The following is a 44,221-nucleotide window of genomic DNA, read 5'->3' as shown; positions in this document are numbered from 1 at the left end:
TAAGCTATATTTAGCCATACAAAGACCCCCTAAAGTTGGATTTTTTGGTCCAACTTTAGGGGGTCAGTACAAACCACTGTGAGAATCTTTTTAGTTAAGCTATTTTTTATAAATTTTCTAAGATAAGTTGACTCACATCTGCTAGATTATCCTGAATCAGAGAATGGCCGGCTTGGTCAAAGCTAATTAACTGGGCTTGGTCACCGAAAAATTTCTTATTTAAGAGAGCTTGGTCATACGGAATAATCTTATCTAACTTACCGTGTAAGATATAAATAGGGTGGTCAACACCGCTGATATGGCCACTACCTGGAGCAATAGCGGTCGCCTCTTGGGTCATATTATAGTGAACCAAAGCGTAATCCAAATCAACTAAGTTTACCTGTTGCATGGTAGCCTCTAAATGGCGGGCATAGGTTTCCGGATCAGGCTGCTTATTTTGATAAATAGTCCGGGTCCAAATTTTTTCTAATAGGGGAAAATTCTTCGTCTGGTTAATATCTAAATAGGACTGGACTTGATACTGGTCTTGAGCAATTTCTTCTTTGCTTAGTAAGGGCTGACCAAAAATAGGGCGCTTATCTTCACCTTTTTGATACATTGGATAACCTTGTATCCCAACCGTTCCTAATAGATAGATTTGTTTCACTTGATTTGGAAGCAGGTAAACTAATTCTAAGGCAACTAAGCCTCCCGCTGACCAGGCAGCAATATCAAACTTTTCTAAGGACAAGGCCGCAACAATCTTAGCCAAATCTTGGGCAAATTCTTCAATCGAATCATGCTCATAAACATAGTCTGAATGACCAAAGCCAGGTAGGTCTGGCGCATAAACATTAGCATGGCCTTCCAAGCTTTCAATCAAAGCTTCCATATGAACGGAAGAAGACATATTCCCATGGATTAATAAGACTTGAGGGCGGCCGGCTTGAATATCACCCTGCCGGTAGGAAATTTTACCTAAGGATTCTACGACGATTTCTTTTTCTTGATACACTTTCATATGTCATCTCCTTTTTATTCATCATTTTAGCTAAAGAATAGCACATTCCTATTTGTTGGTAAACAAAAAAAGAAAACGCTTTATTTGTGAATAAATAGATAGGTTTGACCTAATTCTTGAAAAGCTTTGCATATAAAAAGAGTCTGGCGAAAGCGCCAGACTCTCGTCCTACACTGATAAAGTAAGACTTAATAAATATTAAAGTATTTTTCCAATTCCCATTGGGTCACTTGTTTATTATAGGAATCAAATTCTAAACTCTTTTCATCAATAAAGTTTTCAGAAATATGACTACCTAGCGCCTCTAGGATAACCGGTTCTTGGCTCAAATTATCCAAAGCTTCACCTAAGGTCCGCGGTAAATCAAAAATACCTTGTTCAAACCGTTCTTGGCGACTCATGGAATAAATATTCCGCATGATCGGTTCACCGGGTTCTATCTTTTCTTCGATTCCTTTTAAGCCAGCCGCTAATAGAACGCTTAGGGCTAAATAAGGGTTAGCAGAAGGGTCAATAGAACGTACTTCTACCCGGGTTGATAGGCCTCGTGCCACTGGAATCCGAACTAAAGGTGAACGATTCTTCTCAGACCAAGCAATATAGACTGGGGCTTCGAAGCCATCCACTAAACGTTTATAAGAGTTAACTAGGGGGTTACATACTGCCGTATAAGCAGAGGCATATTTTAATAGGCCGCCAATAAAATAATAGGCTTCTTTAGATAATTGACGGTCATCTTCTGGATCAAAGAAGACATTTTCCTTGCCTTTAAATAAAGATAAATTAAAGTGCATCCCTGAGCCAGCAATGCCGTAAACTGGTTTAGGCATGAAGGTGGCATAAAGATTATTTCTTTTAGCAACTGACTTAACCACTAATTTAAAGGTTTGGATAAAGTCACAAGCAGAAATTGCATCCGCATATTTCCAATCAATCTCATGTTGACCTGGTCCCACTTCATGGTGACTAGCTTCAATATCAAATCCCATATCTTCTAATTCGATCACCATTTCCCGGCGAACATTTTCTTGAATATCCATAGGGGCTAAGTCAAAGTAACCACCATGGTCCCCTAATTCTTTACTTGGACGACCTTGATCATCGCGTTTAAATAAGTAAAATTCTGGTTCTGGTCCTAAATTAAAAGTTGTAAAGCCATAGTCAGCAAGCTTAGCCAAAATCCGTTTTAAATTAGAACGAGGGTCCCCCGCAAAAGGTTGGCGGTCAGGTGTTTCCACATCACAGATTAAACGGGCCACACGACCGTCAGGGTCTTCATCATGTTTGGTCATAATTAACCAAGTATCAAGATCTGGAACTAGGTACATATCACTTTCTTCAATCCGAACAAACCCTTCGATGGAGGACCCATCAAAAGCCATATCATTATTTAATGCTTTACCTAACTGGGCGACGGGGATTTCTACATTTTTGATAATCCCTAAAATATCCGTAAACATTAAGCGGATATAACTTACATTTTTCTCTGCTGCATCCTCTAGAATTGTCTCTTTGGTCCATTTTTGCTTAGCCATGTACTTCCTCCTATTTATAACGACTTTCCATCCCTAATTCATCCCGTAAAATACGGCGCACATCCTGGTCAGTTAAACCAGGTTTTGCCTGACTGTCTTGATCTTTCTTTTGTCTAAAATGAGTTTGAACCCCTTTAAGAGTCATCCCCGATTCAATTAAATCAGCAATTTCTAACAATAAATCAATATCATTTAAAGAATACATTCGTCGATTAGAAGCCGAACGCCTAGGAACCACTAATTGATATTCTTCATAATATCGAATTTGTCTAGCGGTTAAATCCGTTAATTCCATCACGGTACCAATTGGAAAAACTGGCCGCGACCGCTTCAATTCAATTGCTCGCATGGGCTCCCTCCTTTAAATTTAGTCTTAGTGTAAAATTTTTCAAGGGGAGATGCAAGGATAATTTAACGTTTCATGTTAGAAAATGTAACATGGTATTTCACTTTGATTAAATTGAACATTTTTACAACCTTAAATAAACTTTTTTGCTATAATAAATAGACTATCATAGTTAGGTTTGATAGAAATACACGATGAAGGGGTTCCCCTCAATGAAAACGCGTCAAGGCTATACTAAATTGATCCCCATAGGGAGTCTTTTACTTATTATTATAACGACTGCTTTATTAATTAGTCTTAAGACCATGACCAAGGACCAGGAAGAAAAAATTGCTTGGGATAAAAATAGTGAAGCTTCCATTAGTCTTTCATCAAGTATTAATGAAAGCCAAGCAGAAGATGAATCAGAAAATCCAGTTCAATTATTCCGCCAAGCATCGAATAAAATACCAACTGATCCTAGTAATACAGATTTAATGACCATTCAAGCTAGCATTCATGATACAATTAATCGTTTTTATAATAATAATTTTCTAACAGCACAAGATGATATTTTGAAAGTTATCCAACAAAATAAATTAGATGTCGCTCGAACAGGTATTTATTTTATGCCAAATCATCCTGCCCAAGTCACTCAGACTGATAATATCCAACAGTTGGATGTCCCTCTTTTATTGCAGAATGATCCCCGTTGGGCCGAACTACACTATGGTTCAGATGCGCCCGGTCAACTATATAAAAATGGCTGTGCCATCGTTTCCTTAGCCATGATTCAAGCAACTTATGATAATGCCCAAATCGAACCTCAAGACATTCTCGATTGGAGTCAAGATAAATATTATTTACAAAACCAAGGAACATCTTGGGATATCTTCTACGATTTTGCCCAAGAATTTGGTTATCAGTTTGAAAACTTTGGTAACGATTTTGACCAGGCTATGGCAGCCTCTCAAGCGGGTAAACTAATTGTCATTTCAGTTAAACCAGGTACCTTTACCGAAATTGGCCATATTTTAATTGTTCGAGCTTATGATCCAAACCAAGGTTTAGTCTATGTAAATGATCCCAATGATGATCCATCTAAAATGCATTCTTTACAAGGATTTGACCAAACCATTATTCAAGAAGATGCCGTAAATTACTGGGCAATTTATAAATAGGGGTTGTTTGACTTGAACGAAAATTCTCATACAAAAAATAGAACTAGCCTAGCATCGCGTGGAGCCTTGCTAGGCATTTTGGTATACCTAATCTTAGCCCTAGCTAAACTATTAAGTGGTTACTTCTTTCATTCAGCCACCCTCCATGCTGATGGTTTAAACAATCTTTCGGATATTATTTCCTCGCTCACTGTCCTCTTAGGCTTACGGCTAGCTAAGCGACCAGCTGACCAAGATCACTTTTTCGGTCATGATAAGTATGAAGCCTTGTCCAGTTTTGTTGTATCACTAATCATGTTTAGTTTAGGCTTTAATGTCATTCGCCAAGGTCTCATGACTCTTTACAATCAAAGCTTTAGTCAACCAGACCAACGCAGTTTTTGGATTGGTCTTAGCTCAACCATCATCCTTTACCTAACTTATAACTATCTTAGGTCCTTAGCCCAAAAAACTAAATCAATGGGCCTCAGTGCTACTTCAAGAGATATGCGAAATGATATACTTATTTCCGCCGCTTCCTTATTAAGTCCCTTATCTATCTACCTTAAACTACCCGCTTTAGACACCCTCATTTCGATTATAATCGGAGCAATTATTATGACCTCAGCCTACCATGTTTTTGCTGAATCTACCTTTGTTCTTTCCGATGCTTTTGATAAAGACCAACTGATTCACTATAAAGAAAAGGTTTTAATGCATCCTAAAGTTCTGGATGTGCCCAAAATTCGTGCACGAATGAATGGCCAGCATACCTATGTGGATATTGTGATTAATATTGATGGTAATTTGTCTGTCTATGAATCCCATAAAATAACTGAAGAAGTTGAAGCAATCTTACTGTATAATTACGGTGTTTTTGATATTGATGTCCATGTTGAACCGTATCAGAAAGTTTAAATATGATCTTTATTGAATCATTTTATCAACAAGGAAAAACTTCTCATTTTATTTTACAAACTTCCTAAGCCATCCTAATACCATAAAAAGAGGGACTGAATTTTTATTCAGTCCCATTATTATTTTTAAATTTTATTTAACTAAGCCAGCTTCATAGAAAGCTTTCTTATCTTCATCAGGCACCATTGAACCACCTGTGGCCCATGCAATGTGGGTAATTTGATCTTGTTTATCCATTAATCCTTTAGCAGATAGATAGGCTTGACCTGCTTGAGTTTTAAATAACTTGGCAGGTCCTGACAGTCCAGCCACAGCTGCAGGTTCAAGGGCAATTTTCTCAACATCAACTAAACGCGTAAGCGTTTGGCTAGCTTCATCTTCTAAAACAGTATAGCCCCCATCAAAAAAGTTTTCCATTAGTGGAGCTACTAATTGTGATGTTCTTGGAACAGCTAATCCATCCATAACCGTTTTACCATCAATCCCGAAATCAAAAACAGATACATTGGCATATTCACCCGTAATTAGACCTAATAATAAGGATGGTACATGACTTGGTTCAGCAAAGAAACAATGAACATTATCACCAAAGGTATGTTTTAAACCGAAAGTAATCCCACCAGGAGATCCTCCCACACCACATGGAAGGTAGACAAATAATGGATGGTCCGCATCTACTTTAATTCCTTCTTGATCCAGTTGTTTTTTCAAACGACTGGCAGCGGTAGTATATCCTAGGAATAAATATTTAGAGTTCTCATCATCGACAAAATAGGATTGAGGATCGGCTTCAGCCGCTATCCGTCCTTGATTAACAGCTTCAGTGAAATTAGTATTATGTTCAATAACAGTTACACCATGAGAACGAAGGTAATCTTTTTTCCATTGTTTGGCATCATTTGACATGTGAATAATGGCATCAAAACCAAATTTTGCAGCCATTACTCCAGTTGAAATACCTAAGTTTCCGGTTGTCCCAACAATCACCTTAAATTGAGAGAAATACTCTCTAAATTTAGGTTCTGAAAAGACTCGGTAATTAACTTCCGTACTTTCTAGTAAGCCTGATTCAAGAGCTAAAGTTTCGGCATGGCATAAGACTTCATAAATAGCACCCCGAGCTTTGATTGTTCCAGCAATAGGTAGTAAATCATCACGTTTTAAATAAAGTTGACCTGCAATATTTACTTGATACCGGTCTTCAAGTTCCTTTTGAAAAGCTTCTAAGTGGGTAATAGGTGATTCAATAAGTCCATCTAGAGCTTCTGTATCCGCAAACTCTTGTTTTATAAAAGGTGCAAAACGTTGAAGTCGTTCCTCAGCATCAATCACATCGGCCCTATTAAATTGAACTGTATCTTTAGCTTCTTCAAAGCCCTTTTTCTTATCATTAATCCAAAAAACAACCTCACCATTTACTAGTGTATCAATAATAGGACTTTCTTTAACCCATTCTTCTAAAGTCTTACCAGCTATTTTTTCTGTCACTGAATTAGCCTCCTCTATGCATAGTTATTACATTAAGAAAAGTTTATCACATATTTTTTTAAAAGAAATCCTTTTTTAACGATTTATATTAAGACTTAATTGAATTGTTATCAAATTCAAATCTTATTCATTAAACATTTCGCTTTAGTCTCGTTTTTCTTCAAACTCTTATCTTTATATCGCTTCTGTTCTAAAGGATAAACTAGAGAATTTATTATATTCTTTTTTGAAAAGCAAAATAGCCGTATCACGGGCACCCGCCCGGTTTTTGGCAATAATGACTTCGACAGTATTATCTGGTAATTCGTCAACTGGACCACTATCTTCATCATCTTCATCTTGGTGATAATCATCCCGATATAAGAAAGCTACAATATCAGCATCTTGTTCAATGGATCCTGATTCACGAATATCCGATAACATGGGGCGTTTATTTTGTCGGTGTTCGACACCACGGGATAATTGCGATAGGGCAATAACTGGGACAGATAACTCTTTGGCCAAACGCTTTAATTGTCTTGAAATTTCGGATACTTCTTGTTGGCGGTTTTCGCGACCATTTCCCTCAATTAATTGTAAGTAGTCAATAATAATTAAGCCTAGTTCAGGTTGTTCTTGTTTTAAACGGCGGCACTTTGCCCTAATTTCCGATACTTTAATTCCGGCAGAATCATCAATATAAATCGGAGACTGACCTAGAATTCCTGTTGCTACAAAGAGACTATTCCATTCATCATCAGTAAGGTTACCCGTACGTAAGTTAGTAGCATTAATATTTCCCTCAGCACAAATCATACGATTGACTAAATCTAAGGCGCTCATTTCGAGTGAGAAAATGACAACCGGTTTCTTACTTTTTGTGGCAACATTCTGAGCTATATTTAAAGCAAAGGCTGATTTACCTACGGCTGGACGGGCCGCTACAATGACTAGTTGATCCGGTTGAAAACCATGAATAATATTATCTAATTCAGGATAACCAGTCGAAAGACCTGGTAATTCACCCCCATTTTCAGACATTTCTTCAACTTTAGCAATGGCTTCTTTAACTAAGTTTTTGACTTCTTGGGGTCGGTTTGACTGTGAGCCTTCACCAATATTCAGGATTAATTGTTCACTAAAATCTACAATGTCCTGAACATCATCACTATCTTCCATTGCTTTTTGACTGATGCTTCGGCTAGCAGTAATTAATTGTCTTAAAATATATTTTTCTCTAACGATGCGGGCATAATGCTCCACATTCACGGTAGATGGGGTATAGGATACTAACTCCATCAAATAGCTACGACCACCCACAGCTTCAAGTTGATCATAGGCTTCTAACTGTTCCGCTAAAACTAGGGTATCAAGTACCTGACTATCATCATAAACCTTTAACATAGCATTATATATTTGTTGATGCTTAGTTTTGTAAAAAGAGTCCACATCAATTAAGGTCATTACATTCGCTAGTTTAACTGGGTCTAGTAATAAAGCCCCTAGGACTGATTTTTCTGCTTCCTCACTAAAGGGAATCTGTTGTTCATTTAACATTTCCAAGGAAGTCTCACCTCTTTCTAGGATAGTATCATTATACGCAAGGGGGCTTGTTATTTCAATTTAAGATTAAACGATAAAATGCTAAGACTTAAGTCATAAAGTCATAAAAATACCCAGATTCTGATTTAATGATCATAATCTGGGTTGATAATTAATTAAGCCTCAACAACATGTACTTTAATTCGAGCATGGACTTCAGGTTTTAATTTTACTTCAACATTAAAGTGACCTAAAGACGCTAAATTCTCAGACAGTTGAATCTTACGTTTATCAACGTTAATCCCATATTGTTTTTCTAATTCTTCAGCAATTTGTTTAGAAGGAATGGTTCCAAATAAACGACCATCATCACCAGTCTTAGCAGGGATGGTAACGACTGTTGCTTCAGCTTCAATTTGCTTTTTGATTTTTTTTGCTTCTTCTACTTCTTCAGCTTCTTGGCGAGCCAAAGCTTTTTCTTTAGATTTTAGGGCATTTAAGGCACCCGAATCAGCTATCCTAGCTAAGTTATTCTTAACTAAATAATTGCGGCCATAACCTTCTGATACTTCAATCACTTGGCCTTTTTTTCCTTGTTTCTTGACATCTTTTAATAAAATTACTTTCATTCTGATTCCTCCCGATCAAATTCAATCGATTCAATTAACATCTGATAGACTTCATCCATCGTTTTATCATATATTTGTGTTGCAGCATTTGATAGGTGACCGCCACCACCTAGTCGTTCCATGATTGTCTGTACATTAATGGTACCTAAACTTCGGGCCGAGATACCAATGACTGATTGATCCTCTTCCAAAGATTGGCGTTTATAAATAACAAAAGAAGCTTCCACGCCTTTAATTGTCAACATTTGGTCTGCTGATTGTGAAGCAATCACATTATCAATCACTTGATTTTCCGGTCCCTTAGAAATGGCATAATCGCTGTCATAAATCTCTAAATTATCCACTAACTTATTCCGATTAATGACAGCATCTAAATCTTCTTTTAAAATACGGTTAATTTTCGCAATATCTGCCCCTCTGGATTTTAAGAAAGAGGCTGCATCAAAGGTCCTTGACCCAGTCCGAGCTGAGAAATTATTGGTATCAACTACAATTCCAGATAAGAGGGCTGTCGCTTCAAAGGCATTAAGGTTATGACTGGTATTCCGCATATTCATATAGAACTCAGTAATTAACTCAGCAGTCGATGAAGCATAAATTTCAATATAAGATAATTCTGTATTTTTAGGGAATTCTTCGCCTCGACGATGATGATCAATAATAATGAGTGCATGATTTTCTAAGAAGTCTTCTGCTTCTGAAAGTGAAGGACGATGATGGTCTACCATAATAATCAGAGTAGATGGAGTAATCCAATCTTTCGTTTGTTCATGACTAATTAAAACATTCTCAAGTTGATATTCTTCATTAGGTAAGCTTAAGAGTTGTTCTATATCACTATTAATTTCCATAGGATTAATAATTATCCGCGCCTCTTTATTGAGATGACGGGCTAATTTATAAATTCCAAAAGCTGACCCGATTGAGTCTGTATCCGGTCGCTTATGACCACTTACCAAGACCCGGTCTGCTTTAGAAATAGCATTTCGAAGGGCTTGAAAAACTAATTTAGAACGGATATTAGAACGTTTTTCACTAGGGTTAGTCTTACCACCATAGAAACGAGCCCGTCCATCTTGGCTGCGGACGACGATTTGATCGCCACCACGGCCTAAGGCTAAGTCTAAGTTATTTTGGGCTTGTTCTGCTAAGCCATTAATATCATAAATTTCATTTTCTGAGTAAGCGATCCCCAAAGAAATAGAAATAGGAATATTCTTAGCATAGTTCCGTTTTCTTAATTCCTCAAAGAATTTAAACTTATTCTCCTCTAAACTATCTAAAGTCCGCATATTCATAATCACGATAAATTTCTCTTCATCGAGACGTTTATAATATATACCGTGTAACTTAGTCCAACGGGTAATTTCTGATAACAAGTCTGAATCAAACTTAGCTACTTGACGGTCATCCATTGCTTCTAGAACTTCATTATAATCATCAATAAATAAATAACCAAATACAACTTGGTCAAATTTACGATTTTCCTTTATCTGAATTTCCTCAGTAATATCGACTAAATATAAGGTATGGTTAATTTCACGATGTAAGACTTTAAAGTAGCTATCCATAAACTTAACCTGGTGCCACTGGTCATCATCTTTAACAGCCAACACTTTTTTAAAATCAGAATTTAGAGATATTAGATATTCACCTAATAAATCTTGACCCATAAAAAGATGTTGAAAGGTAGGATTAATCCATTTTATTCTTTGTTGATCATCATAAATAGTAATTGCTATGGGAGCCCGGAACATGGCATCTTCTTGTACGGTTTGGGCAGATTTTGAAATATTATTCGCTAGAACATTAATATTATCCGCTACATCTTGAAAATTAAAAATTATGAAAATAATTACAATGACTAACAAGAAAAGTAGCATTAACCCAAATTGCCATTTAATATAAAAGGCGGATAGCATGATTAATAAATAGAGAATCACAATAGAATATATTTGCCAGGATATTTCTAAGGAATGAAAAAACTTGAAAAAGCTCTTAATTTTTTGCATTCACATTCTCCTCATATTACTTAATGTTATAGCTTATTTTACCACAATCTAGCATTGATAGCTAATCACGGTTATGTTTCACGTGAAACATGTTTTAGTTATTTCCATACAAAAAAAGTCTGGAACAATTAATGTTCCAGACTTTTCAATAATTAAATTAGTCTTTAACAGCAAATGGTAATAAGCCCATAATTCTTGCACGTTTAATTGCAATTGTTAAAGCGCGTTGGTGCTTAGCACATGTACCTGTTACACGACGTGGTAAAATTTTACCTTTATCAGAGATAAAGCGTTGTAATAATTCTACGTCCTTATAATCAGGGTGATCAATATGGTTAGCACAGAAGTAACATACTTTTCTTCTACGTCTTCCTCCACGGCGTTGTGGCATAAGTTTGACCTCCTTTTAATAGTTAGAATGGTAAGTCATCTTCGGAAATGTCGATTGGTTTACCATCTTGAGCAAATGGGGATTCATCAAAATTAGAAAAATTCTGATTAAATGAAGGCCCATTGTTATTTTGATTTGTTTGATGGAACCCTTGGTTATTATTAGCATAGCTATTATAGTTATTATCATTATTTGCTTGATAATTACTATTTGCTGAATTGTTATTATTTTCTCGTGGACGCTGTTCTGTCACTTGACGTGGTTCTAATAAATGGAAATTATTTACAACTACTTCGGTGATATAAACACGTTCACCTTGTTGGTTATCATAAGACCGGGTTTGAATCCGACCTTCAACTCCAACCTGTGATCCCTTACGAGTAAAATTAGCAAAGTTTTCAGCGGCTTTACGCCAAATAACACAGCGGATAAAATCTGCTTCACGTTCACCTTGTTGATTGGTAAATGAACGATTCACTGCTAAGGTAAAAGTACCTACGGCAGTACCGGATGATGTGAAACGTAAGTCAACTTCTCGCGTCAAGCGGCCAATTAATTGTACTGTGTTCAATTAAATTATCCTCCCTCACTGTTTCACGTGAAACATTTTTAAAATTAGTCTTCTACTTTAGTAATCATGTGACGTAAGATGTCACGATTGATTAAAGAAAGACGGTCGAATTCATCGATGCCTTTAGAATCTGTCGCTTTTAAGTGAATTAAATGATAGATTCCTTCTTTATAATCATTGATTTCATATGCAAAACGACGTTTAGCCCAGTCTTTAGATTCGATAATTTCACTACCATTGTCTGTTAAGATTGAGTCGAAACGTTCTACTAATTCTTTCTTAGCATCATCTGCTAAGTCAGGACGAATGATATATAAAATTTCGTATTCAACTGATTGATCCATTTTGCTACACCTCCTTATGGTCTATTGGCCCTAACATAGGGCAAGGAGAGTATTTATTATTAAATACTCACATCTATAAATTATATGACTAAATCATTGGAAAAGCAAGGATTTCTTATCTTGATTTACCTTATTTTTAAATTTTTATAAAAGAATCTTTCAAACCATTTGAAATATAGACTTGGTTATGACGGTCAACCACCACTCCTTCAATCGCTTTAGTTTGATTGATTAAATCAATAGCGGCTTGACGATTCAAATTAAATAAGATGGTGGTCCATGCCTCACAAGCTAAGGATTGGTCAGCGATAACTGTCACTGAAGCCAGGTCATTTTCAATCGGGTAACCCGTTTTAGAATCAAAAATATGGTGGAACTGACGGCCGTTTGTTTCTAACTGTCGCTCATATATTCCTGAGGTTACCACTGATTGATTGACTACTTTAACAAAACCTAAATGCTTATTACGTTCAGCTTGAGGATTCTGAATCCCAACTTTCCAATATGGTTCTAATTGTCGGTCTGGTTTTCCTAAGGTCAAAACATTGCCACCTAAGTTTATTATACCTATATCAATCCCAGCTGCTAGAAGATAACTTTTAGCCTGATCTGCAAAATACCCTTTGGCTAAAGCACCCAGATCAATTTCCATGCCTGCCTGACTTAAATAGACTGTTCTTTGGGCAGGATCTAATTCAATAAAATGTGGGTCAATAAGTGTTAAAGCATGAGTAACTTCATCCGCTTGGGGTTGATGAGCATCTTTAAAGCCAATCCGCCAGAGCTTAATTAAGGGACCAATCGCTATATTTAAAGCTAAATCTGAAGCAATACTTTTTTCTTTACCATAAACAATTAAATCAAATAGATCTTGGTCCACCTTGACTGGATTTTGACCCGCCGCTAAGTTAACTGCCATGAGGTCTGATTGATTATTATTAGCAGAAAACCTTCTTTCAAAATCCGCCATCATCGCCTGAACATCTGTTAATAAAGTCTTGGCTTGGTTTGGATCTGAACTTCCAATCATCACGGATATAATTGTCCCCATCATACGGTATTGATTACTATATAAATCCATATTAAACTCCTTTTAAAAAAAACTGCTGACAATTTTGATAAAAATTAACAGCAGTTTTTAATTGATTATTTATGCTTCTTCATTGGAATCAGGGGAAACTTCATTGCTTTCAGAATCAATTTCTGCTTCTGGTTCTAGTTGGTTTGAATTAGCAGGATCATCCACTAGCTCAGGATCATCTTCTTCTGACTCAAGAATTGTCGTGATTGAAGATACGACTGCCTCTTGGTCTAAACGAATCATACGCACACCTAGTGTCGCTCTAGAACTTTGCGAAATCCCTTCAACTTTCATCCGAATCGCAACCCCTTGATTGGTCATGACCAGAATATCTTCATGGCCTTCCACCACTAAAAGACCAGCTAACTTGCCTGATTTTTCTGAGATATTTGAAGTTTTAACACCCAAACCACCCCGATTTTTGATAGAGTATTGTTCCACAGGGGTCCGCTTACCGTATCCTTTATCCGTAATAACTAAAACATCCGAACCTTCTACCATAATATCAGCGCCCACAACGTAATCATCGTCACGTAAGCGTACACCGCGAACACCTGTAGCGGTCCGGCCCATGGCTCTCACATCACTTTCAAGGAAGGATATGGCATTACCCTCATGGGTTCCAATAATAATTGGTTTATTACCATCTGTTTCCATCACTGCAACTAAGCTATCATCTTCTTTTAAGTTCAAAGCAATTAAGCCATTATTCCGGATATTATAGTACTCAGAAGATAAAGTCCGTTTTACCGTACCGGTTTTCGTGACAAAGAAAAGATATTTTTCATGGTCGGTATCCTGATCTGAAATAGAAATCATGGCTTTCACTTCTTCACCTTTATCAATTTTAATTAAATTAATAATTGGTAACCCCTTAGCGGTCCGGCCATATTCTGGTATTTCAAAACCTCGTTTTTCATAAACCTTACCTTGATTGGTAAAGAAGAGGAGGGTGTCATGGGTTGAACATGAAACCAAAGTTTGGATATGATCACCATCACCTAAGCCCATGCCTTTGACCCCACGTCCCCCACGATTTTGAACAGAGAATTCATCTTGGGTCATCCGTTTGATATACCCTTTGTTGGTTAAGGCAATTAAAACATCTTCTTCTTCAATTAAAGATTCATCTTCAATATCGGTGATTTCACCAATATGAAGTTCGGTCCGACGAGCATCACCAAAACGGGTCCGAATTTCATTTAATTCATCTTCAATAATTTGGAAAATCCGTTCTTGACTCCCTAATATTTCGGTCAAACGTTGAATAAGGTCGAGTAAATCAGCATATTCTTTTTCGATTTTATCACGTTCTAATCCAGTCAAACGCACTAAGCGCATATCCAAAATTGCTTGGGCTTGTACATCTGATAATTCATAACGGTTCATTAACTCTTGCTTAGCAATATCACCATCTTGGGAAGAACGAATGATATGAATAATCTCATCAATATGATCTAAAGCAATCCGTAAGCCTTCTAAAATATGGGCCCGATTTTCAGCCTTCCGTTTATCATATTCTGTCCGCCGCCGGATAACTTCTACTTGATGGTCTAAATATTTCGATAAGATTTCTTTTAAGTTTAATATTTTAGGAACACCTTTATCGATGGCTAACATATTGAAGCCAAAGCTTACTTGCATCGGCGTATACTTATATAAATTATTTAAAACTACACTGGCTGAGGTATCCCGGCGAACTTCAATGACAATCCGCATTCCTTCACGACCTGATTCATCATTGGCGTAAGTTATGCCTTCAATCCGTTTATCCCGGGCTAGGTCAGCAATCCGTTTAACTAGGTTAGCTTTATTCACACCATAAGGAATCTCAGTCACGACAATCCGTTCTCGGTCATTAGCTAACTGTTCAATATCTACTTTAGAACGGACTAAAATTTTACCCCGACCGGTTTGATAAGCACGACGAATCCCAGATTTACCCATGACAAGTGCCCCAGTAGGAAAATCAGGACCCGGTAAGACTTCCATCAATTCATCCACAGTCACATCGGGATTTTTCATTAAAAGGTCTAGCGCATCAATCACTTCACCTAAATTATGAGGGGGAATATTGGTAGCCATCCCAACCGCAATCCCAGAAGCACCATTGACTAATAAATTAGGAAAACGTGCCGGTAAAACAACAGGTTCTTTTTCTTCTTGTGAATAATTATCTTGAAAATCAATGGTATCTTTATTGATATCTCTTAACATTTCTACAGAAATCTTACTCATACGGGCTTCAGTATATCGCATGGCAGCTGCCCCATCCCCATCGACAGAACCAAAGTTACCATGGCCGTCAACTAAGAGTTCCCGATAAGAAAAGGGTTGGGCCATGCGAACCATAGCTTCGTAAATTGCCGAATCACCGTGAGGATGGTATTTCCCCATGACATCGCCGACAATCCGAGCTGATTTCTTATGGGGTTTGTCTGGCGTCACGCCAATTTCATTCATTCCATAAAGAATCCGACGTTGGACTGGCTTTAAGCCATCTCTAACATCTGGTAGAGCCCGTGCCACAATAACACTCATGGCATAGTCTAGGAATGAATTTCGCATTTCATCAGGTAGACTGACCGTTTCATAATCACGATCAATATCATCAAATATTTCAGTCATCTATTTTTTCCTTTCTTGAATACATTCGCTCCTAGACATCTAAGTTTTGAACATAAACAGCATTATCTTCAATGAAGGCGCGTCTTGGTTCAACATCTTCACCCATTAACATGGACATTACTTGATCAGCTACTTCAGCATCTTCCACTTTAACTCGCAGAAGGCGGCGATTTTCTGGATTCATAGTTGTTTCCCATAATTGTTCATAATCCATTTCACCCAGCCCTTTATACCGTTGTAGTTTATAACGGGCATCCGGGTTAGCTTTGCGCCACTTGTTTAATTCTTCATCGGTATCCAAATAAGTTTCTTTCTTACCAACTTTTACTTGGTAGAGAGGCGGTTGAGCAATATAAACATAACCTGCTTCTATGAGGGGACGCATATACCTAAAGATGAGTGTTAATAATAAAGTTCGAATATGAGCCCCATCCACATCAGCATCGGTCATAATAATTAATTTATGATAACGAACATTATTAACATCAAATTCAGACCCAAAACCAGTCCCCATAGCAGTAAACATGGAACGAATTTCTTCATTAGCTAAAATCCGGTCCATGGTTGCTTTTTCAACGTTTAAGATTTTACCCCGAATTGGTAAAATCGCTTGGTACATCCGGGACCGACCTTGCTTAGCAGATCCACCCGCTGAATCACCTTCGACGATAAACAATTCACATTTTTCAGCTTCCTTACTAGAACAGTCAGCTAATTTTCCGGGTAGATTAGCAATTTCTAAACCTGATTTCTTCCGAGTCATTTCCCGGGCGCGTTTAGCAGCAGACCGAGCGCGGGCTGCTAGAATTCCTTTTTCAACAATTATTTTGGCGACCCGAGGATTTTCCAATAAGAAGGTATTAAATTCAGCGGTAAATAAGCGGTCGACGATGGTCCGCACTTCAGAATTACCTAACTTCGTCTTGGTTTGACCTTCAAATTGAGGATCAGGATGTTTGACTGAAATAATGGCAGTTAAGCCTTCCCGGGTATCTTCACCGGAAAGATTATCATCACTGTCTTTAAGAAGGTTATTATTACGGGCATAATCATTGATAATCCGGGTTAAAGCCGTCTTAAAACCAGATTCATGCATCCCACCTTCATGGGTATGAATATTATTAGCAAAAGATAAAAGATTGGTTGAATAAGAATCGGTATATTGCAAAGCAATTTCAACCGCAATATCATCCATTTCACCCTCAAGGAAAATTGGCTCTTCATGAAGCGGTTTTTTGGCGTGGTTTAAATGCTCAATAAAGCTTTTTAACCCACCTTCATAGAAAAAGGAATCAGATGCTTGACGTTCTTCCCGCTTATCTTCAAGGGAAATACGTAAGCCTCGGTTAAGAAAAGCTAATTCTTGAATCCGATCTTTCAACCGTTCATATTTAAAATCAGTCGTATCAGTGAAAATAGTCCCATCCGGTACAAAATTCACTTTAGTTCCCACTAATTCAGTTTCACCAATCACTTCTAATTCTTTAGTGACAAGGCCACGTTCAAATTCTAAATGATGGATTTTACCTTCACGGAAAATTTCTAAGGTTAAATGAGTGGATAAGGCATTGACCACAGCTGCCCCAACTCCATGGAGACCTCCAGATACCTTGTAGGAATCATTTCCAAATTTCCCCCCTGCATGGAGTACGGTATATACCGTTTCAGCCGCAGGACGACCGGTTTTTGATTGAATATCTACTGGAATCCCACGTCCATTATCAATTACCGTGATGGAATTATCTGCCTCAATGAAGACTTCAATATGATCACAATAACCTGCTAAGGCCTCGTCGATGGAATTATCTACAATTTCCCAAACGAGATGGTGCAAACCATCAATTGAGGTGGTCCCAATATACATACCAGGACGCTTACGTACAGCTTCTAAGCCTTCTAAGACCTGGATTTGATCGGCATTATAGCCATTATTTTTGATAGGTTCGGACATAGATTATTCTCCTTATTTCTCTTTTTCTAAGTGGCCTTGGTCTACTTGGTAAATAGATAAATGAGCTAGATGGTCTAGATTAAGACCGTCTAAGCTAGCCGTCGTTAGGACAGTTTGAACTTGATTAGCAATCCGGGTCATCAGAACCGTCTGCCGATGGGCATCTAATTCTGAAAGAACATCATCTAGGAGTAAGACCGGATAATGACCTTTTAATTCCTTAATCAATTCAATTTCAGCTAATTTTAAACTTAAGACAATGGTTCGTTGCTGGCCTTGCGACCCAAAAAATTGCGCTGGCTTGCCGTCTAAGTAAAAACTTAAATCATCTCGGTGCGGCCCATAGAGGGTAACCCCTTGGTCTTTTTCTCGTTGCTGGTTTGCTGCAAATAAGTCGGTAAAGGCTTGAGCCAGTTGGTCTATCTCTTGATAATTAAGACGAGAATGACTGGCATCATAAGAAATAGTTAATTGATCCTTTTGACCTGATAGTTCTTCTTGAATTTCTTGGGCTAAACGGGCTAAGTCTTGAACAAATTTCGTCCGGTAGCCTATCACTTTGACAGCTTGTTCAATAAATTGTTGACTAAGTACTTCAAAGTATAAGTCATCAAACTTAGTCGAACGACCATAATCTTTTAGATAGCGATTCCGTTGTTTTAACAAGCGATGGTAGGTTAATAATTCTTGTAAATAAACAGGATGGGATTGGCCTAATTCCGTATCAATAAACTTACGCCGTAAACCGGGAGCCCCTTTTATTATTTGTAAATCTTCAGGAGCAAAGAGGATTACATTTAATTTTCCGATAAAACTCGATAACTTAGCTTGATCGATATAATTAAATTTGGCTTGTTTACCCTTGGAAGAAATTTGCAGGGAAAGGGGATAGGAATAATTCTCTGTTTGGACCTGACCTTCAACTAAAGCAAAGTCCTGGCCCCATTGGATCAGTTCTTGGTCGTGATTGGTCCGATGACTTTTAGTCACCGATAGCAAAAAAATGGCCTCAAGGAGATTGGTTTTTCCTTGGGCATTATTGCCAACTAATATTGTCAAACCATCATTTAATTCTAGCTGCAAATTGCTATAGTTACGGTAATGGCTTAAATGAATTGATTTTAATTTCATACTCAATCACTATCAGATAAACCATAAATTCGAATTATACGATTTTCATGGGGGAATTCAATTAAATCACCTGGATAAAGTTTTTTCCCGCGACGATTTTCACTTTCTCCATTCACATAAACCATGTATTCACTTAAATACCACTTAGCCATCCCACCTGAAGCGATGATGTCTACGTATTTCAGTAATTGTCCTAAAGTTAAATAGTCAGAATCAATTTTTAATACTTCTTCTTCCATTTAGTCACCAACCCTCCATTTTATCTACTATATTATACCCCTTATTAGCTTATACTACAAATTTTTATTCATTTAAGTAAAAATAAGCCCAAATAAGCATTTTTGTCTAAAATAAAAAAGCGGCCTAAAAAGGCCGTTTTTTTGAATATTATTAAGATTGATGGGTCCGGATTGGGGTTAATAATTGTAAAAGTTCATTATGGGCTAAGTCAGAACCATCTAGAGCAGACAGAAGCATTGGCCGCACAGCGGTTTGGAAGTCTATTTTAATATCAATCCCATTAAAGGACTTGAGGGCATCTCGCATGTAGTCTGGGTTAAAGGAAATTAATAAGTCTTGTCCACTTACTGCTTTCAGCTGAATATCCTCACTGGCTCGGCCCCGTTCATTACCAGATACAGAAAGTTCAACCGCTTGGTCTTTAATCGATAATTGGACAATATTATTTTTACTTTGGTGAGACATAAGACTAGCCCGTTCAATGGCTGCTAGGAAATCATTCGCATTAACCACTAATTGAGTCTGATGGTCGCTTGGAATTAAACGGTCCGTATCAGGATAGTTCCCTTCAAGTAGGCGGGAATAAATCGTTAGATTTTCTAAAATAAAAATAACTTGCTGTTCATTCACCAACATTTGAAGTTTTTGGTCATCTTCAACAATGCGAACTAATTCAGTCACGGTCTTTTTAGGAATGGTGACATTGGTTAAATCAAGCAAGTCCGTATTTAATTCAACGGGAATTTCACGGCGACTTAAACGGTGGCTATCTGTCGCAACCCCGGAAATATAATCAGGGTGGATACTTAAATTTAAACCAGTTAAAATAGGTCGACTCTCTTGGTTGGAGGCAGAAAAGATGGTATGGTTGATCATTTCTTTAAAAGCCAAAGTAGGTAGGCTGACAGTATTTTCAAAATCAATTTCTGGTAAGTGAGGATAAGCTGCCCCATCTTGACCATTCAAGGTAAAAACAGCAGGACCTGAGGTAATGGTTAATAAGTAATTAGAATCACTTTCAAGGAGAATTTCATTAGTTGGCAATTTACGAATAATATCATTAAATAAACGAGCACCTACGACAATGGAACCTTGTTCTTTAATATTTAATTGTAAAGATTCATCTTGATTTGAAAGAAAACTTTCAATTGAGATATCTGCATCAGAACCAATTAAAGTAACGCCATCAGGATTAACTTCAATCTTAATCCCAGTTAAAATGGGAATGGTTGTTTTTCCTGGGATTGCGCGTGAAACATTATTTAAGACATCTGTAAATTTTTGACGATTAATCGTAAATTTCATGGGTGAACTCCTTTATAAATATAATATTAAATTAAATAGTCATAGTAGTAGGGCCTGTGGATATTGTAGAAAAATCAATTGGATCAAGCTAGGCTTGAATTTCACCAGTGAATAAGCTTGTGGAAAAATTGAGGATAAGTCCAAAACTTATCAACAGGTGCATAAATCAGTTTAAGACATCAACAATTTTTTTAGCTTATTTATATCCTCTTTGAGTTCAATGTTATAGCTGATTTCATCATTAATTTTTTCGAAGGCATGGATGACGGTTGTATGGTTTTTGTGACCAAATTCTTCACCAATTTTGGGAAAGGATAATTCGGTTAATTGGCGACTTAAATACATGGCAATTTGGCGCGGCATGACAATTTCTTTTTTCCGCTTTTTACCTATTATATCAGTTACGGTGACATTATAATAGCGGGCCACTTGGTCGATAATTTCTTTAGGGGTGATATCATTTTGTTGATTGTCATCAACAATGTTTTTTAAGGCTTCGGCTGCAAGATCGGTAGTAATATCGAGCCCTTTTATGGCAGCATAAGCAATTACACGAACTAAGGCACCTTCTAATTCCCGGATATTGGAATCAATATGACTGGCAATGTAGGTCAAGGTTTCTGAATTAATATCAAGATTATCGGTTGAAGCTTTTTTGCGTAAAATAGCAATCCGTGTTTCTAAATCAGGGGGAGTGATATCGGTGGACAAGCCCCATTTAAAGCGTGAGATTAAACGTTCTTCTAGATTGGTAATATTATTCGGTAGCCGGTCAGAGGTCAAAACAATCTGTTTACCGTTGTTATAGAGTGCATTAAAAGTGTGGAAAAATTCTTCTTGTGTTTTATCTTTATTGGAAAGAAATTGAATATCGTCAATTAAGAGAATATCAATCTCACGGTACATTTGGCGGAAATGGTCTTGGGACCCATTTTGGATTGAAGTAATAAAGTCATTCACAAAAGATTCTGAGGTCGCATACTTAATCTTTGCACCAGGATTCCGATGTTTAATCTCATTACCAATCGCTTGCATGAGATGGGTTTTACCCAGCCCCACGCCTCCATATATTAAAAAGGGATTGTAGGTTTTACCAGGGCTTTCAACAACGGCTAAGGCTGCGACTGAAGCCATCTTATTATCCTCACCGATAACAAAGTTTTCAAAAGTGTAATTTGGATTGAGGTGACTTTCAGTGGTGTAATCGGTTTGAGTATTCTTAAGATCTACTTCTGAATTTGAAGCAATTTGAGGTCGAAAATTTTCTTCGTTATCTTGGACAATGGTAAAGATGGGTTGATATTCTGTACCGAAACGTCGGTTGCTGTATTGTAAAACATAACCAGCTAAGTGATCTTCCCAGTATTTTTTGGTCATCTTGTTGGCAACCGCAATTGTGATTGAACGATTATCAAAACGAATTGGATAGGTGGCATCCACCCAATTTTTATAGGTGGACTGGGAGAGAATATCTCTAAGATAGTCTTTAATTTCTATCCAGAAACTTTGCATATCTTCCATTCAGGTAATCCTTTCATCTGTAACTAATCAAATTAAGGGTACTTATACACAGTTCATTTTATATCATTGTGTTTTATCAACATATAATCAATTGATTTATGCACAAGTTGATAAAAAGTGTGGATAAGTCCAGAATTTAAGTTATTTTTATCTATTTGTGGAAAACTTTAAAAGTCTACAGCTTTGATTTTATCATAAATTATAGACTTATGCACAAAAAACTGTGTATATCTTGAATTTCTTGTGGATTGTTAATATCTTAAGTAAAATGGTGTGAAGAAAAATTTTAGGCTGTAAACTTTATCCACAAGTTTTTAACAATTGTGATATCTTGTGGATAAGACACGACTGGTCTGGTTTAATTTTTATAAAATATCTTGACAAACATATCAAGCTTCTATAAAATATTGTGGTATTGTACTTACAGTATGCAATCAGGAGGTGTAACGCATGAAAAGAACATACCAACCAAAAAAACGTCATCGTCAAAAAGTTCACGGTTTCCGTCAACGTATGAAAACTAAAAATGGACGTCGTGTGTTAAGAAAACGTCGTCAAAAAGGCCGTAAATCTTTAGCAGTATAATGAATATAGGGCTGGGCATCAAGTCCAGTCCTATTTTTTTATCAAAAATATACTTGCTTACAGTCTTGTTTACTTGAAAACCATACTGTAATACGACTTGTTTCAAGTAAGTAGTCTTGTATGAACGAGTGAATGAAGCAAAAAATATCCGAGGATGCTTCTAGCTCGTTCTTTTTATTTGATCAAATTGCTAACAAGTATTTTTCTTTTTATCAAATATTAGCTATAATAAGGAGCGAAATGTTTTTAGTAGAAGTGAGAGGTTGTCAGTGAAAAAGAAATATCGGGTAAAAAAAGAAAAAGAATTTCAAGAAGTTTTTCACCATGGCCAATCGATTGCTAATCGGCAGCTTGTGCTTTATACCTATGCTAAACCTGGTCAAAGTCATTTTCGGGTGGGTCTGTCTGTAGGAAAAAAGATGGGGAATGCGGTTGAGCGAAATCAAATTAAACGCTATTTAAGACAGGCCTTGCATGAGTTAGAACCAGCGATTCAAACTGACCTTGATATTCTACTGATTGCAAGAAAAGATATTTGTGGGCGCTCTATGGCTGAGGTCAGAAAATCGATGATCCATGTCATGAACTTGGCCCATATCTTGGATAAAGAAATATTAAAAAGTATCATGGGAGGTTTCAATGAAAATTAAATCAAAGTGGATTAAAAGTTCAATTCTACTTGGACTTACCTTGTTTTTAGCAGCCTGTTCGCGGACAAATGCACCCCTGAGTCAGGACTCAACTGGATTTTGGGATCGTTATATTTTGTATTACTTAAGTCAATTTATTATTTGGCTTTCAGACTTATTTGGTGGTAATTATGCCATTGGGATTATCATCTTTACGGTAATTATCCGGGTAATATTATTGCCAGTGACTAAGATGCAGATTGAATCCCAACGTAAAATGCAGGAGATTCAACCTGAATTAAGCCGCTTGAAGGAAAAATATCCAAATCGGGATGCGGCCTCAATGGAAATGATGCAGGCAGAGCAAAAAGAAATCATGGAAAAGAATGATGTCAATCAATTTGCCGGTTGCCTTCCTTTATTAATTCAATTACCGGTTCTGATGGCCTTATACCAAACTATTCAAAGAACGACCGAAATTAATCAAGGTTATTTCTTATGGACTTCATTAGGGCAAAGAGATCCTTACTTCATTTTACCGATTATAGCTGCCCTTTTAACTTTTGCTACGTCTTACTTGTCTATGAAGGCTCAACCAGAAAAGAATTCTAGCATGCAAATTATGCTATTCACCATGCCGCTTATGATTCTTTTTATTGGGATTTCTTTACCAGCCGCCCTTTCTTTATACTGGGTGGTAACCAATGCCTTTACAGTAGCTCAAACCCTGGTCTTGAATAATCCCTATAAGATTATCGCGGAACGACAAGCTAAAAAAGACGCCGAGAAAGAAAAACAAAGACAATTAAATAAGGCCTTAAAACGTGCAACCAAACGGAAATAAGGCTTCTGTTGATAAAGAAAGGAATAGACTATGTTAGAACATTCAATTACAGTTAAAGCAGAAACAGTGGATCAAGCGATTGAAAAAGGTTTAAAGGAATTAGGAATTTCAAGAGATCAAGCAACCGTTCGAGTAATTAATGAAGGAAAGAAAGGTTTTTTTGGTTTTGATAAACAAGATGCTGTTGTGGATATCCAACGCCAAGAAAAAGTATCTTTATCTGAATTAACCCAAGAATTAGAAACAAAAACCAATCAGCCTCTTAAGGAAGAAAAGGAATTAGAAGTAAAATCAAGTCCGGTTGAAACTGAAAGCAAAGTAACTGAAGTACCCGTCACTGAAAGTAACACGTCTGAGTTGATTCAATCAGATCTAACTGAGGCGGCTTCTGAAGAAGTAAATAAAGCAAGGCCTGTTCAATCCGACCAAGAACAAGCAGAATTAAATCAAGCAAGTCAAGAAAATGATGCGGTAGATATTCAAGAAGCTTTAACCACCGTATCTAAGTATTTAGAAGATATTATTCGTGAATACGGGGCTGATGCGAGCGTTTCTGCGACACGCGCTAGTAAAAATGTGGTGTTTGAAATCGAAACCGATAAATCTGGTTTAGTGATTGGTAAACACGGTAAAATCATTAATTCCCTTCAAATTTTGGCCCAAACCCTTTTATTGAGTCTCCATCATCGTTATTTAAATGTTGAATTAAATGTGGGAAATTATCGGGACCGTCGGGCGAATGTCTTAGAACAAATGGCTGAAAATACCGCCAAAGAAGTGATTGAAACGCGGCAACCAGTTATTTTAGATGCCCTTCCTGCATATGAGCGCAAACAAATTCATGCCCATCTTTCAAATATTGCTCATATTTCTACACATTCTGAAGGAAAAGAACCAAATCGTTATTTAGTTGTGGAATATGTTAAGGAAGAAAACGTATAATTTTAAATTTTAAATAATACAGCTAAGTTTTAAGCAAAGGAATAATCCCATGATTATTAGTACAGAATTGCTTATAAATACTTAGCTGTTTTTTTTTGTTTTTATATTGTGAAATAAATAATTTAAAGATTTCCTATATATTTATTTAAATCATTAAGCTATAATACTCCCATACTTATTTGTTTGAACAAAAGGGAGGAAGAGAAAAATGACTAAGTATGAAAATGATGCTAAAGAACTACTAAACCTGATTGGTGGTTCGGACAATATTAATGCGGTGACTCACTGTGCGACGCGGATGCGGTTTGCCTTGAAGGATCCTGAGATTGCTAAGACTACAGAAATTGAAGCTCTACCATCTGTTAAGGGTTCTTTTACCCAAGCAGGTCAATACCAAGTGATTATTGGTAATGATGTGGCTGATTTCTATAAAGATTTTGAAAAGGCTTCTGGTGTTATTGGTGGCTCTAAAGAAGATGTTAAAAAAGCTTCTGAGAGTAACCAAGTTTGGTGGCAACGAGTGATGACTTTCCTAGCTGAAGTATTCGCACCAATTATTCCTGCTATCATTGTTGGGGGGCTGATTTTAGGCTTCCGTAATATTTTAGAAGGTGTGGGCTTCGAATCATTAGGACAACAAGTCATTGATGGTGTTAAACAAACTACTCCGGATGGTGAACCGATTTGGAATCGAATCGTGAATGTCTCTCCATTCTGGAATGGAGTAAATGCTTTCTTATGGTTACCAGGTGAAGCAATTTTCCACTTCTTGCCTGTAGGTATTACTTGGTCTGTGACTCGTAAAATGGGTACCACCCAAATTCTAGGGATTGTTTTAGGAATTACCTTAGTTTCTCCACAATTATTAAATGCTTATGGGGCGGCTGATGCCTTAGCTAGTGGTGAAGTTCCTCAATGGGACTTTGGTTTCTTTAAATTAGATATGATTGGTTACCAAGCCCAAGTCTTACCAGCTATGTTTGCTGGTCTAGCCCTATCTTATTTAGAAATATTCTGGCGTAAAGTCGTACCTGAATATGTTTCAATGATTTTTGTGCCATTCTTATCATTATTACCAGCAGTTATCTTAGCTCATACTATCTTAGGTCCAATCGGTTGGTGGTTAGGTTCTATCATTTCAAATGTTGTATTGGCTGGTTTAACAGGACCTCTATCTTGGTTATTTGGTTTAATATTTGGTGCCCTTTATTCACCACTGGTTATTACAGGTCTTCACCATATGACCAATGCCATCGACTCACAATTAATTGCTGACACAGGTACTACTGGTTTATGGCCAATGATTGCCCTATCAAATATTGCCCAAGGTTCTGCTGTTTTAGCTGTTTGGTGGTTAACGCGTAAAGATGCGGATGAATCACAAATTACAATTCCATCAGCGATTTCTGCATACTTAGGAGTGACTGAACCCGCTATGTTTGGGGTTAACTTAAAATATGTTTATCCATTTGTGGCTGCCATGTGTGGTTCTGGTATAGCTGGTCTTATTGCTACCAGCTTCAAAGTGGTGTCTAACTCTATCGGGGTTGGTGGTTTACCAGGATTTTTAGTTATTCATATTGATTCTATGGTTATGTTTTTTGTTGCTATGGCTGTAGCACTTGTAGTACCATTTGTATTGACCTTAGTCTTTAATAAGATTGGTTTCTTAAAGAATAATACCTTAAACTTTAATATTCCATTCTTTAACAAATAGTATTTTTAAGGAGGCCCTCATGCAAAGTAGACAGCCCATTATTTATCAAATTTATCCTAAATCTTTCAAGGATAGTACTGGTTCAGGTACTGGTGATCTTCGAGGTATTATAGAAAAATTTGACTATATTTTGAACCTAGGTGTTGATATGATTTGGTTAAATCCGATTTATCCTTCACCCCAATATGATAATGGTTATGATATTTCTAATTATAAGGCTATCAATCCTGATTTTGGAACCATGGCTGATTTTGAAGAATTAGTCAGCTTGGCCGATCAACATGGTATTGGGATTATGATGGATATGGTATTAAATCATTGTTCAACCGAGCATGAGTGGTTTCAAAAGGCTTTAGCTGGAGATAAATATTATCAAGACTTCTTCTATTTACGTCCCCTTAAAGCCGATGGTTCCTTACCGACGAATTGGGATTCTAAATTTGGTGGCCCCGCCTGGGCGCAATTTGGTGATACAGACTTATATTATTTACATCTTTATGAACTACACCAAGCTGATTTAAATTGGCATAATCCTAACGTCCGACGTGAATTGTATGATGTGGTGCAATTCTGGCTTGATAAAGGTGTACGGGGCTTCCGTTTTGATGTCTTAAATGTGATCGGTAAAGCCGAGCAATTAGTGGATAGTGACCAGCCAGGTTCTAGCCAAGAAAAGAGTCTTTATACAGATACTCCGATTGTCCATGAATGGATTCATGAAATGAATCAAGCAACCTTTGGGTCTTATGATGGTGTTGTGACCGTTGGTGAAATGTCTTCGACTACCATTGAAAATTGTATTGAATATACTCGACCTGAAAATCATGAATTATCGATGGTCTTCTCTTTCCACCATTTAAAGGTGGATTATGAGGATGGGGAAAAATGGTCTAATCCACCCTTTGATTTCCTAGCTTTGAAGAAGATTTTAAATGATTGGCAGACAGGGATGTCTGATGGTGGGGGTTGGAATGCTTTATTTTGGAATTGTCACGACCAACCACGCTCGAATAGTCGATTTGGAGATGTAGTTAATTTTCCTTTTGAAACAGCCTCGATGTTGGCAACCAGTATCCAATTGATGCGGGGCACCCCTTATATTTATCAAGGGGAAGAAATCGGCATGACAAATCCTAATTTTCAAAATATTGAAGATTATCAGGATGTGGAAACCCTCAATAATTATCAAATTATGTTAGATAAAGATTATTCTGAAGCTAAAATAATGGAGATTATTCAAGCTAAGTCTCGGGATAACAGTCGGACCCCAATGCAATGGGATGCTAGTCCGCATGCTGGATTTTCTCAGGCTGAATCTTGGCTTCGGGTTGCATCAAATTATACTAGCATCAATGTATCGCAAGAAGAAAGTCAAGGACGGATATTACCTTATTATAAAGAGTTGATTGCGCTGAGAAAGCAATATCCTATTATTCAAGTGGGTAACTATCAAGGTTTATTATTAGATCATCCACAGGTTATGGCCTACCGGCGGGATTATCAAGGCCAGACCTTATTCGTCTTATCTCATTTCTATCCAGGTAAGCTGACAGTGGATCTTTCAGAACTCGGCTTGGACTTTAATCGTTCTTATCAGAAATTAATTGGTAATGGTTCTTTATCTGTATTAAAGGATCAAGTCCAATTAGGGGATTATGAAACTGCAGTATTTTTAATTAAATAAGAATAATTTAGGACCTTTTGTGCGAATATTAGCCAAAAGGTCTTTTATTTATTGTAGGCGCCGTCTATTTCTGATAAAATCGGTTAGAAATTTAAAGATACAAGTATGAAATAGGAGAAAGAAATGGATAAAGTAGCAGTATTAATTCCTTGTTATAATGAAGCTTTGACGATTGGAAAAGTTATCCAAGATTTTAAAAGCCAGTTACCCGAAGCGGTTTTCTATGTTTATGATAATAATTCAACGGATGATACAGCGAAGATTGCTTTAGAACATGGTGCACATGTCCGTCGTGTGCCCCAACAAGGTAAAGGTAATGTCATTCGGGCGATGTTTCGTGAAATTCAAGCCCATGCTTATTTAATGATTGATGGGGATGATACCTATCCAGCTGAAAATGCACGGAGTATGGTTGCAGCTGTATTGAATGACCAAGTCGATATGGTGATTGGCGACCGCTTATCTTCAACATATTTTAATGAAAACAAACGTCCTTTTCATAATTTTGGTAATCGCTTGGTTCGTGGTCTAATTAATTATTTATTTAAAAATGAAATTCGAGATATTATGACGGGTTACCGAGCCTTTTCTTATTCTTTTGTTAAAACCTTTCCGGTCCTCTCTTCCGGTTTTGAAATTGAAACAGAAATGACCATTCATGCCTTAGATAAAAAGTTAAACATTCAAAATATGATTGTGGATTACCGTGATCGTCCCGATGGCAGTGAATCAAAATTAAATACTTATAGTGATGGCTTTCGTGTTCTGAGAACCATTGCCCGTTTGTTTAAAAACTATAAGCCTTTAATTTTCTTTACACTGGTTGCTTTAATTTTAGCGATTGTTTCGCTTGCTTTATTTGTACCAGTTTGGGATGAATACCGAATGACTGGTCTGGTTGAGCGCTTTCCAACCATGATTATTTCAGGATTTGTTGCTTTGACATCCTTGGTTCTTTTAGTGTCAGGTATTATTCTAGATGTGATCGCCCAACAAGAGCGGAAGCAATTTGAACTCCAATATATTCGTGTTCGCACCCTAGAAAGTGATGCTCAAGATGATAAACATTTGGCGTAAATATAAATATCATTTACTTTATTTACTTTTATTATTTATAGTCCTCATAGGTATTTATATCTTCTTATTATACTTGGCCTATAAAGTTCCAAATGATAGGATAGCAGCTAAATTAACCGATTCTTTTGAAACGATTGCCAGCGAAAAAAAACGTTGGTTAGTTTTAACCGGGTTTGAAGCAAGTAAGTTAGATACTTTTACCGATGATTATATCTATAAAAAAATGTTAAATTCTCAGGAACTTCCAGCGCTTAAAGCTGCTATGTGGAATGAAGGCTATGTAAGATATTGGCTTGGAGATATTGCTATTCTCAGACCTCTATTGTTATTTTTTTCTTATAAGAGTATCCGTTATTTTAATATTTTTATGATTTTTGGCATTTTTTATGGAGCATTGGATCAAATTAAACAAAGGTTTAATCTCTTTTATGCTTTAATTTATGCTTTTACTTGGTCTTTAGTCCATTTTTGGATTTTTCCACTTTCTTTACAGTATACGCCTGTATTTGTGCTAGCTAATTTAGGCTTGATTATTTTATTAAAATACGGTCCTTCAAGTAAAAATTTAAGTCTATTTATCTTATATTTATTTCTCATCATCGGATCTTTAACTAATTATTTTGATTTATTATCAGCCCCACTCTTAACTTATGGCCTACCTGCTATTGTTTTGTTGTCATGGTTAGCCCGTCAAGAAAGTAAGCACTTGTATCAATTAAAGGTATTGGTCATTTCTGGTTTTGCCTGGTTGTTCGGTTACGGCGTTACCTGGTTAGCCAAATGGTCTCTAGGTTCTTATATTTTAAAGCAAAATTTATTTGAAAATGCATTAAGACAGGCAGAAATTAGGACAGGAGCGTTAACGAATTCAAGTGAAACTCCTTGGTCTTATGGAGAAATTGTTAAACAACAACTTAAAATATTACTGCCTAAAGAAGCTTTGCTTTTACTACTTATTCTAGGCTTGGGTCTCTTAATTTTATCTTTATTGTATGGTATAAAACTAAAAAAAATAAGCCGACAATGGCCCTTAATATTACTTTCTTCTTTGCCTTTTATTTGGACCTTTTTGTTACAAAACCATGGTCAATACCATTATTATTTCACCTATCGAATTTTTATAATTCCTATTTTAGCTCTATACTTTGCTGGCTTGAATAGTCTTAACTTTAGACAAAATCAGCTAAAAAAATCAACCTTACTATGATATACTAAATGAGATTATAAGGAGGTTATTATGAAGTTAGGACCATATTATAAATATTTTTGCCTCTTTACGCTTGTTCTTATCAGTCTGACTGCCTGTAAACGGCAACCAATGATTAATATTAGTGAGGAAAATCAAGCAAGAATAGAAGCTAAAGTAAGTCAAGAAAAAAATCAATCAAGTGTTGATACCCATTCTCAAGCTGATGAGAGCCAGGATAATTCACCAGCGGAAAAAACTACGCAAACAATTGGTTTAGAAGATTTGAAGCAAGGCTGGACCAAGGCAAACTTGGATACAGAATTTGATTTTGACCTTTTTGCTCCTTATCAAGCCAATCAAATAAAGACCTATTCGGACGGCTTGAACCAGGAAACCACCTATATGACTTATCAAAATGAAGATAAGTCTTTAATGCAGGTTGAGCATCTCAGTTCAAAGCATGAAACAGAACTAATTCAAGCGAGTCAAGGTCAATATCAACAAATTTTTATTTCTGATCAGGTGAATCCTTATTTAAGTTTACTTGATCAAGCAACCCCTGCGGGTGAAACGGACCCGATTACTTATTTAAGTGCCCCACTTAGTCAAGGCAATACATGGGATTATGATGGCCAAGGACACCAAGCAAGTATTAGTCAACTCTATCAAAAAGCTAATATCAATGGTCAGGTCTATGATCAAGTGGTGGAAGTAAAAATTACCATGGACAACCAAATCATTTATAATTATTATGGTCAGGATGTAGGCTTGCTGGGCCAATGGTCTGGCCAAACGGAAAAAGAATCCGGTCAATGGAAAGTCTTACAATCCAATGCGCAAGATGTCATGTTAGTTCATGATATTACTTGGGTCAGTGCGACTGAGCAAGATAAGTTAGATCATAAGTCGGTTTCATTTTCATGGCAAACGAACTATCAGTTAGCAAAAGCATTTGAAGAAATTTTACGGCAAGAAAATATACTTGATACATCTATCACAGTTAATGCGGTATATGTGAATGCTTCAGGTCAAGCAGTCATTGATTTTAGTCCAGGAGTCGTTGCAGTCCTTAATCAAAATGCCGCCTCTGAAAAAATTGTGATCCAGTCAATTGTGGATAGTTTAGCTTACTTCTTTGGTGTCAAAGAAGTAAGACTGACGGTTAATGATAATGGTCTACTGCCAAATAGCTTTGATTATCCTGAAGGTGGAATTTACCAAGCTAGTCAAACTGAAGATTAACTAAAAACCATTCAAGCTCCCTTTCTTTACGGGTCTTGAATGGTTTTTTGCATTTAAATTTGACTAAGTTAATTAATTTCTTTGGTCTAGTCCCGCTTGGTGACGGACCCATTGATTAATATTAAGATTGGTCATTTCTAAAAAGACATCGGCAGAGGCAGCTCCATCGGTTAAGATAACCAAGGAATAGATAGGTTGGCCGTTTTCATAATAAATACCAGAATCATTCACCATCGATTCGTAGCGACCATATTTATTGGCCATCCCACTTTTAACATACGAGGTAAATAATTGGTGGGGTTCAGCTTGTGAGAGCTGGGTAATAATGTATTCGTAGGCAGGATCACTCATTATTTTATCATAGGTCATTTCGATTAAATTTGCCGAGAAATAAATATCTTGATAGAAGTTATCAGGGACATCATAATAATTCAAGAAATCAAGTAAAGCTTGACGGCTTGAAGGAAAATCGCCATAAATGCCCATCATCAGAGTCCAGGCTGCCGTATTATCTGAGTGGATTAAACTTTCATCAATTAGTTCTTGTATAGAGTAACTGGGTCTAAGTTCATTATTTGAAATAGCCCCAGCTCCTTCTTGATAATAACTATCTTGAAATGGGATTTGTGAGTCCATGCTGTAGACTCCTGAATTGACAAGGTCTAAGACCATGGCGGCTAGGGGGACTTTATAGATAGAAGCAGAATTATGGAAGACATTTTCATTCAGATAATAGCGTTGATCATCTAAATAATTATGAAAGGCAATACTGACCGTTGCAGGATCAATCCCTAATTGAGTGATTTGTTCATTAATAATTTCATCGACCGAAGCATAATCTTCAGGATTAATGGCTTCAATCCCATTTTTCTTCATTAGCTCGACATCATAAATTGATTCGTCTAAACTTTCATCTTCATTTGCCAGTAATTCCTCAGAACTTTGCTGTTGACTCTGAGAAATGGAACTAGTGACAGGTTCACTTTGAACTTGACTACTTTGGTTTTCTGCTACATTTACCGAAGGTTCACTATGGTTAAGGTGAATTGCTAAGGTAGCAGCACAGATGGAGAGGATGATAAAAGCGATATAATAGTAGTGGTTAGTTTTCAAGATCCTATTCCCTTCTGAGAGCGGACCAAAAGCATTAAATCCTCTGATTTTCGCTTGGTGTGCCTGCTCTCGCACAGTTGATTAGGGTGGAACAAATTGTTTTGCGACATAGAGGTTAAGCTAATCACTTCGCCTAACTTCTGGGTTTATAAGTCGTTTTACTTTAAGAACCACAACAAATCACTGTGATTATATATATTTGATATTAATATTATATCGGCAATGATTAGGACTTGCAATTAGAAAGCGGTTTTTGTATAATTCAAACAAATATATGAAGGCAGTCAAAGTGCTAACTAAGTCCAAAAGAATAACCGTGGGCTTAGTTTAGGCACTTTTTTTATGGAGATAAGGAAAAAATAAAGGAGGAAGTAAAGTGTACGAACGCGATACCATTGCGGCAATTTCCACAGCCTTGGGTGAAGGAGCCATTGGCATTGTACGGATGAGTGGTGGCGATGCTTTAGTCATGGCTAACCAGCTTTTTAAAGGGGTTAACTTATTGACTCAACCCTCTCATACTATCCACTATGGTCACATTGTTGATCCAGAAAGTAAACAAATGATTGATGAGGTGATGGTGACCCTCTTAAGAGCACCTAAAACCTATACACGAGAAGATGTGGTTGAAATTAATTGCCATGGTGGGATTATGGCGGTTCAAGCCATCTTAGATCTCTGTTTACAAATGGGCGCCCGCCTTGCCGAGCCAGGTGAATTTACTAAACGTGCCTTTTTAAATGGACGGATTGACTTATCCCAAGCTGAAGCCGTGATGGATTTAATTGAAGCTAAGACCAACAAGGCCATGCAGGCTTCGATGAATCAATTACAAGGCTCTTTATCCAAGAAGATTCGGTCTTTACGTCAAACTATGTTAAATACCCTGGCCCAAATCGAAGTAACCATCGACTATCCTGAATATGACGATGTGGAAGAAATGTCTTTACAGCAATTAAAGACGACTGCTCAAGCGATTAGTCAAGAAGTGCAACATATCTTAAAACAGGCCCAGTCTGGACGATTGTTTAGGGAAGGCATTAATACGGTTATTGTGGGCCGGCCGAATGTCGGTAAGTCTTCCTTATTGAACCGCTTAACTGGTTGGGATAAAGCGATTGTGACAGATATTGAAGGAACAACTCGGGATACCATTGAAGAAATGGTCAATGTCCGTGGAGTTCCTTTGAAATTAATTGACACTGCAGGTATCCGCCAAACGGAAGAAGTCGTTGAAAAAATTGGGGTAGAGCGGTCCCGCAAGGCTTTGGAAGAGGCTGATTTGGTTATTTTAATTCTTAATCAAGCTGAAGACTTACAAGAAGTGGATCTTGAATTATTAAAGGCTAGTCAAGGAAAGAAACGGATTATTCTATTAAATAAACAGGATTTACCAAGCCAGCTTGACCGGAATGCCTTAGCAGAATTAAGTGGCACTGCTACTATTATTGAGACTTCTATGCTAAAAGAAGCTGGCCTAGATGCCTTAGAAGATGAGATTTCTAACCTCTTCTTTAAAGGACAACTCCAATCAACGGATATAAATTACCTCTTAAATAGTCGTCATACCCAATTATTAAAGCAAGCCCTAGCTGCCTTAGATGAAGTGCAGTCTGCTGTAGCAATGGAGCTGCCGGTTGACTTAATTCAAATTGATTATACTCGGGCTTGGGATTTACTCGGTGAAATTACGGGCGATAGTGTTCAAGATGAATTATTGAATGAGCTCTTTAGTCAATTCTGTTTAGGAAAGTAGGGACTACACATGCAAGCACAATTAGCGACGATTTGTTACTTGGACAATGGGTCCCAACTTCTCTTGCTTTACCGTAATAAAAAAGATAATGATGTCCATGAAGGTAAATGGGTCAGTGTGGGTGGTAAATTTGAGGATGGAGAAAGTCCCGAAGCCTGTGCTAAACGTGAAATCTATGAAGAGACTCAACTGACTGCCACTGATATGACCATGGTCGGGGTAATTACCTTTCCTGATTTTACCCATGATGGTCGTGATTGGTACTGTTTTGTTTATCGGGTGACCGGTTTTGAAGGTGATTTAGAAATAGAGTCGGATGAGGGCCATTTACAGTGGGTCGATTATGATAAAGTCTTATCCATGCCGACCTGGCAGGGGGATTATATTTATCTAGATTGGATTCTCAATCGTAAGCCTTTTTTCTCAGCGAAGTTTGTCTATGACCCAGCTGGGAACTTGACCGACCATAGTGTGGCGTTTTATTAACAGAAAGGAAATATTATGCAAACTTACCAAGCTGGTAATTACGATGTGATTGTTGTTGGGGCCGGCCATGCAGGCTCTGAAGCAGCCTTAGCCGCAGCCCGGATGGGTTGTAAAACCTTACTTTTAACCATTAGTTTAGAAATGGTGGCTTTTATGCCATGTAACCCTTCGGTGGGTGGCCCTGCAAAAGGTGTCGTCGTGCGGGAAATTGATGCCTTGGGTGGTGAAATGGGCCGGAATATTGACCGGACGTCAATCCAAACGCGGATGTTAAACACCTCAAAAGGACCAGCGGTCCAAGCCTTACGTGCCCAAGCAGATAAGGCTGCCTATGCTCGTTCTATGAAGGCAGTAATTGAAGATACAGACGGTTTAGAATTGCACCAAGGTTTAGTCGAAGAGTTAATCGTTGAAGACGGGAAAGTTAAAGGGGTACGGACTAATACCGGAGCCATCTATCATAGTCAAGCTGTAGTTTTAACTGCGGGAACGTCTTCCCGGGGTAAGATTATTATTGGTGAATTGAAGTATTCTTCTGGTCCAAATAATACTTTACTTTCAATTAAATTGTCTGAAAATTTGCTTGAATTAGGCATCGAATTGGCTCGCTTTAAAACTGGAACGCCGCCACGGATTCATTATGATTCTATTGACTTTGATCAAACTGAGATTCAACCAGGCGATACAGAACCTAATCACTTTTCTTATGAAACGCCAGATGAAGCCTTTAATCCGGAATCAACCCCATGTTGGTTAACCCATACCAATGAAAAAACCCATGAAATTATTCGTAAGAATTTAGATCGGGCACCCATGTTCTCAGGTATGGTCGAAGGGGTAGGTGCACGTTATTGTCCATCGATTGAAGATAAAATTGTACGGTTTTCAGATAAACCCCGTCACCAAATCTTTATTGAACCTGAGGGGCTAGAAACCAAAGAAATGTATGTTCAAGGACTCTCAACCTCTATGCCAGAAGAAATTCAATTAGACATGCTGCATTCAGTCAAGGGGATGGAACGGGCTCGTTTGATGCGGCCTGGTTATGCCATTGAATATGATGTGGTGATTCCCCACCAATTAAATTTAAATCTTGAAGTGAAGAAGTTACCAGGTCTTTTTACCGCGGGTCAAATGAATGGAACCTCTGGTTATGAAGAAGCGGCGGGCCAAGGGATTATGGCCGGCATTAATGCGGCCCTTAAGGTCCAAGGTAAGGAACCTTTTATTTTACGTCGGGACGAAGCCTATATTGGGGTCATGATTGATGACTTGGTAACCAAGGGCACCACAGAACCTTATCGTTTGTTAACTTCCCGAGCCGAATTTAGACTCCTATTACGGCATGATAATGCTGACCTACGCTTAACCGAAAAAGGCCGTCAAATTGGCTTAATTGGGGATGAACGTTACGCCGCCTACCAAGCTAAATTTAATTTAGTTCAGGATGAAATTAAACGCTTGGAAGGCTTGCGGTTAACACCGAATACCCCGGGTCTAAGTGAATACTTTGACCGGGTGGGCTCTGCGCCTTTAAAAGATGGTATCTTAGCCAGTGAGTTACTGAAACGCCCTGAAATTAAATACCGGGACCTCGTTTCCTTATTACCTGACCGCGACCAAGTCTTAGACCGTCAAGAAGGTCAACAAGTTGAAATCCAAATTAAATATGCTGGCTATATCAAAAAAGCCCTCCGTAAAGTTGACCGGATGGCCGGGATGGAAAGTAAGCACATTCCGCATGATATTGATTGGGATGCCATTGGTAATTTAGCCAATGAAGCCCGTGACCGTCTGAAATTAATTAACCCTTCTACATTGGGCCAAGCCAGCCGAGTGTCAGGGGTTAACCCCGCAGATATTGCGATTCTATCTGTCTATCTCCAACAACCTAAAGACTTAATTAAACGTCGTCAGCCAGAGGAAGCCTAAATGTTAGATATTATAGCCATACAACAAGATTTTAACGACCACATTCATCCTGAAAATCAAGTTTCCATGGCTGCCTATATGCGGGACCAGTTTGAATTTTTAGGGATTAAAAGTCAGGAACGCCGCGAATTGTCCCGTAAGCATTTAAAAGCAGCCAAGGCCAGTCAGCGGATTGATTGGCAGGGTATTCGGCAACTTTGGCAAGCAGAGGCCCGTGAGTACCAGTATTTGGCGGTTGATTATTTGCGGATGATGCAAGCCTACCTCCAACCTGATGATTTAAGTCATTTGCGAGAGTTGATCGTGAGTAAATCCTGGTGGGATACGGTTGATAATTTAGTAAAACCTTTGGGCCACCTAATCCAACGCAATCCTTATCTCTTTGAGACCATCTTAGCCTGGGCTGAGGCCGAAGACTTATGGTTAAGACGGGCTGCTATCTTGAGTCAATTAACTTTTAAGGAAAAAACCCAGACCGTTGATCTGGAACAAGTTTTGGCTTCTAACTTAGCTGATGAGGAATTCTTTATCCAAAAAGCTATCGGCTGGTCCTTACGGGAGTACTCAAAGACCAATCCAAGCTGGGTGGCTGATTATTTAAACCGTCATGAAGTTGACTTATCAAGTTTAGCCAGGCGGGAAGCAAGTAAATACCTATAAAATTGAAAAACCAGGAGCGAATCTATTTTGCTTCTGGCTTTTTTGAATTTTTCGCTGCAGGAGCTTAACTAGCCAGCTAGTCAAATGCTTTGTAAATCCTAATAAAAATAAGGAATTTTCATTGCTAAAAAGCTGTATTTAATGTAAAGTAGAAGAGACGTGAAACATTTTTGTTTCACAAAAGAAAAGGAGGATTTGGATGACCCCAGAAGAATTTGTAGAGGCCTTGGACGCCAAGGGAATTAACTTAGATTCACGACAAATCCAACAATTTGAAAGCTATTATCAATTCTTAGTAGAGTGGAACCAAAAGATTAATCTCACTGCGATAACCGAGCAAAAGGAAGTCTATTTAAAACACTTTTATGATTCCTTGGCTCCCTTGTGGTTAACCGACAAGATTCAAGCCGATAAGGCTTTGATTGACATAGGCGCCGGGGCGGGCTTTCCTAGTATTCCGCTAGCAATTGCCCAACCAGGTTTAAGGGTCACAATTGTTGATTCATTAAATAAACGGATTAAATTTCTTGAAGTATTAGTGGAAGCTTTAGGTCTAGATCAAGTTCAGGCCCTACATGGTCGAGCAGAGGATCTAGGACAAGATAAACATTATCGGCAAAATTTTGATCTAGTCACTGCCCGGGCCGTGGCCCAACTCAATGTGCTTGCTGAATACTGCCTACCTTTTGCTAAAAAAGGCGGTTATTTTCTTGCCTTAAAGGCCCAAAAGACCCAAACAGAAATTGATCAAGCCCAAGCTGCAATCAAAGTTCTTGGCGCTAAGTTAGAGGATGTTCTTTCAGACGTCTTACCGGGTCAAGGGGATGAACGGACAATTGTGGTCATTAAGAAAACTTTAGACACACCGAATAAGTATCCACGTAAGGCAGGTAAACCTGCTAAGCAACCGTTGAAGTAAGAAGGAGGACCTCATGGGAAAAATTATTGCAGTCGGTAACCAAAAAGGTGGGGTGGGTAAAACCACTACTACAGTTAATTTAGGTGCAGGCTTAGCCAGTCTGGGAAAGAAGGTCCTACTCGTTGATAGTGACTCCCAAGGCAATGCCACATCTGGTTTAGGCGTTCATCGCGGGGATGTGGACCAAAGTCTCTATGAAGTCTTAATTGATCAAATTCCAATCCAAGAGGTTATTTTACCGACTAGTCGGGAAAATCTATGGATTGTACCATCAACTATTCAATTAGCCGCCATCGAACTAGAATTAGTGGGAGTTAAAAATCGGCAAAATCGCTTAAAAGAAGCCTTAGCTCCAGTGGAAGCAGATTATGATTTTATCTTGATTGATTGTCCACCTTCATTAGGCCAACTATCGATTAATGCCTTCACGGCTAGTCATACCATCTTAATTCCAGTGCAAGCAGAATATTATGCCATGGAAGGCTTAACTCAGCTCTTAAATACTATCCGTTTGGTCCAAAAGAATTATAACCGAGACTTCCGGATTGAAGGTGTCTTAATCACCATGTTGGATGCGCGGACAAATTTAGGCTTTGAAGTGGTGGAAGAAGTCCGTAAGTATTTCCAAGAAAAAGTCTATCAAACTATGATTCCAAGGAATGTACGCTTATCAGAAGCCCCATCTTATGGTCTTTCCATCATTGATTATGACCGTAAATCCCGGGGAGCGGAACGCTATTTGGAACTTGCAAAGGAAGTGATTGCTAATGCCTAAGAATACAAAACGTAGTCGGTCTTTGGGCCGGGGAATGGATGCCCTATTTTCTAATTTTGAAGATACCCCAGGCGAAAATGAAGTGGTTGAAGAAATTGATTTAGCTGACATTCGACCTAATCCCTACCAACCCCGTAAGCATTTCAATGAAGAAGCTTTACAAGAATTAGCAGAATCCATTAAACAGTCAGGGGTTTTCCAACCGATAATTGTGCGTCAGTCTTCCATTAAGGGGTATGAACTGATTGCTGGTGAGCGGCGGGTACGGGCCAGTCGTCTTGCGGGTCGAGAAACGATTCCAGCCATTGTCCGTCAATTAGATGAAGAGGCTATGATTGAAATCGCCGTGGTAGAAAACCTGCAACGTGAAGATTTAAGTCCCTTAGAAGAAGCGGAAGCCTATAGTATTTTTATGGATAAATTAAATTTAACCCAGGCTCAAGTGGCGGAACGCATTGGTAAAAGTCGACCTTATATTGCAAATTATTTAAGACTCCTAAGCTTACCAGAAGAAATTAAGCAAATGGTCAGTCAAGATCAATTATCCATGGGTCAGGCTCGAACCTTATTGGGATTAAAGGATAAGTCTAAAATGGTCGCTTTGGCTAAAAAAGTCATTGCTGGCAATTTAACTGTACGACAGTTGGAAGAATTGGTTCAAAGTAGTAACCAAGCCAAGGAAAAATCAGCCAAAGAAGCTGAAATAAAAAATAAAAAAGCCAAAGTAAAATCAGCCCATATTTTAGCCATCGAAGAACAAATGCAAGACTATTTTGGGACTCAGACTCGAATCCAGCAAAAAGGGGACCGGGGCAAGATTGAAATTGAATTTTTATCCGAATCAGACTTAATTCGGATTTTAGATTTATTAGATATTCAGTTATAATTTAAAGACAGAAAGAAGGAAGCCAGGATGCCAAGTAAGGACTATGATAAATTTGATATCGTTGAAATGAAGAAACCCCATGCCTGTCAAAGCAATCGCTGGCAGATTATCCGGATGGGAATGGATATTCGAATCCGCTGTGAAAATTGTCAACACGTGGTGACCCTGACCCGGAGAGATTTCGATAAGAAATTAAAAAAAGTCTTGGTTAAACATCAAGATTCAAGTGAAGCTTAATTTAGAAAGAAAGAGTGTGAATTCATGCCATTAACCGCAGGAATTGTTGGTCTACCCAATGTGGGTAAGTCAACTTTATTTAATGCCATTACCAAAGCTGGTGTTGAGGCCGCTAACTATCCTTTTGCTACGATTGACCCTAATGTTGGGGTGGTAGAAGTTCCAGATAAACGTCTGGATGATATTACCAAAATTGTTAACCCTAAGAAAACCGTTGCGACTACCTTTGAATTTACTGATATTGCCGGTATTGTTAAAGGGGCTTCAAAGGGGGAAGGTTTAGGAAATAAATTCTTGTCTAATATCCGGCAAGTGGATGCCATTTGTCATGTAGTTCGTTGTTTTGAAGATGGGAATATTACCCACGTTTCGGGTAAAGTTGATCCTATCTCTGATATTGAAACGATTAATTTGGAATTAATCTTGGCTGACTTAGAATCCATTGATAAACGGATTGGCCGGGTAGAAAAACAAGCCAAGACCAAAGATGCAGAGGCCATGGCAGAGTTAGAAGTGTTAACCAAACTAAAAGCTGGTTTGGAAGCCAACCAAATGGCAAATGCCTTAGAATTCACTAAAGAACAAGAACCAATCGTTCGTAACCTCTTCTTACTAACCCGAAAAAAAATGCTGTATGTTGCCAATATTGGTGAAGAAGAGGTGGCGGATCCATCAGCCAATCCATTCCTAGCTCAAGTCCAAGAATTAGCGGCCAGTCAAGGAGCTGAAGTCGTACCTGTGTGTGCCTCTTTAGAAGAAGAAATTGCCGTCTTAGATGATCAGGAAAAAGCGGCTTTCTTAGAAGACTTTGGGATGCCTGAATCTGGTTTAGACCGTTTGATTCAGGCAACCTATCACTTATTAGGTTTAGGAACTTATTTCACTGCTGGGGAGCAAGAAGTAAGAGCTTGGACCTTTAAACAAGGTATGAAGGCTCCCCAAGCTGCTGGTATTATCCATACTGACTTTGAACGAGGTTTTATCCGCACCGAAACCCTCCATTATGATGATTTAATGGTTTATGGGTCTGTTCAAGCAGCCAAAGAAGCAGGCCATTATCGATCTGAAGGTAAGGAATATGTAGTTAAAGATGGCGACATTATGCTCTTTAGATTTAATGTTTAATTAAGGAGGATCAGGATGACCGAAGAACAATTTAAAGTAAAGCAAGACGTGGAAGATAGCCAAGAACAATTAGAAGGACCGGCAGCCACGGTGGAAGAAGTTGAATTGGTAGATGCAGAAGTTGAAAATGAAGACCAAGTTGGGGTTGAACCAGAAGTCCAAGCGGCCCTTGACCAAGCGGCCCAAGTTTTAGCAGGTGTCCCTAACCAAGATTTCTTCCAATTAACTAAGAAGAACCAACAGTTTATGAAGACCATTGATCGCCACTTAGCCCAAGATACTCATTATGAAGTGCGGGGTAATGTTTACCAAGAGATGGTAGAGACCCTATTAGACGGCCAAAAAAGTGGCCAAACAGCTAAACAAATTTATGGCACTCCCACAGAGGTCATCCAATCCATTAGTGGTAAAGACCTTAAGGTGGAAACGGATAGCAAGGAACAATCAGAAGACAAGTTATTATTCTTGGATGGTGCCCTCTTATTAGGCTCTGTCTTTACCCTTTTAACGGGTCTTTCTATGATGCGGCCCCAACAGGCTCCCAATGCTGTGCATATGGGCATCATCACCTTAATCTTGAATTATTTAGTGGCTGGTTTTGCTATGATGATGACCGCCAAAAACTTGCCGAATCCTGATGCGCCTAAGGGGCAAAAAGGTTACGGTCGTTATTTCTTGATTTCAGTTTCAACGATGATGCTTTGGTTTGCGGCAGTCTCCTTCTCCGGAGCCTTGTTACCAAAAGTGATTAATCCAATCTTACCAAGTACAGTTTATATTGTCCTAGGGGCAGTCACTTTGGCATTACGATTCTACCTAAAGAAAAAGTTAAATATCAAAGGAACTGTTTTTTAAACTTATATAGAGAACTAGCCCACCCAGTTTGAAAGTCGTGGTCTGGTTCTTTTTTCAAAGTTAGTAAGGAGGAACTTATGTTAACACTAGCTTATATTGGGAATGGTAAATCAACTAATCGCTATCATTTACCCTTTGTATTGACTCGGACCGACACCTTTAAGGTTAAAACAATTTACTCAAGAACGAATAAAGGAACTTGGATGCCCATTCCGGGTGTTAATTATGTCCATGATCTCCAGACTATTTATCAAGATCCAGAGATTGATTTGGTGGTGATTACCACCCCTTCACCTACCCATTTTCAACTGGCGAAAGAAACTTTAGAAGCAGGAAAAAATGTTCTCTTAGAAAAACCTTTCACCGAAACCCGCCAGGAAGCCCAAGACTTATTTGACTTAGCCCAAGCCAAGGGTCTATTTATTCAAGCCTACCAAAATCGACGGTTTGATTCGGACTTTTTAACCCTACAAAAAGTCATTGAAAGTGGTAAACTTGGTGACCTGCATGAGATTGAAATGTCTTTTGATTATTTCCGCCCGCAAACGCCCCAATCAGTTGACCACTATGAGCGGATTAATTCTTTTGTTTATGGGCATGCTTGTCATACCCTAGACCAGGTGATTTCTTATTTTGGTCGGCCGCAAGCGGTCCATTATGATGTTAAACAGTTATTGGGATCTGGTAGAATGAATGATTATTTTGATGTAGATATGTATTATGACTTCCCTTTGAAGGTTTCGGTCAAGTCTTCTTACTTTAGAATTAAAGCACGTCCATCTTTTGTTGCTTATGGCTCTAAAGGAATGTTTGTGAAAGCCAGCAAAGACCGACAAGAAGAACATTTGAAATTATTTTATTTACCAGGTCCAGGTCATGAAGATTTTGGGGTGGATTTACCAGAACATTATGGGACGCTCACTTATGTTGATGACCAAGACAATTACCATGAAGAGAAGGTTATTTCAGAAGTGGGTGATTATGGCCGAATTTATGATGGAGTATACCAAAGTCTAGTTCATGGCCAGGCCAAGCTGGTCAAAGACCAAGAAACCCTCACCCAAATTGATTTACTCGAACAGATTACAGCAAATCTTAAATAAAGTTTAGAAATCACTTGAAGCCTTATCATAAAAGTGGTACTTTAGATAAAATATTCAAAGCAGCAAATTAATTATTATAGGAGGTCGATTGAATGACTGCTTGGGAAAGCAAATTTGCCCGTGAAGGTTATACTTTTGATGATGTGTTATTGGTTCCCGCTAAGAGTGACGTTTTACCGAATGATGTAGACTTATCCGTTGAATTAGCACCCAATTTGAAATTAAATGTGCCGATTATTTCAGCTAGTATGGATACCGTGACCGAAGCACCAATGGCGATTGCGATGGCGCGTCAAGGAGGCTTAGGCGTTATTCATAAAAATATGTCGATTGCAGCCCAAGCAGAAGAAGTTCGTAAAGTTAAACGGTCAGAAAATGGGGTTATTTTAGATCCTTTCTATTTAACGCCCCAACATATGGTCCGAGAAGCTGAAGAATTGATGGGTCGTTATCGGATTTCTGGGGTGCCCTTGGTAGCCTCTGAAAGTGATTTGACCTTGGTGGGAATCATTACCAACCGGGATATGCGCTTTATCAAAAATTTTGACCAAGCCATTGAAAATGTGATGACACCTAAAGAAGAGTTAATTACCGCTCCAGTTGGGACGTCCTTAGAGGAAGCCGAACATATTTTAGATCGATACCGGATTGAAAAATTACCCTTGGTTGATCAAGAAGGTAAATTATCTGGTTTAATTACCATTAAAGATA

41 protein-coding genes (1 of these 41 only partly in view) are annotated in these 44,221 nt (G+C 38.0%); 23 read left to right on the top strand and 18 right to left on the bottom strand.

Annotated features, from left to right (window positions below):
- Nucleotides 1-106: 106 nt before the first annotated feature.
- From phaZ to G396_RS0101945, 3 genes are all read right to left on the bottom strand, one after another.
- Nucleotides 107-1,003, bottom strand: coding sequence for an intracellular short-chain-length polyhydroxyalkanoate depolymerase (phaZ, locus tag G396_RS0101955; RefSeq protein ID WP_028124877.1), 897 nt, complete (start codon nucleotides 1,001-1,003; stop codon nucleotides 107-109).
- A 188-nt stretch (nucleotides 1,004-1,191) separates the two neighbouring features.
- Entirely contained in the window at nucleotides 1,192-2,538 is a 1,347-nt protein-coding gene (gene glnA / locus G396_RS0101950; protein ID WP_028124876.1) for a type I glutamate--ammonia ligase, read from the bottom strand.
- Nucleotides 2,539-2,548: 10 nt separating this feature from the next.
- The gene (locus G396_RS0101945; protein WP_006417656.1) at nucleotides 2,549-2,887 is read right to left on the bottom strand and encodes a MerR family transcriptional regulator; all 339 of its coding nucleotides are present in this window, start codon (nucleotides 2,885-2,887) and stop codon (nucleotides 2,549-2,551) included.
- Between the two features lie 209 nt (nucleotides 2,888-3,096).
- On the opposite strand from G396_RS0101945, the gene G396_RS10845 reads away from it, so the two are divergent.
- Nucleotides 3,097-4,044, top strand: a complete 948-nt coding sequence (locus G396_RS10845) for a C39 family peptidase (protein WP_051221056.1) — start codon at nucleotides 3,097-3,099, stop codon at nucleotides 4,042-4,044.
- Between the two features lie 12 nt (nucleotides 4,045-4,056).
- Nucleotides 4,057-4,941: a cation diffusion facilitator family transporter gene (locus G396_RS0101935; RefSeq protein ID WP_028124875.1), complete on the top strand. Its 885-nt coding sequence runs from the start codon at nucleotides 4,057-4,059 to the stop codon at nucleotides 4,939-4,941.
- Between the two features lie 132 nt (nucleotides 4,942-5,073).
- On the opposite strand, the gene dsdA is transcribed toward G396_RS0101935, so the two are convergent.
- From dsdA to dnaA, 14 genes are all read right to left on the bottom strand, one after another.
- Entirely contained in the window at nucleotides 5,074-6,429 is a 1,356-nt protein-coding gene (dsdA, locus tag G396_RS0101930; protein WP_028124874.1) for a D-serine ammonia-lyase, read from the bottom strand.
- Between the two features lie 174 nt (nucleotides 6,430-6,603).
- Nucleotides 6,604-7,965 carry a replicative DNA helicase gene (gene dnaB, locus G396_RS0101925; protein ID WP_028124873.1) on the bottom strand — a complete coding sequence of 454 codons (1,362 nt, stop codon included), beginning with the start codon at nucleotides 7,963-7,965 and terminating at the stop codon, nucleotides 6,604-6,606.
- 161 nt (nucleotides 7,966-8,126) lie between these two features.
- Nucleotides 8,127-8,579, bottom strand: coding sequence for a 50S ribosomal protein L9 (rplI, locus tag G396_RS0101920; RefSeq protein ID WP_006417653.1), 453 nt, complete (start codon nucleotides 8,577-8,579; stop codon nucleotides 8,127-8,129).
- Nucleotides 8,576-10,591, bottom strand: coding sequence for a DHH family phosphoesterase (locus tag G396_RS0101915; RefSeq protein WP_028124872.1), 2,016 nt, complete (start codon nucleotides 10,589-10,591; stop codon nucleotides 8,576-8,578). The genes rplI and G396_RS0101915 overlap by 4 nt, the downstream gene beginning before the upstream one ends.
- 157 nt (nucleotides 10,592-10,748) lie before the next feature.
- Complete coding sequence (rpsR, locus tag G396_RS0101910) at nucleotides 10,749-10,982, bottom strand: 30S ribosomal protein S18 (protein ID WP_006417659.1); 234 nt, start codon at nucleotides 10,980-10,982, stop codon at nucleotides 10,749-10,751.
- Between the two features lie 22 nt (nucleotides 10,983-11,004).
- The gene (gene ssb / locus G396_RS0101905) at nucleotides 11,005-11,553 is read right to left on the bottom strand and encodes a single-stranded DNA-binding protein (protein WP_006417655.1); all 549 of its coding nucleotides are present in this window, start codon (nucleotides 11,551-11,553) and stop codon (nucleotides 11,005-11,007) included.
- A gap of 44 nt (nucleotides 11,554-11,597) precedes the next feature.
- A complete protein-coding gene (gene rpsF, locus G396_RS0101900) occupies nucleotides 11,598-11,897 on the bottom strand; it encodes a 30S ribosomal protein S6 (protein WP_006417646.1) in 300 nt (99 codons plus the stop codon).
- A 136-nt stretch (nucleotides 11,898-12,033) separates the two neighbouring features.
- Complete coding sequence (locus G396_RS0101895; RefSeq protein ID WP_028124871.1) at nucleotides 12,034-12,978, bottom strand: FAD:protein FMN transferase; 945 nt, start codon at nucleotides 12,976-12,978, stop codon at nucleotides 12,034-12,036.
- Nucleotides 12,979-13,047: 69 nt separating this feature from the next.
- The gene (gene gyrA, locus G396_RS09865; RefSeq protein ID WP_176686272.1) at nucleotides 13,048-15,597 is read right to left on the bottom strand and encodes a DNA gyrase subunit A; all 2,550 of its coding nucleotides are present in this window, start codon (nucleotides 15,595-15,597) and stop codon (nucleotides 13,048-13,050) included.
- A 40-nt stretch (nucleotides 15,598-15,637) separates the two neighbouring features.
- Entirely contained in the window at nucleotides 15,638-17,557 is a 1,920-nt protein-coding gene (gyrB, locus tag G396_RS0101885; RefSeq protein WP_006417661.1) for a DNA topoisomerase (ATP-hydrolyzing) subunit B, read from the bottom strand.
- Nucleotides 17,558-17,569: 12 nt separating this feature from the next.
- Complete coding sequence (gene recF, locus G396_RS0101880) at nucleotides 17,570-18,688, bottom strand: DNA replication/repair protein RecF (protein WP_028124870.1); 1,119 nt, start codon at nucleotides 18,686-18,688, stop codon at nucleotides 17,570-17,572.
- Between the two features lie 2 nt (nucleotides 18,689-18,690).
- Nucleotides 18,691-18,927 (bottom strand): S4 domain-containing protein YaaA, encoded by a 237-nt coding sequence (gene yaaA, locus G396_RS0101875; protein ID WP_006418720.1) that lies wholly within the window; start codon nucleotides 18,925-18,927, stop codon nucleotides 18,691-18,693.
- Nucleotides 18,928-19,078: 151 nt separating this feature from the next.
- A complete protein-coding gene (gene dnaN / locus G396_RS0101870) occupies nucleotides 19,079-20,233 on the bottom strand; it encodes a DNA polymerase III subunit beta (RefSeq protein ID WP_028124869.1) in 1,155 nt (384 codons plus the stop codon).
- Nucleotides 20,234-20,404: 171 nt separating this feature from the next.
- A complete protein-coding gene (dnaA, locus tag G396_RS0101865) occupies nucleotides 20,405-21,754 on the bottom strand; it encodes a chromosomal replication initiator protein DnaA (RefSeq protein ID WP_006418716.1) in 1,350 nt (449 codons plus the stop codon).
- Between the two features lie 450 nt (nucleotides 21,755-22,204).
- Here dnaA and rpmH point away from each other — a divergent pair, with 450 nt between their 5' ends.
- The 9 genes from rpmH to G396_RS0101820 all read left to right on the top strand — a co-directional run bounded on the left by rpmH (nucleotide 22,205) and on the right by G396_RS0101820 (nucleotide 31,663).
- Nucleotides 22,205-22,339, top strand: coding sequence for a 50S ribosomal protein L34 (gene rpmH, locus G396_RS0101860; protein ID WP_006418931.1), 135 nt, complete (start codon nucleotides 22,205-22,207; stop codon nucleotides 22,337-22,339).
- A 269-nt stretch (nucleotides 22,340-22,608) separates the two neighbouring features.
- The gene (gene rnpA / locus G396_RS0101855; RefSeq protein WP_028124868.1) at nucleotides 22,609-22,989 is read left to right on the top strand and encodes a ribonuclease P protein component; all 381 of its coding nucleotides are present in this window, start codon (nucleotides 22,609-22,611) and stop codon (nucleotides 22,987-22,989) included.
- A complete protein-coding gene (gene yidC / locus G396_RS0101850; protein ID WP_006418752.1) occupies nucleotides 22,979-23,812 on the top strand; it encodes a membrane protein insertase YidC in 834 nt (277 codons plus the stop codon). The genes rnpA and yidC overlap by 11 nt, the downstream gene beginning before the upstream one ends.
- Nucleotides 23,813-23,842: 30 nt before the next feature.
- Nucleotides 23,843-24,754, top strand: coding sequence for an RNA-binding cell elongation regulator Jag/EloR (jag, locus tag G396_RS0101845; protein ID WP_028124867.1), 912 nt, complete (start codon nucleotides 23,843-23,845; stop codon nucleotides 24,752-24,754).
- A 208-nt stretch (nucleotides 24,755-24,962) separates the two neighbouring features.
- Nucleotides 24,963-26,471 (top strand): PTS system trehalose-specific EIIBC component, encoded by a 1,509-nt coding sequence (treP, locus tag G396_RS0101840; RefSeq protein WP_006418890.1) that lies wholly within the window; start codon nucleotides 24,963-24,965, stop codon nucleotides 26,469-26,471.
- 19 nt (nucleotides 26,472-26,490) lie between these two features.
- Nucleotides 26,491-28,155: an alpha,alpha-phosphotrehalase gene (treC, locus tag G396_RS0101835; protein WP_028124866.1), complete on the top strand. Its 1,665-nt coding sequence runs from the start codon at nucleotides 26,491-26,493 to the stop codon at nucleotides 28,153-28,155.
- Between the two features lie 123 nt (nucleotides 28,156-28,278).
- Complete coding sequence (locus G396_RS0101830) at nucleotides 28,279-29,232, top strand: glycosyltransferase family 2 protein (RefSeq protein ID WP_028124865.1); 954 nt, start codon at nucleotides 28,279-28,281, stop codon at nucleotides 29,230-29,232.
- A complete protein-coding gene (locus G396_RS0101825) occupies nucleotides 29,213-30,439 on the top strand; it encodes a hypothetical protein (RefSeq protein ID WP_028124864.1) in 1,227 nt (408 codons plus the stop codon). Before G396_RS0101830 ends, G396_RS0101825 begins: the two co-directional genes overlap by 20 nt.
- 30 nt (nucleotides 30,440-30,469) lie before the next feature.
- Nucleotides 30,470-31,663 (top strand): GerMN domain-containing protein, encoded by a 1,194-nt coding sequence (locus G396_RS0101820; protein ID WP_028124863.1) that lies wholly within the window; start codon nucleotides 30,470-30,472, stop codon nucleotides 31,661-31,663.
- 72 nt (nucleotides 31,664-31,735) lie between these two features.
- Here G396_RS0101820 and G396_RS0101815 read toward each other — a convergent pair whose 3' ends face one another.
- Entirely contained in the window at nucleotides 31,736-32,776 is a 1,041-nt protein-coding gene (locus G396_RS0101815; RefSeq protein WP_006418972.1) for a serine hydrolase, read from the bottom strand.
- Between the two features lie 376 nt (nucleotides 32,777-33,152).
- Here G396_RS0101815 and mnmE point away from each other — a divergent pair, with 376 nt between their 5' ends.
- The 12 genes from mnmE to guaB all read left to right on the top strand — a co-directional run.
- Entirely contained in the window at nucleotides 33,153-34,532 is a 1,380-nt protein-coding gene (mnmE, locus tag G396_RS0101810; RefSeq protein WP_028124862.1) for a tRNA uridine-5-carboxymethylaminomethyl(34) synthesis GTPase MnmE, read from the top strand.
- Between the two features lie 9 nt (nucleotides 34,533-34,541).
- Complete coding sequence (locus G396_RS0101805; RefSeq protein WP_028124861.1) at nucleotides 34,542-35,018, top strand: NUDIX hydrolase; 477 nt, start codon at nucleotides 34,542-34,544, stop codon at nucleotides 35,016-35,018.
- A gap of 15 nt (nucleotides 35,019-35,033) precedes the next feature.
- A complete protein-coding gene (gene mnmG / locus G396_RS0101800) occupies nucleotides 35,034-36,950 on the top strand; it encodes a tRNA uridine-5-carboxymethylaminomethyl(34) synthesis enzyme MnmG (protein WP_028124860.1) in 1,917 nt (638 codons plus the stop codon).
- Nucleotides 36,951-37,610 (top strand): DNA alkylation repair protein, encoded by a 660-nt coding sequence (locus G396_RS0101795; protein ID WP_028124859.1) that lies wholly within the window; start codon nucleotides 36,951-36,953, stop codon nucleotides 37,608-37,610.
- 199 nt (nucleotides 37,611-37,809) lie between these two features.
- Nucleotides 37,810-38,529: a 16S rRNA (guanine(527)-N(7))-methyltransferase RsmG gene (gene rsmG / locus G396_RS0101790; protein ID WP_028124858.1), complete on the top strand. Its 720-nt coding sequence runs from the start codon at nucleotides 37,810-37,812 to the stop codon at nucleotides 38,527-38,529.
- A 13-nt stretch (nucleotides 38,530-38,542) separates the two neighbouring features.
- On the top strand, nucleotides 38,543-39,304 hold the full coding sequence (locus G396_RS0101785) for a ParA family protein (protein WP_006418873.1): 762 nt from the start codon (nucleotides 38,543-38,545) through the stop codon (nucleotides 39,302-39,304).
- A complete protein-coding gene (locus G396_RS0101780; protein WP_006418805.1) occupies nucleotides 39,297-40,190 on the top strand; it encodes a ParB/RepB/Spo0J family partition protein in 894 nt (297 codons plus the stop codon). Before G396_RS0101785 ends, G396_RS0101780 begins: the two co-directional genes overlap by 8 nt.
- 27 nt (nucleotides 40,191-40,217) lie before the next feature.
- Entirely contained in the window at nucleotides 40,218-40,427 is a 210-nt protein-coding gene (locus G396_RS0101775; protein ID WP_006418745.1) for a DUF951 domain-containing protein, read from the top strand.
- A gap of 24 nt (nucleotides 40,428-40,451) precedes the next feature.
- Nucleotides 40,452-41,552, top strand: coding sequence for a redox-regulated ATPase YchF (gene ychF / locus G396_RS0101770; protein ID WP_028124857.1), 1,101 nt, complete (start codon nucleotides 40,452-40,454; stop codon nucleotides 41,550-41,552).
- A 15-nt stretch (nucleotides 41,553-41,567) separates the two neighbouring features.
- Entirely contained in the window at nucleotides 41,568-42,407 is an 840-nt protein-coding gene (locus G396_RS09860) for a DUF1129 domain-containing protein (RefSeq protein ID WP_051221055.1), read from the top strand.
- 77 nt (nucleotides 42,408-42,484) lie between these two features.
- A complete protein-coding gene (locus tag G396_RS0101760; protein WP_028124856.1) occupies nucleotides 42,485-43,510 on the top strand; it encodes a Gfo/Idh/MocA family oxidoreductase in 1,026 nt (341 codons plus the stop codon).
- A gap of 92 nt (nucleotides 43,511-43,602) precedes the next feature.
- A protein-coding gene (gene guaB, locus G396_RS0101755) for an IMP dehydrogenase (RefSeq protein ID WP_006418757.1) crosses the window boundary here: on the top strand, nucleotides 43,603-44,221 show its beginning. The gene runs 863 nt beyond the window's last position; only the first 619 of its 1,482 coding nucleotides appear in the window; its start codon is at nucleotides 43,603-43,605; the stop codon falls past the right edge of the window.

The sequence above is a fragment of the Eremococcus coleocola DSM 15696 genome, from assembly GCF_000428865.1.
Classification (GTDB): Bacteria; Bacillota; Bacilli; order Lactobacillales; family Aerococcaceae; genus Eremococcus; species Eremococcus coleocola.
Note: the sequence above shows the minus strand (reverse complement) of the source record. Positions and strands in the feature narration are given on the sequence as shown.

What these genes read in the sequence shown, in the direction of transcription:
- G396_RS0101805 (WP_028124861.1), top strand. Translation starts at nt 34,542, where the DNA reads ATGCAAGCACAATTAGCGACGATTTGTTACTTGGACAATGGGTCCCAA.
- G396_RS09860 (WP_051221055.1), top strand. Translation starts at nt 41,568, where the DNA reads ATGACCGAAGAACAATTTAAAGTAAAGCAAGACGTGGAAGATAGCCAA.
- G396_RS0101775 (WP_006418745.1), top strand. Translation starts at nt 40,218, where the DNA reads ATGCCAAGTAAGGACTATGATAAATTTGATATCGTTGAAATGAAGAAA.
- dnaN (WP_028124869.1), bottom strand. Translation starts at nt 20,233, where the DNA reads ATGAAATTTACGATTAATCGTCAAAAATTTACAGATGTCTTAAATAAT.
- rplI (WP_006417653.1), bottom strand. Translation starts at nt 8,579, where the DNA reads ATGAAAGTAATTTTATTAAAAGATGTCAAGAAACAAGGAAAAAAAGGC.
- ychF (WP_028124857.1), top strand. Translation starts at nt 40,452, where the DNA reads ATGCCATTAACCGCAGGAATTGTTGGTCTACCCAATGTGGGTAAGTCA.
- treP (WP_006418890.1), top strand. Translation starts at nt 24,963, where the DNA reads ATGACTAAGTATGAAAATGATGCTAAAGAACTACTAAACCTGATTGGT.
- treC (WP_028124866.1), top strand. Translation starts at nt 26,491, where the DNA reads ATGCAAAGTAGACAGCCCATTATTTATCAAATTTATCCTAAATCTTTC.
- G396_RS0101895 (WP_028124871.1), bottom strand. Translation starts at nt 12,978, where the DNA reads ATGGATTTATATAGTAATCAATACCGTATGATGGGGACAATTATATCC.
- rsmG (WP_028124858.1), top strand. Translation starts at nt 37,810, where the DNA reads ATGACCCCAGAAGAATTTGTAGAGGCCTTGGACGCCAAGGGAATTAAC.
- jag (WP_028124867.1), top strand. Translation starts at nt 23,843, where the DNA reads ATGTTAGAACATTCAATTACAGTTAAAGCAGAAACAGTGGATCAAGCG.
- glnA (WP_028124876.1), bottom strand. Translation starts at nt 2,538, where the DNA reads ATGGCTAAGCAAAAATGGACCAAAGAGACAATTCTAGAGGATGCAGCA.
- G396_RS0101945 (WP_006417656.1), bottom strand. Translation starts at nt 2,887, where the DNA reads ATGCGAGCAATTGAATTGAAGCGGTCGCGGCCAGTTTTTCCAATTGGT.
- dnaB (WP_028124873.1), bottom strand. Translation starts at nt 7,965, where the DNA reads ATGTTAAATGAACAACAGATTCCCTTTAGTGAGGAAGCAGAAAAATCA.
- mnmG (WP_028124860.1), top strand. Translation starts at nt 35,034, where the DNA reads ATGCAAACTTACCAAGCTGGTAATTACGATGTGATTGTTGTTGGGGCC.
- rpsR (WP_006417659.1), bottom strand. Translation starts at nt 10,982, where the DNA reads ATGCCACAACGCCGTGGAGGAAGACGTAGAAGAAAAGTATGTTACTTC.
- rpmH (WP_006418931.1), top strand. Translation starts at nt 22,205, where the DNA reads ATGAAAAGAACATACCAACCAAAAAAACGTCATCGTCAAAAAGTTCAC.
- yidC (WP_006418752.1), top strand. Translation starts at nt 22,979, where the DNA reads ATGAAAATTAAATCAAAGTGGATTAAAAGTTCAATTCTACTTGGACTT.
- G396_RS0101785 (WP_006418873.1), top strand. Translation starts at nt 38,543, where the DNA reads ATGGGAAAAATTATTGCAGTCGGTAACCAAAAAGGTGGGGTGGGTAAA.
- G396_RS0101915 (WP_028124872.1), bottom strand. Translation starts at nt 10,591, where the DNA reads ATGCAAAAAATTAAGAGCTTTTTCAAGTTTTTTCATTCCTTAGAAATA.
- gyrB (WP_006417661.1), bottom strand. Translation starts at nt 17,557, where the DNA reads ATGTCCGAACCTATCAAAAATAATGGCTATAATGCCGATCAAATCCAG.
- G396_RS0101760 (WP_028124856.1), top strand. Translation starts at nt 42,485, where the DNA reads ATGTTAACACTAGCTTATATTGGGAATGGTAAATCAACTAATCGCTAT.
- G396_RS0101820 (WP_028124863.1), top strand. Translation starts at nt 30,470, where the DNA reads ATGAAGTTAGGACCATATTATAAATATTTTTGCCTCTTTACGCTTGTT.
- rpsF (WP_006417646.1), bottom strand. Translation starts at nt 11,897, where the DNA reads ATGGATCAATCAGTTGAATACGAAATTTTATATATCATTCGTCCTGAC.
- recF (WP_028124870.1), bottom strand. Translation starts at nt 18,688, where the DNA reads ATGAAATTAAAATCAATTCATTTAAGCCATTACCGTAACTATAGCAAT.
- G396_RS0101795 (WP_028124859.1), top strand. Translation starts at nt 36,951, where the DNA reads ATGTTAGATATTATAGCCATACAACAAGATTTTAACGACCACATTCAT.
- dnaA (WP_006418716.1), bottom strand. Translation starts at nt 21,754, where the DNA reads ATGGAAGATATGCAAAGTTTCTGGATAGAAATTAAAGACTATCTTAGA.
- phaZ (WP_028124877.1), bottom strand. Translation starts at nt 1,003, where the DNA reads ATGAAAGTGTATCAAGAAAAAGAAATCGTCGTAGAATCCTTAGGTAAA.
- G396_RS0101825 (WP_028124864.1), top strand. Translation starts at nt 29,213, where the DNA reads ATGATAAACATTTGGCGTAAATATAAATATCATTTACTTTATTTACTT.
- G396_RS10845 (WP_051221056.1), top strand. Translation starts at nt 3,097, where the DNA reads ATGAAAACGCGTCAAGGCTATACTAAATTGATCCCCATAGGGAGTCTT.
- G396_RS0101830 (WP_028124865.1), top strand. Translation starts at nt 28,279, where the DNA reads ATGGATAAAGTAGCAGTATTAATTCCTTGTTATAATGAAGCTTTGACG.
- G396_RS0101780 (WP_006418805.1), top strand. Translation starts at nt 39,297, where the DNA reads ATGCCTAAGAATACAAAACGTAGTCGGTCTTTGGGCCGGGGAATGGAT.
- yaaA (WP_006418720.1), bottom strand. Translation starts at nt 18,927, where the DNA reads ATGGAAGAAGAAGTATTAAAAATTGATTCTGACTATTTAACTTTAGGA.